The 57671-nt window shown below is 58.6% G+C and carries 57 protein-coding genes and 1 tRNA gene (2 of these 58 only partly in view); 49 read left to right on the forward strand and 9 right to left on the reverse strand.

Annotation, left to right across the window (positions count from 1 at the left end):
• The 25 genes from HB633_RS15075 to HB633_RS15195 form a co-directional block, all read left to right on the forward strand.
• Nucleotides 1-13: the final stretch of an HNH endonuclease gene (locus HB633_RS15075; protein WP_213778866.1), read on the forward strand. Its footprint begins 371 nt before the window's first position; the window shows 13 of its 384 coding nt (coding positions 372-384); the start codon falls outside the window, past its left edge; its stop codon occupies nt 11-13.
• A gap of 132 nt (nt 14-145) precedes the next feature.
• Entirely contained in the window at nt 146-658 is a 513-nt protein-coding gene (locus HB633_RS15080; protein WP_213778867.1) for a P27 family phage terminase small subunit, read from the forward strand.
• Nucleotides 655-2343, forward strand: a complete 1689-nt coding sequence (locus HB633_RS15085; RefSeq protein ID WP_213778868.1) for a terminase TerL endonuclease subunit — start codon at nt 655-657, stop codon at nt 2341-2343. The genes HB633_RS15080 and HB633_RS15085 overlap by 4 nt, the downstream gene beginning before the upstream one ends.
• Before the next feature lie 71 nt (nt 2344-2414).
• Nucleotides 2415-3632 carry a phage portal protein gene (locus HB633_RS15090; protein ID WP_213778869.1) on the forward strand — a complete coding sequence of 406 codons (1218 nt, stop codon included), beginning with the start codon at nt 2415-2417 and terminating at the stop codon, nt 3630-3632.
• On the forward strand, nt 3568-4326 hold the full coding sequence (locus tag HB633_RS15095; RefSeq protein ID WP_346730317.1) for a head maturation protease, ClpP-related: 759 nt from the start codon (nt 3568-3570) through the stop codon (nt 4324-4326). The genes HB633_RS15090 and HB633_RS15095 overlap by 65 nt, the downstream gene beginning before the upstream one ends.
• 80 nt (nt 4327-4406) lie before the next feature.
• On the forward strand, nt 4407-5639 hold the full coding sequence (locus HB633_RS15100; RefSeq protein ID WP_213778870.1) for a phage major capsid protein: 1233 nt from the start codon (nt 4407-4409) through the stop codon (nt 5637-5639).
• A 71-nt stretch (nt 5640-5710) separates the two neighbouring features.
• Nucleotides 5711-6067, forward strand: a complete 357-nt coding sequence (locus HB633_RS15105; protein WP_213778871.1) for a hypothetical protein — start codon at nt 5711-5713, stop codon at nt 6065-6067.
• The gene (locus tag HB633_RS15110) at nt 6064-6723 is read left to right on the forward strand and encodes a head-tail connector protein (protein ID WP_213778872.1); all 660 of its coding nucleotides are present in this window, start codon (nt 6064-6066) and stop codon (nt 6721-6723) included. Before HB633_RS15105 ends, HB633_RS15110 begins: the two co-directional genes overlap by 4 nt.
• Nucleotide 6724: 1 nt before the next feature.
• Nucleotides 6725-7054: a phage head closure protein gene (locus tag HB633_RS15115; RefSeq protein WP_213778873.1), complete on the forward strand. Its 330-nt coding sequence runs from the start codon at nt 6725-6727 to the stop codon at nt 7052-7054.
• Complete coding sequence (locus HB633_RS15120) at nt 7047-7403, forward strand: DUF3168 domain-containing protein (protein WP_213778874.1); 357 nt, start codon at nt 7047-7049, stop codon at nt 7401-7403. The genes HB633_RS15115 and HB633_RS15120 overlap by 8 nt, the downstream gene beginning before the upstream one ends.
• Nucleotides 7404-7414: 11 nt before the next feature.
• On the forward strand, nt 7415-7849 hold the full coding sequence (locus HB633_RS15125) for a phage tail tube protein (protein ID WP_213778875.1): 435 nt from the start codon (nt 7415-7417) through the stop codon (nt 7847-7849).
• Nucleotides 7850-8032: 183 nt separating this feature from the next.
• Nucleotides 8033-8359, forward strand: a complete 327-nt coding sequence (locus HB633_RS15130; protein ID WP_213778876.1) for a hypothetical protein — start codon at nt 8033-8035, stop codon at nt 8357-8359.
• A gap of 288 nt (nt 8360-8647) precedes the next feature.
• Nucleotides 8648-9085 (forward strand): HK97-gp10 family putative phage morphogenesis protein, encoded by a 438-nt coding sequence (locus tag HB633_RS15135; protein WP_213778877.1) that lies wholly within the window; start codon nt 8648-8650, stop codon nt 9083-9085.
• Nucleotides 9075-12218 (forward strand): phage tail tape measure protein, encoded by a 3144-nt coding sequence (locus tag HB633_RS15140; RefSeq protein ID WP_213778878.1) that lies wholly within the window; start codon nt 9075-9077, stop codon nt 12216-12218. Before HB633_RS15135 ends, HB633_RS15140 begins: the two co-directional genes overlap by 11 nt.
• The gene (locus tag HB633_RS15145) at nt 12218-12556 is read left to right on the forward strand and encodes a phage tail protein (protein ID WP_213778879.1); all 339 of its coding nucleotides are present in this window, start codon (nt 12218-12220) and stop codon (nt 12554-12556) included. The genes HB633_RS15140 and HB633_RS15145 overlap by 1 nt, the downstream gene beginning before the upstream one ends.
• A gap of 6 nt (nt 12557-12562) precedes the next feature.
• Nucleotides 12563-13480: a hypothetical protein gene (locus HB633_RS15150; RefSeq protein ID WP_213778880.1), complete on the forward strand. Its 918-nt coding sequence runs from the start codon at nt 12563-12565 to the stop codon at nt 13478-13480.
• On the forward strand, nt 13480-14160 hold the full coding sequence (locus HB633_RS15155; protein ID WP_213778881.1) for a phage minor tail protein L: 681 nt from the start codon (nt 13480-13482) through the stop codon (nt 14158-14160). The genes HB633_RS15150 and HB633_RS15155 overlap by 1 nt, the downstream gene beginning before the upstream one ends.
• Before the next feature lie 6 nt (nt 14161-14166).
• Nucleotides 14167-14919, forward strand: coding sequence for a C40 family peptidase (locus HB633_RS15160; protein ID WP_213778882.1), 753 nt, complete (start codon nt 14167-14169; stop codon nt 14917-14919).
• Nucleotides 14916-15482: a tail assembly protein gene (locus tag HB633_RS15165; RefSeq protein WP_213778883.1), complete on the forward strand. Its 567-nt coding sequence runs from the start codon at nt 14916-14918 to the stop codon at nt 15480-15482. Before HB633_RS15160 ends, HB633_RS15165 begins: the two co-directional genes overlap by 4 nt.
• Nucleotides 15482-18883, forward strand: coding sequence for a phage tail protein (locus tag HB633_RS15170; protein ID WP_213778884.1), 3402 nt, complete (start codon nt 15482-15484; stop codon nt 18881-18883). The genes HB633_RS15165 and HB633_RS15170 overlap by 1 nt, the downstream gene beginning before the upstream one ends.
• Nucleotides 18884-19188: 305 nt before the next feature.
• Nucleotides 19189-19947: a hypothetical protein gene (locus HB633_RS15175; RefSeq protein WP_213778885.1), complete on the forward strand. Its 759-nt coding sequence runs from the start codon at nt 19189-19191 to the stop codon at nt 19945-19947.
• Between the two features lie 8 nt (nt 19948-19955).
• Nucleotides 19956-20270 carry a hypothetical protein gene (locus tag HB633_RS15180; RefSeq protein ID WP_213778886.1) on the forward strand — a complete coding sequence of 105 codons (315 nt, stop codon included), beginning with the start codon at nt 19956-19958 and terminating at the stop codon, nt 20268-20270.
• Nucleotides 20271-20347: 77 nt separating this feature from the next.
• Nucleotides 20348-20677 (forward strand): hypothetical protein, encoded by a 330-nt coding sequence (locus HB633_RS15185; RefSeq protein WP_213778887.1) that lies wholly within the window; start codon nt 20348-20350, stop codon nt 20675-20677.
• A 216-nt stretch (nt 20678-20893) separates the two neighbouring features.
• The gene (locus tag HB633_RS15190) at nt 20894-21388 is read left to right on the forward strand and encodes a lysozyme (protein ID WP_213778888.1); all 495 of its coding nucleotides are present in this window, start codon (nt 20894-20896) and stop codon (nt 21386-21388) included.
• A complete protein-coding gene (locus HB633_RS15195) occupies nt 21385-21927 on the forward strand; it encodes a lysis system i-spanin subunit Rz (protein ID WP_213778889.1) in 543 nt (180 codons plus the stop codon). The genes HB633_RS15190 and HB633_RS15195 overlap by 4 nt, the downstream gene beginning before the upstream one ends.
• A gap of 43 nt (nt 21928-21970) precedes the next feature.
• On the opposite strand, the gene HB633_RS15200 is transcribed toward HB633_RS15195, so the two are convergent.
• A complete protein-coding gene (locus tag HB633_RS15200; protein ID WP_213778890.1) occupies nt 21971-22753 on the reverse strand; it encodes a hypothetical protein in 783 nt (260 codons plus the stop codon).
• 147 nt (nt 22754-22900) lie between these two features.
• Entirely contained in the window at nt 22901-23425 is a 525-nt protein-coding gene (locus tag HB633_RS15205) for a hypothetical protein (RefSeq protein ID WP_213778891.1), read from the reverse strand.
• A gap of 604 nt (nt 23426-24029) precedes the next feature.
• Between HB633_RS15205 and HB633_RS15210 the strand changes: the two genes are divergently transcribed.
• Complete coding sequence (locus HB633_RS15210; protein WP_213778892.1) at nt 24030-24524, forward strand: GNAT family N-acetyltransferase; 495 nt, start codon at nt 24030-24032, stop codon at nt 24522-24524.
• Here HB633_RS15210 and HB633_RS15215 read toward each other — a convergent pair.
• Nucleotides 24521-25147, reverse strand: a complete 627-nt coding sequence (locus HB633_RS15215; RefSeq protein WP_213778893.1) for an SCO family protein — start codon at nt 25145-25147, stop codon at nt 24521-24523. The genes HB633_RS15210 and HB633_RS15215 overlap by 4 nt on opposite strands.
• A gap of 359 nt (nt 25148-25506) precedes the next feature.
• Here HB633_RS15215 and otsB point away from each other — a divergent pair, with 359 nt between their 5' ends.
• Both otsB and otsA read left to right on the forward strand, forming a co-directional pair.
• On the forward strand, nt 25507-26259 hold the full coding sequence (gene otsB, locus HB633_RS15220) for a trehalose-phosphatase (RefSeq protein ID WP_213778894.1): 753 nt from the start codon (nt 25507-25509) through the stop codon (nt 26257-26259).
• The gene (otsA, locus tag HB633_RS15225) at nt 26256-27635 is read left to right on the forward strand and encodes an alpha,alpha-trehalose-phosphate synthase (UDP-forming) (protein WP_213778895.1); all 1380 of its coding nucleotides are present in this window, start codon (nt 26256-26258) and stop codon (nt 27633-27635) included. Before otsB ends, otsA begins: the two co-directional genes overlap by 4 nt.
• Nucleotides 27636-27696: 61 nt before the next feature.
• Here otsA and HB633_RS15230 read toward each other — a convergent pair whose 3' ends face one another.
• Entirely contained in the window at nt 27697-29535 is a 1839-nt protein-coding gene (locus HB633_RS15230) for an ABC transporter ATP-binding protein (RefSeq protein WP_213778896.1), read from the reverse strand.
• Between the two features lie 965 nt (nt 29536-30500).
• Here HB633_RS15230 and HB633_RS15235 point away from each other — a divergent pair.
• From HB633_RS15235 to HB633_RS15245, 3 genes are all read left to right on the forward strand, one after another.
• Nucleotides 30501-31565, forward strand: coding sequence for a glycosyltransferase family 4 protein (locus tag HB633_RS15235; protein ID WP_213778897.1), 1065 nt, complete (start codon nt 30501-30503; stop codon nt 31563-31565).
• A 298-nt stretch (nt 31566-31863) separates the two neighbouring features.
• The gene (locus tag HB633_RS15240; protein ID WP_213778898.1) at nt 31864-32673 is read left to right on the forward strand and encodes a hypothetical protein; all 810 of its coding nucleotides are present in this window, start codon (nt 31864-31866) and stop codon (nt 32671-32673) included.
• Nucleotides 32674-32707: 34 nt separating this feature from the next.
• Nucleotides 32708-33181: a DUF2214 family protein gene (locus tag HB633_RS15245; RefSeq protein WP_213778899.1), complete on the forward strand. Its 474-nt coding sequence runs from the start codon at nt 32708-32710 to the stop codon at nt 33179-33181.
• An 88-nt stretch (nt 33182-33269) separates the two neighbouring features.
• Here the strand turns inward: HB633_RS15245 and HB633_RS15250 are convergent.
• The 4 genes from HB633_RS15250 to HB633_RS15265 form a co-directional block, all read right to left on the reverse strand.
• Nucleotides 33270-33344 (reverse strand) — tRNA-Val (locus HB633_RS15250).
• Nucleotides 33345-33423: 79 nt separating this feature from the next.
• A complete protein-coding gene (gene dnaQ / locus HB633_RS15255; protein ID WP_213778900.1) occupies nt 33424-34161 on the reverse strand; it encodes a DNA polymerase III subunit epsilon in 738 nt (245 codons plus the stop codon).
• Between the two features lie 12 nt (nt 34162-34173).
• Nucleotides 34174-34632 (reverse strand): ribonuclease HI, encoded by a 459-nt coding sequence (gene rnhA / locus HB633_RS15260; protein WP_056354265.1) that lies wholly within the window; start codon nt 34630-34632, stop codon nt 34174-34176.
• Nucleotides 34632-35477: a class I SAM-dependent methyltransferase gene (locus tag HB633_RS15265; protein ID WP_213778901.1), complete on the reverse strand. Its 846-nt coding sequence runs from the start codon at nt 35475-35477 to the stop codon at nt 34632-34634. Before HB633_RS15265 ends, rnhA begins: the two co-directional genes overlap by 1 nt.
• Before the next feature lie 18 nt (nt 35478-35495).
• On the opposite strand from HB633_RS15265, the gene gloB reads away from it, so the two are divergent.
• The 7 genes from gloB to HB633_RS15300 all read left to right on the forward strand — a co-directional run bounded on the left by gloB (nt 35496) and on the right by HB633_RS15300 (nt 45415).
• Nucleotides 35496-36299, forward strand: coding sequence for a hydroxyacylglutathione hydrolase (gloB, locus tag HB633_RS15270; protein WP_213778902.1), 804 nt, complete (start codon nt 35496-35498; stop codon nt 36297-36299).
• Between the two features lie 157 nt (nt 36300-36456).
• A complete protein-coding gene (locus tag HB633_RS15275) occupies nt 36457-38115 on the forward strand; it encodes a transglycosylase SLT domain-containing protein (RefSeq protein ID WP_213778903.1) in 1659 nt (552 codons plus the stop codon).
• A gap of 104 nt (nt 38116-38219) precedes the next feature.
• Nucleotides 38220-39461 carry an MFS transporter gene (locus HB633_RS15280; RefSeq protein WP_213779092.1) on the forward strand — a complete coding sequence of 414 codons (1242 nt, stop codon included), beginning with the start codon at nt 38220-38222 and terminating at the stop codon, nt 39459-39461.
• A gap of 362 nt (nt 39462-39823) precedes the next feature.
• Nucleotides 39824-40963, forward strand: a complete 1140-nt coding sequence (gene carA, locus HB633_RS15285) for a glutamine-hydrolyzing carbamoyl-phosphate synthase small subunit (RefSeq protein WP_213778904.1) — start codon at nt 39824-39826, stop codon at nt 40961-40963.
• Nucleotides 40964-41009: 46 nt separating this feature from the next.
• Nucleotides 41010-44264, forward strand: a complete 3255-nt coding sequence (carB, locus tag HB633_RS15290; RefSeq protein ID WP_213778905.1) for a carbamoyl-phosphate synthase large subunit — start codon at nt 41010-41012, stop codon at nt 44262-44264.
• A gap of 153 nt (nt 44265-44417) precedes the next feature.
• The gene (gene greA / locus HB633_RS15295) at nt 44418-44894 is read left to right on the forward strand and encodes a transcription elongation factor GreA (RefSeq protein WP_213778906.1); all 477 of its coding nucleotides are present in this window, start codon (nt 44418-44420) and stop codon (nt 44892-44894) included.
• Nucleotides 44894-45415, forward strand: a complete 522-nt coding sequence (locus HB633_RS15300) for a DUF4149 domain-containing protein (protein ID WP_213778907.1) — start codon at nt 44894-44896, stop codon at nt 45413-45415. The genes greA and HB633_RS15300 overlap by 1 nt, the downstream gene beginning before the upstream one ends.
• A 72-nt stretch (nt 45416-45487) precedes the next feature.
• On the opposite strand, the gene HB633_RS15305 is transcribed toward HB633_RS15300, so the two are convergent.
• Nucleotides 45488-46042: a YhbY family RNA-binding protein gene (locus tag HB633_RS15305; protein WP_213778908.1), complete on the reverse strand. Its 555-nt coding sequence runs from the start codon at nt 46040-46042 to the stop codon at nt 45488-45490.
• A 383-nt stretch (nt 46043-46425) separates the two neighbouring features.
• Here HB633_RS15305 and HB633_RS15310 point away from each other — a divergent pair, with 383 nt between their 5' ends.
• From HB633_RS15310 to phoR, 11 genes are all read left to right on the forward strand, one after another.
• Nucleotides 46426-47088 (forward strand): RlmE family RNA methyltransferase, encoded by a 663-nt coding sequence (locus tag HB633_RS15310; RefSeq protein ID WP_213778909.1) that lies wholly within the window; start codon nt 46426-46428, stop codon nt 47086-47088.
• A 195-nt stretch (nt 47089-47283) separates the two neighbouring features.
• Complete coding sequence (gene ftsH, locus HB633_RS15315; protein WP_213778910.1) at nt 47284-49179, forward strand: ATP-dependent zinc metalloprotease FtsH; 1896 nt, start codon at nt 47284-47286, stop codon at nt 49177-49179.
• 87 nt (nt 49180-49266) lie between these two features.
• Nucleotides 49267-50136, forward strand: coding sequence for a dihydropteroate synthase (gene folP / locus HB633_RS15320; RefSeq protein WP_213778911.1), 870 nt, complete (start codon nt 49267-49269; stop codon nt 50134-50136).
• Nucleotides 50137-50229: 93 nt separating this feature from the next.
• A complete protein-coding gene (glmM, locus tag HB633_RS15325) occupies nt 50230-51588 on the forward strand; it encodes a phosphoglucosamine mutase (protein WP_213778912.1) in 1359 nt (452 codons plus the stop codon).
• A gap of 230 nt (nt 51589-51818) precedes the next feature.
• The gene (pstS, locus tag HB633_RS15330) at nt 51819-52850 is read left to right on the forward strand and encodes a phosphate ABC transporter substrate-binding protein PstS (RefSeq protein WP_213778913.1); all 1032 of its coding nucleotides are present in this window, start codon (nt 51819-51821) and stop codon (nt 52848-52850) included.
• Nucleotides 52851-52952: 102 nt separating this feature from the next.
• Entirely contained in the window at nt 52953-53936 is a 984-nt protein-coding gene (gene pstC, locus HB633_RS15335) for a phosphate ABC transporter permease PstC (RefSeq protein ID WP_213778914.1), read from the forward strand.
• Nucleotides 53933-54829 (forward strand): phosphate ABC transporter permease PstA, encoded by an 897-nt coding sequence (gene pstA / locus HB633_RS15340; protein ID WP_213778915.1) that lies wholly within the window; start codon nt 53933-53935, stop codon nt 54827-54829. Before pstC ends, pstA begins: the two co-directional genes overlap by 4 nt.
• Before the next feature lie 147 nt (nt 54830-54976).
• Entirely contained in the window at nt 54977-55732 is a 756-nt protein-coding gene (gene pstB / locus HB633_RS15345) for a phosphate ABC transporter ATP-binding protein PstB (protein ID WP_172811968.1), read from the forward strand.
• Nucleotides 55733-55769: 37 nt separating this feature from the next.
• Complete coding sequence (gene phoU / locus HB633_RS15350) at nt 55770-56474, forward strand: phosphate signaling complex protein PhoU (RefSeq protein ID WP_213778916.1); 705 nt, start codon at nt 55770-55772, stop codon at nt 56472-56474.
• A 62-nt stretch (nt 56475-56536) separates the two neighbouring features.
• Nucleotides 56537-57244 (forward strand): phosphate regulon transcriptional regulator PhoB, encoded by a 708-nt coding sequence (phoB, locus tag HB633_RS15355; protein WP_056354212.1) that lies wholly within the window; start codon nt 56537-56539, stop codon nt 57242-57244.
• An 82-nt stretch (nt 57245-57326) separates the two neighbouring features.
• Nucleotides 57327-57671 carry the beginning of a phosphate regulon sensor histidine kinase PhoR gene (gene phoR, locus HB633_RS15360; RefSeq protein WP_213778917.1) on the forward strand. 969 nt of this gene lie beyond the right edge of the window, so only the first 345 of its 1314 coding nucleotides appear in the window; it begins with the start codon at nt 57327-57329; its stop codon lies beyond the right edge, outside the window.

Consider the following 57671-nt stretch of genomic DNA (forward strand, 5'->3'; position numbering starts at 1 on the left):
CCCGGGGGGGTGAAAAGTCTGAGCCGCCCCTCGCCGGGACCGCCTGTTCAGGCCCGTGTTTACACGGGAAGGATTTTTGGAGGAGGGGGGGGTCAAAAATGCCTCCCCTCCATCACCAAGCAACACTTCGATCAAGGAGCCGACCATGGAGCCATCGAAACCAGACCTCGGCATGGTCGACAACCTCGCTGCCGCAGACAAACAAACCACTGGCGTCGAGTCAGAGATTCCCGAACCGCTGAAACCGCTGTCGCTCGCTGAAAAACGCGTGTGGGACTACGTCGCGAAGGCGCTGCTTGACTATGGCTTGATCCATCGCACCGACGCCATGCTCATGCACGTGATCGTGAAAACCTTTGTCCAGTGGGTAGATGCGGAAGCTGCGCTTGAAAAGCATGTGGAAGAAAACGACGGCTCGTTCATGACCAAAACGCCGAACGGCTATCAGCAGCCGCACCAGGCGTACTACGTGGCACGCAACCTAAAGCGTGAGCTGCTGCAGATGCTGCCCGAGGCGTGTCTGACGATTCCGTCGTTCGCGAAGGTAAAGCAGGCGATGCGCGAGCCGCAGCAGCCGGACATGTTCGATCCGCTTGTCGCCTTTGTATCCAACAAACCGCAAGCGCCGCAACCGCCCAAGCTAGTCAGCTCTCGATGAAAAATGCCGATCTTGACTGGGATGCGTACGGCCGTGACGTCATCGCTGGCAAGATCGTCGTGTGCAAGTGGGTGCGTCGTGCAGTGGAGCGGCACTATCGCGATTTAGAGCATGGCCATAAACGTGGCCTTGTATTCAGTGATGCGCACGCTCGGCACGTCCTGGCGTTCTTCGACTTCCTGAAGCACAGCAAGGACAAGTGGGCCGGATCCACGTTCGAGCTCTCACCGTGGCAAGCGTTCTGGCTCGCGGTCCTGTTTGGCTGGTTGCGGGCCGATGGAACCCGGCGTTTCCGTAAGGCGTATTGGGAGGTCGCTCGGAAGAACGGCAAATCAACTTTGCTTTCCGGCGTCGGCCTGTATCTCCTGATCGGCGACGGTATAGCTGGCGCGGAGGTTTACACCGCCGCCACCAAGCTCGATCAGGCAAAGATCGTGCATGAAGAAGCGAAACGCATGGTTATGCAATCGACCGTGCTGCGCAAACATCTGCGCATCGTCAAGAACGACATCCTGTTGCCGGGAACCGCGAACACATACAAGCCACTCGGCGCTGACGCTGGTACGCACGACGGTCTGAATCCTCACGGCGCGATCATCGACGAGTTGCACGCTCACCCGTCCCGCGCGCTTTGGGACGTGATTGAGTCGGCATCGGGATCGCGCTCGCAGCCGCTGATGTTCGCTATCACAACCGCTGGCTTTAATGCTGAAGGATCAATCTGTATCGAGCAACGCAACTATGTGCGGCGGATCCTTGAAGAGGCGATCGATGACGATGCGTATTTCGGCGTCATCTATACGCTAGACGGCTATGACGGCCAAGAGGAGGACGATAAAGACAATTGGAGCGATCCGGCCGTATGGATCAAGGCGAATCCGAACCTTGGCCTGTCAGTCTTCGCGGATAACTTGGCAGAGTCCGTGCGTGTTGCTGAGAATGAGCCACTTGCTCAGGCAAACCTCAAAACAAAGCGCTTCAATATCTGGGTAAAAGCGGCGCATTTGTGGATGCAAATGGACCGCTGGAAGGCCTGCGGCAAGACCTACACCCTAGACGATTTGCGCGATGTCGTTGCCGTCTACGGCGGTCTCGATCTGGCGAGCACTTCCGATCTGTGCTCGCTTGGATTGCAGTTCATCTTGAAGGATGGCACGCGTGCTTTATGGGGCAAGCATTACCTCCCCGAAGACGTCGCGCTGGATAAGGAAAACCCCAATCATCGTCTTTACCTCGTTTGGAAAGAGCAGGGCTGGTTGACGCTCACGCCTGGCAATGTCACCGATTATGAGTTCATCAAAAGCGATGCAAAAAAGCTCCTTGATCGATTCCCAATCGAGGAGATCGCGTTTGACCGTTGGAATAGCTCGCAGCTCGTTACGGACCTGATGAACGAGGGCGCGAACATGGTCGCCTTCGGGCAAGGGTTCGCCAGCATGAGTCCGGCGATGAAAGAATTTGATCGGCTTATCAAGGGCTGTCAGTTGATACATCCGAATGACCCGGTGATGACGTGGGCGATGAGCAACGTCGTGGCAACCAAGGACCCGGCGGGTAACGTCAAGCCGGACAAGGCGAAAAGCGCAAACAAGATCGATCCAGCCGTCGCGCAAATAATGGCGTGTGGCCGGGCTGCTCTTGCGACGATCGAGCCCGTACTAGAAACCGCATTCGTGGGACTCTAATGTTTGAATCCATAAAGCAACTTTGGCCAGACCGAACGGCGGCAGTATCGTCTGAGCGTGTTGAGCCGACCATGATCACGCCGGCTGTCCAAAACCAGCAGGGCGAAACGGTAATGTCGTCCGACAGCGTCGGCATGGCCCAGATGTTCAACGTCGAGCCGACGTTCGCGGGAACTTCAGTTACGCCTCAGAGCGCGATGCGGGTTTCTGCGGTTTACGCATGTGTGCGGCTCATTGCTGGCGCGAAAGCGTCAATGCCCGTGCAGATGTTTCAGCGGCAACCGGGCGGCACCCGGACCCCTGTGGACGATCACATGTATCTCCCGCTGCTTAATGAGGAACCGGCTGCATGCTGCTCGGCGGCGGTCTTTTGGGAATACATTGAATCGAGCAGGCAGTTGCACGGGGACGGTTACGCATACATCGTCCGGAATCGAAACGGGGTTCCGCAGGAGCTGATTCCGCTGCATCCCTTGCGCGTCGCAGGCGAGAAGCGCAATAACCGCATCGTCTATTACGTTGCGTTCGAAGACGGGAGCTATCGGGGCATCGACCAGGACGACATGCTGCACTTCTGCAATTTCGGGTGGGATGGCGTGCGCAGCATGAGCACAATCCGGTGGGGCGCGCGAAACAGTATCGGGACTGCAATCGCGGCTGAAAACCACAGCGGGAAATTCTTCAAGAATGGAGTCATACCTAGCGTCGTCTTGGAGTACGAAGCCAAGATGCCGCAGGAGGTGGTCGAGCAGTTGCGCGCGGAGTTTATAAATCGCTATTCGGGCGGCGATAACGCGCATGCGCCTCTGATTTTGACCGGCGGCACGAAGGCGCAGGGCTTGTCGATCAGCGCGACTGATGCGCAGTTGCTCGAAACTCGTGCGTTTCAGGTTACCGACATCGCACGGGCGTTCGGGGTGCCCCCGTTCATGATTGGCGAGAGCGAAAAACAATCGAGCTGGGGCGCGGGGATGTCGACGATGAGTCAGGCGTTCATTAACTACACACTGCAGCCGCACTTGGTTCGCGACGAGCAGGAGATCAATCGCAAGCTGTTCCGGATCGGCCGATACATCGTCGAATTTGATCGGCGAGCGCTGCTGCGCGGGGACCTTGAAAAGCTCGGCGCGTATTACCGGCAAGCGATTGGCGGTTCGATGGGACCGGGGTGGCTCACGATCGACGAAGTAAGAAAGTACGAGAATTTCGGCCCGATAGACGGCGGTGCTGAACTTTATTCACCAACACCGACACAAGGAGCCACAAGTGAAACGAAACCCGCTGCTTAATTTGATTCGCGACAACATGAGCAAGCCGCGGTCGTCCGTTGTTAAGGCGTCTGATGACCAGGTAACGATGTATCTGTATGACGCGATCGACCCGTGGTGGGGTATCTCGGCGGAGTCGTTCGTGTCGCAGCTGGCGGCGATCGACGCACCAACGATCAACTTGCGTATCAATAGCCCGGGCGGCGACGTGTTTGAGGCTCGGGCGATCGTCACTGCGCTCCGGCAACATTCGAGCAACGTTATTGCCCACGTCGACGGCGTCGCCGCATCCGCAGCGAGTTATATCGCGCTGGCGGCCGATGAGGTGGAGATCTCGGACGGTGCTTTCTTCATGATCCATAAGGCATGGACGATCGAGATGGGCAACGCTGACGATCTTCGCACGACGGCGGCGTTGCTCGACAAGATCGACGATTCGATTGCGAATGACTACGCCGCGAAAACCGGCAAGTCGAAGGACGAATTACTCGCGCTGATGACAGCCGAAACATGGCTCACTGCTGCAGAGGCCAAGGATATGGGTTTCGCCGATCGCATCGCTGCGGCTGGCGGCACGAACGACGCCGCGCGGTGGAATTTGTCTGCATACGCGAACGTCCCGAAGGCGCTGACTGCGCCGCCGGCGCCCGAGCCTAACCGGGATCGCAGCACATTGGAGCGCCGCATGGCGCTTCTGGAAAGAATCGCACCGTAAGCGCTTCCGCTGGGGCGAACGAGGGCCGCACATTTGTGCGGCCCTTTTCATTTGCAGTAACCATTCGACAAAGGAACCATATGATCTCGATTCAAGCTCTGCGGGAGCAACGTAATGCCATCGCTAAAGAGATGCGCAACCTGCTCGATAACAATCCGGGCGCAAAGTGGGCGGAGAACAAGTGCGACACGCCGTGGGAGGAGCTGAACGCGAAGCTCACCGACATCGATGCTCAGATCACGCGTGAGCAACGGATGCTGGACGCGAACGCCGAACAGCATTTCAACGATATCACCGGCGCTGCGGCCGACATCCTGAACGGCAAAAGCCGCAAAGACAAGACGCCCGAACAGCAGACATACGCTCGTTGGCTGCGCGGCGGAAACGAAGCGCTGTCAGCGGCTGAGTGGACGGCGATCCGTAACACGATGAGCACGGATACGCCGGCTCAGGGTGGCTACACCGTCCAGACCGATATCGCGGCGACGATTATCGAGGCGCTGAAGTCATTCGGCGGCATGCGTCAGGTTGCCGAGGTATTCACGACTCAGCAAGGCAATTTGATCGAATTCCCGACGAGCGACGGCACGGGCGAAGTCGGCGAAATCGTCGGCCAAAACGCGCCCGCCGGTGCGCAGGATCCTTCTTTCGGCACGGTCCCGCTGTCGGTCTTCAAGTACGGGTCCAAGGTGGTCGCGGTGCCTATCGAGTTGCTTCAGGACTCGGAGGTCGATATCGAGGCATTCGTTCGCAACCGGCTGACGACGCGGTTGGGCCGTATTACCAACGCGCACTTCACGGCGGGCGATGGCACAAACAAACCGAAGGGCCTCTTCGCATCATTGTCTGCCGGCGTCGTTGCTGCCGCTGGTGGCGCGACCACCGTCACATTCGACAACCTGGTGGATCTGCAGGAATCGATCGATGAAGCGTACGCCGGGCCAAACTGCAAGTGGATGTTCCACCAAAGCACGCGTCGGACCATCCGCAAGCTGAAGGACGGGAACGGTCGTCCGATCTGGACGCCGAGCTATGACGCAGGCATCGCGGGGGCGTCACCGGATCAATTGCTCGGTAGCGATATCCAGATCAATAACGACGCCCCGGTGCTTGGCGCAAGCAATACGCCGATCGCGTTCGGCGATTTCTCGTACTACAAAATCCGCGATGTCATGGGCCTGACGATGTTCCGCTTCGCGGACTCGGCGTACGCGTCGAAGGGCCAAGTTGGCTTCCTCGCGTGGATGCGTTCGGGCGGTGCTTGGACGGATATCGGCGGCGCTGCAAAGACGTTCCAAAACTCCGCGACTTAAGCACGCGGTGTCGTCGGCGTGCGGCTAGTCCGCGCGCCTTCCTTTCTCTCTTGTATGTTCATGAGGGGCTTATGCCTACCAAAAATGTACTCGTTCGCATGTTGCAGAATGCTTGGATCCACACGTCGCAGTATTTTTGCAACGATGTTGTTTCCATGCCCGCGAAGCTTGCCACTGCTCACGAAAAAGCCGGTCTGGTCGATTCGGATCCGGATGCCGTCGCGTACGCCCGCGACCAGCTGGGTGCCGTTCCGAAAGAGCATGTGGTTCCGGATGCCCCGGCAGCCGCTGCCCCTGCGGAGGTATCGGCGCAAGGTACGTCGGCTGGACAAGCGAATGCTGAAACCGAAGCGCGTGCTGTAGTGCCAGCGGCTGATGCGCCGGCGGAATCGGCCGAACAGCAACAGTCGTTGGTCGATCCGCAATGACGTTCGGCCTCTCTCGCGTAGCGGGGGAGGCTGTCGTTGAGCCGATCTCCTTGGATGATGCGAAGTTGCACCTTCGCGTCGATGGCTCTGCCGAGGATGACTTAATCGGCTCGATGATCACCTCCGCGCGAACGTCGTGCGAGCGACGAATGCAACGCAGCATCCTCGGGCAGTCCTGGGTCCTCACGCAAAGTAGCTTTTTGCATCCTTCGGCAAAGCATCAAGACCGCCATCTCGTAGGCTGGATCAATCCTGATTGGTATCGAGCGCGGTCGCGCGCAGCGCCAGACTCCATTGTTCTGCCCAATCCCCCGATCCGGTCGATCACCTCTGTTGTGTATCTCGACCGTGATTTACAACGTCAAACCCTTGACCCTTCTGCGTATCGGCTGGCCGTCATGGGCGAGACGCTGGCGATGTTGCGCCCGGTCAATGGGCCATGGCCGCAGACCGCGCGGGAGCCTGATGCGGTGACGGTGAGGTATGAGGCAGGTTGGGCGAATCCGGAAGACATCCCGTCTCCGATGATCAGCTGGATCAAGCTTCGGTTGGCGTCTCTCTACGCGAATCGAGAGGAATTCGCTGCGGGGTTGCCGGTGGCCGAAGTCGGGTTCGCTGACGGTTTATTGGACCCCTACAGCATCCCGGCGGTGTGACATGCAAGCAGGCAAGCTGAAACATCGCATTCAGATCCAGCGCCGAGATTCAACGCGCGACTCTAGCGGGCAGCCATCGAAGAACTGGCTCGCATTTGGTACGCCCATCTGGGCCAGCATCGTATTTCTCAACGGCAAGCAGTTTGCGACATCGGGATCGCAAGCGAATTCGGCGACGGCCAGCATTCGGATTCGTTATCGAACGGACATCACGGCCGCGATGCGTGTTCTGCACGGCACCACTGTGTACGACATCGTTGCCGTTCTTCCCGATGAAGCAACGCATGATTTTGTCGACTTGGCGTGCACAACCGGAGCGAATGATGGCTGAGTCAATCGACGCGATTGTGCGATCGGCACTGGACCCTCTTGTGAGTGAGCGCGTCTTTCCGGACGTTGCGCCTCCGGGAACGGCACGGCCCTACATGACATACCAAGCCGTTGGAGGAGATCTGGCTCCTACGTTTGATGGTGTGTCGACCACGGTCAACGCGCGCGTCCAGGTGAACGTCTGGTCCGATGGACGGGTGGAAGCAACGGCCTTGATTTACCAAGCAGTTGCCGTCTTGTGCGGCGATGACGTAAAGGGTGTGCCGATCGGCGGTCCGGTTAGCACTCACGAAGAGGACACGAACCTTTACGGTTCCCGTCTCGATTTTTCAATCTGGTTTTCTGCCTAAGAGGTTCATCTATGACCAGCACAGCAATCTCCGCACAAGGTTCAACCTTCTCAATCAATGACACCGGGACGGACCTGGCTCCCGTATGGACAAAAGTCTCGAACGTCAAGTCATTCACCGGCTTCGATGGTTCGGCAACTGAGCTCGATGCCACGGACCTCGATTCAGTCGCAAAGGAAAAGTTACTTGGCCTGATCGACGAGGGATCGTTCTCCATCGACGTCAACGTGAATATGGCTGACCCGGGTCAACTGGCGATGAAGGCGTCGCAAAAAGCCAGCACCAAGAAAATGTACAAGTTGACCTTGCCCGACGGCACCGCGTCGACCTTTCACGCATTTGTGAAGACATTCCCGATCTCTGGTGGCGTCGACAAAATCCTTGATACGACGGTCGCTATGACGATCACCGGGCCGGTCACGGACATCCCGAACGGCGGCGCATAAAAGCTGAGGGTAATCGCTGTAAGTTCAATTGCGTTAGCCGCAGGCCGCTGAAAGAGCGGCCTGATCAAACCAACAAATAATAGGAGTTTCATGCCAGTTCTCACGAAAGAATCGAAGGCGGCAATCTTGGCCGCTGCCCATCTGAAAACCGAGGCCGTCGATGTTCCCGAATGAGGCGACGGAGTGACGGTGTTGGTCTCGGAGATGTCTGGTTTGGCGCGCGATGCCTTCTTTCAAAAGAAGGAAGGGGGCAAGCGCCCGATAAGTGAATCGCAGGCAGATCTTCTGCTTGCGACCGTGGTTGATGAGTCGGGTGCGCTTGTTTTGGACGAGTCAGACGTGGCGTCGCTACGTGCTCAAGGTGCCATTGCAATGGATCGTATCGCGGCAGTAGCGGTGCGGTTGAATGACATGGGTCCTGCAGCGGTGGAGGACGCAGTAAAAAACTCCGACGCCGCCCCGAGCGGCGATTCGCTCTCCGACTCAGCGTCGACCTCGGAATCCCAGTAAGGGAGTTGTTGGAGCGCATCACTAGCGCGGAGTTCGTCGAGTACATGGCCTCGTATGAGTTGGATCGACGAGGCTCGCATTACGACGACTTACGCGCTGGCACGATCGCGTCGACGATCGCAAACGCAAACCGAAACAGCAAGGTGCGCAAAGAGCCGTATGGTCCGCTCGACTTCATGACGTGGAACGAGTTAGGCCACCCTGAAACAGAGCGGTCCGAGCCCATCTTGCTCGCTGATCCGGTCGCGCAATCAAACCTGCTTCGTTCCATGGTGTTTCCGAAACGAAATGGCTAAAAACTTCAGTGTCGAAAATTTGCAGGCGATGACCGATGTGTTGCGCGGGCTTGAGAACGTTGCTCGCGAGTCAGTGCTGCGGCAGGCTGCAGTAGCCGGCGCTCGAGTCATTTTCGAGGAAGTCAAATTGCGTGCGCCAGTTGGCGACAAGGTGTACGAGCGCAAGGGCGGTACGCACACGCCGGGAAAGCTTCGTGACTCGATCTTGATCGCGTACGACAAAGATGTATCGGTGACTGGCAAGTTGGCCTCATACATCGTGACTTGGTCAAAGGAAGCGTTTTACGGACGTTTCCTTGAATTCGGAACTTCGAAGATGGAGGCCAAGCCATTCCTGCGACCAGGCTATGACGCAAAAAAACAGCAAGCTGCCGACGCGGTCGATGCTGTAATTCAAACCAAAGTGGCGGAATTCATGCATGGCAAATGAAACCGTTGTTCGTGTAAGCGTTGATGCCACCGGATACGAGGCCGGCACCGAGCGCGCCCGGCGCAGTGCAGAGGCCTTCGCAGCGTCCCAAGAGGATCTGGCGCGTCGAACTCAGATTTCGCAGGCTGCGGTGGTCGAGGCCACCGCGAATGGCAGCACCGCATCAGTACGGTCAATCAATGCCCTTGTGCAGCAGGCGGCGAAGATGTCGGACACGTACGGTATGACCTCGCGCCAGCTGCTTGCGTATAAAGCATCAATCATGGGCGTCTCCGATGCGATCGCCCCGTATCTGGAGAAGATGGACGCGATCGACGCCGCGAATGGGCGTGCATCGGCGTCGACATCTGCCATGGGTGAGAGCAGTACCGCCGCTGCGGCCCGCATTTCGACGATGGTCGAGGCGTCGTTAGAGGCGTCGGCGGCAATCAATAGCTCGACGGTGGCAGCTGACAGGTATGCGGCAAGCGTTGAAGCGATGGCGGTCGCCGCATCGACGGCAGAGAAAGCCAATGCGGGTATCGCTTCGTCTGCCACTGCAGCGGCGGCGGCTCAGACCGAGGCGTCCGTATTGTTTGCGGCTGCGTCGACGACTGTCAGCGGTGGCGCGGAAAAGGTTGCGGAGGCGCTAGGCCGCCAACTGACGGCATTGACGGCGTCGAAAGCGCAGATGGTCGAGTACGACGCTCAGATGGCAGGCTTCACGGCCGCTGAAACCGAGCAGGTCACTGCGATCGCAAAGGAGATCGAGCTGCGCAAGCAGCAGATTGCACTGGGCGAAAAAATGGCTGCGACGTTCGCGGTTACTGCCTCGGCGGCGCATGGCGCGGAAGGCGCGACTTCCGGAGTAACGAACGAAATCGGCGTGCTTGGTCGCGAGGCAGCAAGCGGAAATTTTTCTCGGATGGCGAGTTCATTCACGCGCTTGCTGTCACTCGCGGGTGCGCTGGATCTGCTACTCAACCCGTTATCGCTTACGGTCGCAGCTGTTGGCTACGCGATGTATTCGGTGGCGAGCCAGAACGAAAAGATGAATGAAGCGCTCATCTTGACTGGCGGTTATGCGGGTGTGACCGGCGATCAACTTCGGGACATGGCGACCGCAGCGACTGCTGGCGGGGCGACGTTCAATACAGCAGCCGAGGCGGTCACCGCGTTAGCGGCCACCGGTCGATTGACCGGAGACGAGATTGCCAATCTTGGGAAAAGTGCCGCCGATGCTGCGACATACACGAGCGTGTCGGTCAAACAGATGGTCGACGATTTTACGAAGCTCGCTGAGGAACCGCTGCAGGCTTCGGTCAAGCTCAATGATCAATATCATTATCTGACGGTCGCAACCTACGACCAGATCGCCGCGCTTGAAAAACAGGGGGATGCGACGGGCGCAGCCAAAGTTGCTGTGGAGGCCTTCTCGTCTGCAATGGACGATCGCACGAAGGAAATCGCCGCGAACGAAGGCATCATCCTCGCTGGATGGCGCGATATCAGGTCGATGATCAATGGTGCTGTCGAGGCTGTTGGGTCATTCGGCGCTGCGGCTAGCCCGGGCCAGATTGTCGCGCGCACGTTGGCAAACAAGGCGGCTCGTGCTCCGATCGGCCAATGGTCAGATGATGACGAAAAGGAACTGCAGGACCAGATCGCAAAGCGCGACGCAGCAGTTGTTGTTGCCCAGGCGAAGGCGCGCGTCGACCGGCAAAATCAGGAGTTGATCGACGCGAAGCATTCTTACGATACGTGGAATTCGCAGTTCGCGACGCCGGCGGAACGGCGTGCGAAAGAGATCCAGAAGTACATCGACACCATTGCAATACCGCTGAACCTCAGTCCGGAGCAGCAGCTTTCCGACGAGGAGCAGATCGCCGCCAAGTACCCCGACAAGAAAGCGCCGAGAACACCGCGCGCGAAAGCAGTCGTCGACGATTCTGGAACGAGGATGTTGCAACAGCTTCGTGATCAGGAAGCGTCGCTTGAGGCGCAGTTGTCGACGACGGACAAGCTGACAGGTGCCGAGAGTGAGCTTGCGAAATTCAATCAAGAGATTAGCGATTGGAAAAACAAAACGCTCACGCCGGCGCAGAAAAGCTTGGTGAGCGACCAGGAGGCGATCCGTGCGGCACTGCAGACCAACGTCGAGCTTGAGAAGCAGGTCGCGTACAAGCAGGCGCTGGCGACGTTGGCCGAGAGATCCGCGCAAATTGATTCGTCGATGGCGAACTACCAACGAAACCAAACGGACCAATACGGTCGCGAGCTCGACGCTTTCGGAATGGGTTCTGATGCGCTGAAGAATGCGCAGGCAGTAAAGTCAATTTACGCGGAGTATCAGCGGGAGCAAGACCAGCTCGCCAAGGCGGCCAAGGGCGGCACGATCAACAGCGAACAATACGCTGCTGATTCGGCCAAGATAAAAGCAGGGCTCGATCAGTCGCTGCAGGACTATGACACCTACTATTCGTCGTTAAAGGCCAAGCAGGCCGATTGGACAAACGGCGCAACTGCTGCTCTTGCTAACTATATGGATGGGGCGCACAACATGGCGGCGCAAACCGAGTCCGCGGTGAGCGACATGGCGAAGGGTATGGAGGATGCGCTCGTATCATTCGCGATGACTGGAAAGCTCAGTTTTAAGAGCCTTGCCGATAGCATCATCAGCGACATCATTCGTATGCAAGCGCGCGCTGCCATTTCTGGTCTATTCAATTTGGCGATCGGTGCAGTGGGAAGTTACTTTGGAAACTCGGGTGCTACGTTCGCGGCAAACGCTCAAGGCGGCAACACGCTCGATAATTTGGTGTCGAACACCGGAGGATGGGGAACGATACCAGCGCGCGCAAGCGGCGGTCCGGTAAGTGCAGGAACAACATATCTTGTCGGCGAAAAAGGTCCCGAGTTATTCAATCCCGGATCGTCGGGGATGATCACGCCAAATCACGCGATTCAAAGCAGCCTTGGCGGAGACATCAATATCAACGCGCCTGTGAGGGTTGAAGGCGGGACGAACGCCGCAGCAAATCAAAGCAATGGCGACGACCTAAACAAAAAAATCACGGCAGCGGTTCGTGCCGTCGTCGTCAATGAGCGCAAGCAGGGCGGTGCGCTCTGGAAAATGAAGAACGGGATCGCTTAATGGCCGACACATTTATCTGGGTGCCGACAGTCGAAAACCTGTCGGGCACCGCGACGCTGCACGTCCGAAAAGCGCAGTTCGGCGACGGCTATGAGCAGAAGGTCGCTGACGGCATTAACAACCGGAGGTCGTCGTTCAACCTTCAGTTTGTGAATGACGCGGCCACCATCTCCGCGATTCTTGCTTTCCTTGATGCGCATGCCGGCGCAACGGCGTTTTTATGGACACCGCTGCTGCGCCAGGAACTGCTTTTCACTTGTGAGACGTATTCCGAGCCAGTCAAAAACGGCACGGTCTACACCATCACAGCGACGTTTGATCAAACCTTCGCACCGTAAAGAAAAATGAACCTTTCGAAAATTGCCCTTGGTACACCTCCTACCGCGGTTGACGGAGATACCTCGCGCGACGCAAACACGAAGATGAATTCGAACGTCGACGTGCTCAATGCGCAAGCGACGCTCACAAGCGCGGCCGCGACCATCACGTCGGCGCAAGCATTAACAGCGGCACACGTGGGGAAGCGCGTCAATATCAGCTTGGCCTCTCCGGGCACTATCAATTTTCCGACTGCCGCCATCATGGGACTCGATGGCGTGATACATCTTCGCAACATCGGTACGACGCTGATCACGCTGGCGATCGCAGCGGGGTCGGGGGACACCCTTTCGCTGACTACCTTGGCAGGGGGAGAATCGGCAAAATTCGATTCGGACGGGACTCATGCTATTCGGTGTCTGCTGCGGGGCCGCCCCATTGTCGATCCCGGGTATATGCCTTTGGCTGGCGGCATTTTCACTGGAGCGCCGTCATATTCAAGCCTTGCCGTAGCAGGTGCGGCATTCCGGAACGCGGCGGCGGGCAAGGTATTGATCTATGGTTTTCACGCTGGCTCGACATTCTCAAATTCAGGACCGGTCACCTTTGCTGCGGAGGTCGATCAGCTAACAAATTGGGGAAATTCCAATACTTTTGCACCACCCGTAACTGCATCCTATCGAGTGCAGGCAAGCGTACTTATCTCAAGTGCGCCGGTGGCCGGAACGTCGATCGAACTTGCTTTGGTGCGAGGTTCAGACAGTGCTGTGATGGGTCGAGAGCGATTTATTTGTACAGGCGCTGCATTTTTTAACGTCCGGTTTGAGATCACCAGAACTCTCGCTTTGGGACAAGGGTATTTCATCCAACTTGCTGCGTCGTCTTCGGTAACGAGCAGCCCGGACACGTCGTATAGCCGCTTTTCCATTGAACAGGTGAACTGATGGCTGTCTCGGCTGATATTCAGTTGCTCGAACCCGGTCCCCTTATCGAACTATTTGAGGTGGATTGCACGGCCATTGGCGGCGACATGTTGCGATTCCACGGGCATTTGCAGTCGACGTCCATTTATTGGCAGGGCAACGAATACAAACCGTGGCCGATTCAGGCGGCCGGGTTCGAACACACGTCCGACGCTCAACAGCCGGAACCGACGCTGACGGTCGGCAACGTGAACGGCACTATCTCTGCGTTGTGTGTATTCCTTGCGGACATGGTGGGCGCACGCGTCACGCGACATCGCACGCTGGCAAAGTACCTCGATGCAGTAAATTTTCCTGACGGGAATCCTACAGCCGATCCGGATGAGGAGATGGCGCCGGAGCTGTGGTACATCGAGCAGAAAACTAGCGAAACGAACGTACAGGTCGAGTTCACTTTATCGTCCGCGTTGGATTTCGGCGGTCAGCAACTACCCGGGCGTCAAATCGCGGCCGGTTGCCAGTGGCGGTACCGGGACGAGGATTGCGGCTATACCGGAACCGTCTACTTCACGGTAAAGGATGTGCCGACTGATGACCCGGCGCTTGACCGGTGCAGCATGAAAACCAGCGGTTGCGAATGCCGCTTTGGTATCAATAACCCGCTCCCGTTTGGCGGTCAGCTCAGCGACAACCTGTCGTAAAAACCCATGAACGATGACATAAAGGACGCGATTGCAGATCATGCGATCGCAGAATATCCGCGCGAGGCGGTGGGACTCGTCGTGCTTAAGGACGGTGAAGAGGTGTATATCCCATGCCGAAATATCGCTCTGAATCCTCGCACTGATTTTGCGTTGCATCCTCGTGACTTTGCGCATGCGGAGGACGCCGGGCAGATTGTTGCACTTGCTCATTCACATCCCGACGAGACCGCGCGTCCGCGAACGCAAGACAAAGTAACTTGTGAAAAAAGCGACATTGCGCAGTGGATCATCGTCTCCATAAGCAAGAGGATTGATGGATCTATTGGCGTCGATGAGTGGTGCGAATTCGGACCGACAGGTTTCATCGCGCCGCTGCTGTCTCGCACGTTCGTGCACGGCGTACTCGATTGCTACGCGCTCGGACGGGATTGGTACCGCATCGAGCGCGGGATTGTGCTGCCCGACATTGCCCGCGCTGACGAATGGTGGAACGACGGTCGGTCGAATCTTTACATCGAGAACTACGAACGCGCAGGGTTTAGTAATGTCGGGACTGATGTCGAGTTGCAGGTAGGCGACGCACTATTGATGCAAATCCGCAGCAAGAACGGTGTACCAAATCACTGCGGCGTCTATCTTGGCGACGGAGCGTTTATCCATCATTTCTATGGACAATTATCGCGTCGTGAATCGTGGGGCGGTTTGTGGGCGCGCAGTCTGCAGGCGGTGCTTCGTTACGTGGGAGATCAAAAGTGAACGATAGAGTGAGGACGATTCGGCTATACGGGCCGGCTGCAAAATTTGGACGCGTCCATCGACTTGCTGTCGGATCGACAGCTGAAGCAATTCGAGCCCTTTGTGTTGTTGTGCCCGGATTTGAGAAGTTCTTGATGTCGGCAAAAGACGCCGGTCTGACGTTCGCTGTTTTTGTCGGTCGACGGAATGTTGAAGAAAAGGAGCTCGCTCATCCAGTTGGCGACGACGACATCCGGATTGCACCGATCCTCATTGGGAGCAAAAGCGGCGGACTCTTCTCAACGATACTGGGCGCTGCGTTGGTTGTTGCTGGCGTCGTGTTTGCCCAGCCCACTCTCATCGGTCTGGGCGTATCAATGGCACTTGGCGGTGTAGTCCAGATGTTGAGCCCTCAGCAAAGCGGCCTCGCCGGTGCAAGCGGGCCAGATAACGGCACGTCGTACTACTTCAACGGACCTGTGAACAGCGCAGCTCAGGGCGAACCAGTACCGCTCGTGTATGGCCGCATGCGGGTCGGCTCGAAAGTAATTAGCTCAGGAATCTTCTCGGAAGATCAACAATAATGGCAGAAGACGCAGACAGCCTTCATTCAATCGCATATGCAAAGGTAATCGACCTGATTTCGGAAGGGCCGATTCAAGGGCTAGTGAATGGCCTTGCGTCGATCTATTTAGACGATACGCCGATCCAGAATTCGGATGGTTCAACTAATTTCACGGACTACACCGTCGATTCGCGACTGGGGACCCGCGATCAGACATATATGTCCGGCTTCCCATCTGTCGAAAACGAGGAGGCGATTGGCGTCGCGTTGACATCCGATGCACCGTATGTCCACGCCGTACAAAACGTGCAACTTAGCGCGGTGCGGATCCGACTAGGTGTTCCCGCTCTGCAAAAATCTAACCCTGATAGCGGCGACATCACGGGCTACCGGATTGACTACGGGATCGACGTCGCGGTAGATGGGGGAATGTACGCGCAGGTTTTGACCGGCGCGTTCGATGGAAAGACCACCTCACTTTATGAGCGCAGTATTCGCATCGAACTGCCGCCGGCCAAAACGGGCTGGTTGGTTCGGATCCGCAGACTCACCGCGAATGCTCATAGCTCGCTGATCGCCGACTCGGTTAATGTCGAGGCAGTCACTGAAATTATTGACCGCAAGCTGCGATATCCGAATAGCGCGCTGGTTGGCATATCGTTTAACGCGAAATCTTTCAGTTCCGTCCCAACACGTGCCTACGACATTAAGGGTCTGCTTGTCTCGATCCCTTCGAACTACGATCCGGAATCACGTACCTATGCCGGAGCTTGGGACGGGACATTCAAGCAAGACAAAGCGTGGACTGATAACCCGGCTTTGATCTTTTACGATCTCGTCCTAAATCTGCGTTATGGCCTCGGTAAGCGCATCGATGCTTCGATGGTAGATAAGTGGGGGCTATACGACATTGCGCGCTACTGCGATGTGATGGTGTCGGACGGAAAGGGCGGGCAAGAGCCCCGGTTCACGTGCAACGCCTGTATCCAGTCGCAAGCGGACGCGTATAAGGTCCTTCAGGATCTGGCGAGCGTCTTTCGGGGTATCTCGTATTGGGGACCGGGAAGCGTCGTTGCGCGGTCTGATATGCCTGCCGACCCGGTGTATGTCTACACTGCGGCTAACCGTGGAGTCGATGGCCCGTTCACCTATGTCGGTTCCGCGCTGAAAACACGGTACACCGTTGCGCTTGTAAGCTGGAACGATCCGGCAAATTCCTATAAGCAGGCGGTCGAATACGTTTCAGATGACGATGGGATCTCTCGGTATGGAGTAACGAAGGCGCAGATCACAGCCTTCGGCACGACTTCGCAAGGGCAGGCTCACCGTCTTGGATTGTGGACGTTGCTCACAAGCAGGTACGAAACAAACACAGTTTCGTTCGCAGTCGGCTTGGACGGTACGCTCTGCGCGCCTGGCCAGATCATTGCTGTTGCGGATCCGGACAAGGCGGGACGACGCATAGGCGGGCGGGTGCGAACCGTTGACGGCGCGCACGTTACGCTCGACAAAGCGCCGGCGGCAGAGGCCGGCGATGTACTGACGGCAATTCTGCCCACCGGAATAGCGCAAGCACGCACCGTTCAGTCAATCGCGGGAGACACGATTACGCTCGCCACACAGTACGACTCCGCGCCGGTTTCGGGAGCCGTGTGGATGCTTGAAAGCGCTGACTTGGCGTCGCAATTATTTCGGGTGGTGAGCGTTCAAGAAAGCTCGGACAATGGGCAGATTTCATACACGGTTAATGCGACCCAGTACGAACCGGGAAAATACTCTGCGATCGATGACGGTGCGGCAATTCAAGTGCGGCCGGTTACTGTCATTCCGCCTTCCGTGCAATCGCCCCCGTCAAACGTGCGACTCTCGACATACTCGGCCATTGACCAAGGCATTGCGCGCACCACACTGGTAATTGCGTGGGACTCCGCGGACAAGGCCGTTTCGTACATTCCGGAGTGGCAGAAGGACAACGGCGAGTGGATTCCGATGAATGCCGTCGGCGGCCTTCAGGCTGAAGTGCATGGCATCTACCAAGGCGGCTATATCGCGCGCGTGCGTGCCGTAAATGCAATGGATGTGACGTCAATTCCTGCGTACAGCGTGCTTACGCCGCTCACGGGAAAAACCAGCCCGCCGCCTTCGGTAGCATCGCTCACAACCGTTTCGCAGATCTTCGGGATCGATGTCATCTGGACGTATCCGGCCGATGGGTCGGCCGGTGACACGCAACGCACAGAGCTTTGGTATAGCCGAACGCCGGCACGTTCGGATGCTGTGAAGCAGTCCGACTATGCGTACCCGCAGGCCAAGGCCAGCATCATGGGGTTGTCCGCCGGGCAAGAATTTTTTTTCTGGGTTCGGCTTTTCGACACGTCTGGAAACATCGGCCCTTGGTATCCAGCCGGAGATCCAGGCGTGCAAGGTACGACCCTTACGAACGCCGACGGTGAGTACAACAGTTACTTTGCGGGAGTGATCGAGGAGTCTGCACTGGGGAAGTCGCTACTCGCAAAAATCGATGCGATCCCGGATCTTCAACAGGAGGTCACTGATACAAGTGCGGCTCTGACGCAGGAGACCCAGAATCGCGTCGATGGTGACTCTGCGTTGGCCGAACGGCTCGACATTGTCAGCGCACAGGTATTGGTGCCTCCTCTCGCTGGGTCAACCGGGGACTATGCTGGATCGACGCAGGTGTACGCCGGCGTGTGGTCGGAACAGAGCGCTCGCGCCGAAGCCGACCTCGCAATTGCAAAGAATGTCGATACTGTCACCGCGCAGATCACAAGCAGCAGCACGCAACTGATTGCCGCAGTGCAGACCGAAACGCAGGCGCGCGTCGATGCCGATAGCGCGGCAGCGCAGCAGATCACCACTGTTCAAACGAGTGTCGCGGACGTCACAAATAATAAATTGCCGGCCCTTTCGGCATCCGTCCAAACGAATGCGAGTGCATATGCCGACTTGAGCGGCAAGGTCAGCTCTGCGTACACGATCAAGACGTCAATCAGCGTCAACGGCCGTACATACATGTCGTCTATTGGTGTTGGGACGGACAACGCAAGTGGGATTATCGAATCGCAAATCCTATTGGCCGCAAACCGTGTTGCGATCATCGATCCAAATGGCAGCGCTGTTACTGCTCCATTCGTGGTGCAAGGCGGCCAGGTGTTCATTGCGCAAGCGCTGATCGGAACAGCGTGGATTGGAAGTGCGCAAATCGCCGATGTTATTCAAGCCACTGCGGTCGGCGCGAATGGACAGCCGCTTTGGATACTGAATAAGAACTCAGGGATAACGTTCAATGGCGCCAACGCGGGAAGCGGATATGCGGTGAGTGACAATTCCGGCGGCCGAGCCTACGACAACAATGGGACACTTCGCGTTCGGTGGGGTGTTTGGCAACCGGGGACGTAGATGCCAGCAGGACTTCAAGTTTGGGACGCATCGGGTAACTTGATCGTCGATATCACATCGCGCCTTCCTCGTTTTGTGGGGTCTGCGCCAATCGGGCCCGACAACAACAGCGTGACCGACTCCAGGCTGTCTGGCGGCACTGTTTGGTTCGCGTTCCAACCATCCCAGATCTGGGGGTTTCAAAATATGGACGTCAGCCGTCCCATTTTCACGGTCTCGGCAAATACCATCAGTTGGACATACTCAGCAGGTGCGGGTAGTCACAATATCCACATCCAAGGTACTTTGTTTTACGGGATCTATTGATGCCAGTCGGATTTCAGTGCTTCGCGCAAGATGGTTCAAATGTCGCGCAGATTGATAGCGATGTGGGACTCGGCAATATCCAACTGCGACAAAAGATAACGCAGACGATGAGCTTCGCCGGGTTTCTGGTGTACACAATTGCAGACACCACTCGATACAGCTCACAGGGTAATCAGACCACCTTCACGTTTGCGGCGACGAATCCATTCGTGGTGTTTGAATGCCCGGGCGGTTATTGCGTGCCAATGACTTGGACGAAGTCCGGTAGCAATTGGTCGGTTGTCGTCGTCGGAAGTGCTTCGGTTCCCGTCACTTGCTACGTGTTCGATCAGGTAAGCGCGATTCCGGGTGGTAGCAACTTTGGCTTGCAGGTTTTCAATGCCCAAGGCGTTCTCGTTGCCGATGTCACAAAGCCATTTCCGCGCATCGTGGGATCGAATCAAGGGAATCCGAAGTACGCGGTCGGATCAACCGGGTACACGACCGACAGTGGCACCTGGCCAGCAGCACAGGGATCGAAAGCTTATTCGGTCGCACAGCGTGTTGGCATCGCCTGTGTGCAACCTGGGTTCGGCACCGGAGGAACATCGGGTGGTGCGAGCAATGCCGGTGTGGTGATGTCGACGTTCAACACGTCCGGCGGTACGGTGAGCCAACAAATGACGATGTTCGGCGACACAAGTAACTTCAACAATTACACCGGCTTCAAGGAGGCGCTGAGCTGGTCGTATCTCGCAGTCGATATTTCTTTTCTCTAGGACGAAAAATGCCCATAGCAGCCAATTACGAAACGCCGAGCACTGGCGCGTCGGCGACATATCACGTCGTGCAGCAAATCACGCTCGACTTTGTTTCACTAATAACGAATTCGACAGTCGCATCCTTTCTTTCAAAAGATGCTAAGGACTCGGGCAAGTTCCCAATGTACACGCAGCAGATCCCGGTCGATGGCTTGCCTCCGGCGGGACAGGATCCATTGCTTTACGCGGAGGCTCGCATTATCGAACCGATGCCAGACGGGACGGCCGTTGTTCCTTATGCGAACCGCTATGCGTTCGCTGGCGGTGAGATAGTCGAATAAATAAAACGTGCAAAGCACCAGCCGCCTGAGGGCGGTTTTTTTACGCCTGTTGGCGGGGCATGAAGACGAGGGCGGGAATGCCACCAAAAGATGAGATAGCTGAGGCCATCTTGGCAATCAAGGCTGATCTCGATCAGCGCCACGGTGAAAACATCACGCGCGCGCAGATCAACGAAAAACTTCTAAACGAGCTGATAGGTCGCGTCGACGGTCTCTATCACGCATTCCCGGATGAAGACCCAAGTGGCCATCGTCGGTATCACGACGCCATCAGTGAGCGAATTGAAAAACGCGCCAAGCTTTACGACGCGATGCTTGAGGAGCTGACAAAAAAAGGCATGTGGGCGCTGATCTCATTTGTAGGGTTAGCCGTCATTTATTTTATTCGGGGAAAAATTTTGCCATGAGCTTGGTTTCCTACTGGCGCTCGGCGCACAGGCGCAACAGCGTTCGCGCATTGATCTTGGGCACGGCAGTCCCGTTCATCGGAGGTGTGTGGGCAGCGCTGCCTGGCGCATTTGTTGACCGCCTGCCGATCTGGTTGATCTTCGCCGTGCCCTGCGTCATATCGGCAGTCGGCCTGGTCGGCGCATACACCTCACAACCCAGTCTAGAGAAAACTAATGTCGACACCAAATAAGCCGGCCGCAAAACGGACGATTCAGGCGACGGTCGGAGCGGCTTGCGCCGGCATCCTCATCACGTGTGTGCCGAAGTTCGAGGGCACGGTGTTGCGCGGCTATAAAGACCCAATCGGCATTGTGACGGCTTGCACTGGACACACCGCCACGGCAGTGCTCGGACGTCCCTACACGCCAGAGCAGTGCGCTGAATTCCTGAATGACGATCTCGTATCGCATGCCGACGGCGTTGATGCGTGCGTGAAGGTGCCGATGACCTATTACCAACGCGCGGCGTTCATCTCGTTTGCTTTCAATGTCGGCACGGCGAAGTTCTGCGGCTCGACGATGGCACGGCAGGCAAATGCAGGCGACATGCCAGCTGCCTGCGCGCAGCTTAGCCGATGGATTTATGCAGGATCACCGCCGAAGGCGCTGCCGGGCCTCGTGACGCGTCGCGCCTACGAGCGCCAGCTTTGCGAAGGAAAGGTTCAATGAGTCCATACCTGATGACAGGCCTTGCTGCGGCGCTAGTCGGTGCTGCAATCGCTGGCGGCGGCGTTCACAAGCTTGACGGTGTGTCGCTCGCTCACGAACAGGCTGACCACGCACGCGACAACGCGACGCATGCGGCTGCAATCGCGCAGATCAATGCTGATTCGGCAAAGTCACTTTCCGCTGCACTCGCCAAACAACAGGCTACCGAAGGACAGGTAGCGTCTATCGAAAAACAGTTCACAGATGAGGTCTCAAAACATGCGAAAGATTCTTTGGATTATCGCGCTCAGCTCGTCGCTGGCACTCAACGCTTGCGCGTCCGGGTCACCGCCGCCGCCTGTAATCCTTCAGCCGCCAGCGGTGAAAGCGCCGCCCCCACCAATGGCGCTGATGGTCCCGCCACCTTCGCAGACCTCTACGGCCCGACTGCAAGCGGCGTTTTCAAAGTAGCTGAAGATGATCAAAACGAGATCGACAAGTTGGCAAATTTGCAGCTGTACGTAAAGACGTTGCAGGATCAGGGATACATCGGGCAGTAGCGGAGGACTTGCCGTTATCGGAGCCACCGATAACGGCAATTAGTTAGGAGCCGAGCTTTTCTTTCAGAGCTGGCGCGATGCGCGTGGCGATGGACGTGGTCCATGCGTTAAGGAGATATGCATCAGGAGTTCGGCAATCATCACCGAGGTGGCCTTGTGTGAATGTGTTCGTCGCAACGCCGTTTTGATCAACTACCCAATTTGAGGGTAGTCCTCCAACAGGAAATGCGAGCGCCTGGGCCGTGGCTCCGGATATGGCCTGAATCAATCCATCTGCGGCACTATGGCCGGTCTGCGCGTCGCAGGTTGGTATCGGCAAAATGATGAAAACAAATTTGCCGGTTACACCGGCCCGGCGGATGAATGTGAACATGTCCTGTTGAAATGTCGCAAGCGCCGCCTGTTGCTTCGGATCGTCCATGGGCGTGACCATGTCGTCGAGCTCAAAGTTGACGACAAGCCAGCCGTTTTGATCGGTCTTGAATTGATCGTCGGTCGGCGGCAAGCCATTGTTTTCGCCCATGATCAGAGCGTGCAACCCCGTGCCGTTCAACACCTGGGGTGTTACTGAAGCGGTTACGCCTTGAGCGGCCAGTGCGTCTGTCAATGTCTTGACCGTGGTTGCGGCTCCGTCTGATGCCGCAGTGTCCGAAGTCGCGGGCGCGACAGCAATTTTCGCGACGGCCGCGCCGGCAGCAACGCTCGGAAGCGGATTCCCATAGAACGAAATATTTGCGACTTTTGCGGCCGCCCCTGCGCCGCCGTCGCCGCCCCCGCAGGCAGCCATTGCGAAACATGCAAATAACGGAAGGAAGGTTCTTTTCATATTTTTGCCCCGGCAAGTTTTTGTAATTGAGTGCCGAAGTTAACATCAGTTTATTGCCCGACGCAATCTTGAAATTCTTTTTTGATCATTTAAAACGAGAAGAGCCCACGTTCGCGGGCTCTTTTTTCGCATTAAGCGGCGTGCGGACTACGGCGCGAGATCTTGCAGGACCTTTGCAAATGAATCGTACGACTTAAGGAGAGGTTTGGAATTCGTGCTACCGGATTGTTCAACTTGAAAAGTCAATTGCAAAGGAGGCCCCTCAAGGGTTTTAGTTGCCTCCTGGATAGAGCTCTGCAAGTCTTTGACGGGGTCTGGAGCGCCGGTGCGAATGACGACTTTCGGCCCGGAATAACCCGCGCGACGAAGGAAAACAGGTGTCAGTTTATGGCCCTGACCAACTTGACCAGTTTGGAACACCGCGAATGCAGCGCTCTTTGGCGTAGTGTCCGTATTGAGGACATACTGCAAACTTTGGTATTTTGCAACGATGGGGTTCGGCAACGCACCTGATAGAGTGAAACCCGCCTTTGTAAAATGCTCGTGGAATTGGTGAACCGCTGCTTTGACCGCTGCGACAATTAACTCTTCGTTTTGCATTTTGATTTTGTCGATCAGCGGCTGAAGTTCGCCTTTGAGATTTTCAAGTTGTATTTGTTGTGCAAGCGTCATGTTGATTCAAGGTGTGGGTTAAAACGTAAATGATACCTAAACCCGTCGGCCGCCGCGAGTTACACGAAATTAATGCAACTGCACCTGAATATCACCAACTTTTGTATCGATGCCACGCGTTCGATTGATGGATTTGAATATCGTCATCCGCTCCAGTGGCTCGTACCCAAAAGGCACATCCTTTTTCCGGGCCTGGGTTGATCGAAACGTCGAGGCCACGCACGCAGACCGTGTTGCTTCCTGAGCCATCTAGTCCGGCATAGTGCTCGCATTCCCGGCAAAGGCGATTATTTCCATAAGGCTGGAAGTGTCTCGTCTTATCGGTTCAGTACTGTATGTATAAACAGTATATCCGAACGTCGAACCTGTATCATGACATCGATTCGAAGGAGCGTGAGTGGTTAAATGACGCGGTTAAATGTCATAAGCTTTTGATTTTGAATACTTCGCAGCGGCCTGCAAAGCCGTTTAGGCCGGTTCGACTCCGGCTCGCGCCTCCAGGATTCAAAACAAAAAAGCCCTGACTTGGTCGGGGCTTTTTGTTTTGGCGCTGGCGTTTGCACGTTGCATCCGACATCAAATCTTCTTGAGGTGAAATGAATCCATGACCGACCTCCACTCCGACTTCGAATGGCGCTGGGCCGCGTTCAGCGAACTTGGCGCGTCTGATGTCTACACCATGCTCGCCGCCCGCAGCGAAGTGTTCGTGATCGAGCAGCAGTGTTTGTATGCCGATATAGACGGTCAGGATACCGATGCATGGCATCTGCTTGTGCTGAGCCAAACGGCCAACGCCGAACTGGCCGGCTATCTGCGCGTTCTGCCACCCGATGAAACCGGCGTCGCGGAGAATGCCGACGTTCGCATCGGGCGCGTTCTCACGAGGGCTCCGTTCCGGGGCATAGGTCTCGGTCAGGCGATGCTCGAACGCACGCTCGCGCATATCGCGACGCAATGGCCGAGCCACGCAATCCGCCTTCACGCCCAAGCGCATCTCCAGCGCTTCTACGCAGGCTTCGGCTTCGAACCCATCTCGGACATTCATCTCGACGACGACATCCCGCATATCTGGATGCGTCGCTTGAGTTCGTCGCGTTAGGACGGCGAATCGATCACGCGGCGCAGGTCGGTCGTGATGTTTTCGATGGAATCATTTTCGGTCGCGAGCAAACGCGCGTGGCCGTGGGTATCGAAGATATAGACGGCCGAGCTGTGCGTGACGTCGTATGCGCCCGACGGATCGCGTTTTTCCATCTGATAAGCCACGCGATACCGCTTCGCAAGCCCTTCAATTGCCCCATCCGTGCCCGTCAGGCCGATCGCATGTTCCGCGTCGAACGCGCGCACGTAGTCGTGCAGCGCCGCCGCTGTATCGCGGGCGGGGTCGACGGTGATGAAGGCGATGCGCGTGTTCTTTGCGTCAGGTCCGAGTTGCTGCAAGACCTGCATCAGCCGCGCCATGGTTTCCGGGCACACGTCCGGGCAATGCGTGTAGCCGAAGTAGACGAGCGTGGTTTTCCCCGCGAACGACTGGCCGGTAGCGGGTTTGCCGGTGTCGTCGGTGAGATTGAAATCGAGGTCGGGGAGATGGCCCGTGACATCGGTCAGTTTCCAGGGCGCCGCGTCGTGATGCGAACATGCCGTGAGCGCGGCACTGAAAACCAGCGCGGCAAGCAAGGCGTACACGCGGCCTGCGCGATGAAACCGGGACCAGGAAGACATTTTGCGACTCGGACAAAGTGGGATGCATGAATCCACAAGATCGGATGATTCGTCACAAGATGTTTCGTGACGCCATGCGGGCCCGACTTTATCTCAGAATAGAGGCCTTCGCCGCGCATCCATGAATTTGGGCGGCACTTCGTGGCGATTTGCCGCACATTCTCGGGATCGCGGTCTGTCGGCCGATCGAAGCGATTTGCAAGGTTCGAGTGCACGGTATGGGCTGTTCGTTCGTTATGGAGTGCATCCACGCCGCTTTCTCCCAAGGGCGTTCCCGCTGCGGGCGTACCTAAAAGGCCGACTTGGCGCTTCAACATGCGCGTACTTTCCGGCCGTTCCCGGCTAAAAGGCAGATATCGATGCAAAACCTTCCTGAAAAACTTCCGCTCGCCGAGACCGCTTTTTTCTTCGATTTCGACGGCACGCTCGTCGAACTGGCTTCCACGCCTGATGGCGTAGTTGTGTCGCCGGCCGTGGCGCCGATTCTTGCCGCGTTGCGCCGCGCGACCAACGGCGCAGTGGCGATCGTGTCGGGGCGGGGGATCGAGAGCATCGACTCGTTTTTGAAGATGCCCGATATCCCCGTCGCCGGTCTTCATGGCGCCGAGCGCCGGGATTCGAACGCGGACGTGCATCGCGTGGGTTTCAACGACGAACGCTTGATGCGCATGGAACACGTGCTCGAAGGCGTGATGAAGGCGAATCCCGGCATGCTGCTCGAGATCAAGGGCGCGGCGCTCGCGCTTCATTACCGCAATGCGCCGGATCGCGGTCCGGCGGCGCGGGAGGCGACGGAGAAACTCGTCGCGCAATACGCCGATGCCTACGTCCTGCAGCCCGGCAAGATGGTCTACGAGATCAAACCGAAGGACGTCGATAAAGGCCGCGCCGTGCGCGCTTTCCTCGATGAACCGCCTTTTACTGGGCGGCGGCCGGTGTTTATCGGCGACGATCTGACGGACGAGAAGGGCTTCGCGGTCGTGAACGAGCGCAACGGGCTTTCAATCAAGGTCGGCGCGGGCGATACGCTCGCGCATGCCCGCATCGATTCGGTGAGCGCGTTGATTGAATGGCTGCAAGGCGTGGCAGATATTCAAGGAACGCGTTCGTGAGCCGCCTGATCATCGTTTCGAACCGCGTCGCGCCAATTTCCGAAGGCGGCCCGGCGGCGGGCGGCCTGGCAGTGGGCGTCTACGATGCGTTGAAGGAAACCGGCGGTATGTGGTTCGGCTGGAGCGGCGACGTAGTGGCCGAAGCGCCCGAGGGCATCAAGCTCGAAGAACGCGGGCGTGTGACGTTTGCGACCATCGGGCTCGCGCAGCGGGACTACGACCAGTATTACCGTGGCTTTTCGAACGCCACGCTTTGGCCGGCGTTCCACTATCGGCCGGATCTGATCCAGTTCGATCGCGATGAATTCGATGGTTATTGCCGCGTGAATCGATGGCTCGCGAAGCAACTCGCGCCATTGCTGAAACCGGACGATGTCATCTGGGTCCACGACTATCACCTGATCCCGTTCGCGCAGGCGTTGCGCGACGAGGGCGTGACGAACCGCATCGGTTTTTTCCTGCACATTCCGTTTCCAGCAGCGCAGGTTCTGTTGAGCGTGCCGCGTCATCGCGTGCTCGTCGAGGCGTTGTGTTCCTACGATCTGCTCGGTTTCCAGACCGCGCCCGATTTGCGCGCGTTTTGCGATTACATCGAGACGGAGGCAAATGGCACGGTTACGCGCATCGCTGGCGAGCCGAATGCCGTGGGCGCGTTCGGCAGGACGCTGAGGGCGGGCGCTTATCCGATCGGCGTCTATCCCGATGAAATCGCCGCGCTCGCCAAAGACGGTGAAAGCGGGCGCGAGGTGCAGACGGTCAAGACCACGTTGCGTGATCGCAAGCTGATCATGAGCGTGGATCGACTGGATTATTCGAAGGGCCTCGTCGAGCGATTTCGCGCGTTCGAGAAGTTGCTTGAACATCAGCCGGCACAACGTAACAACGTATCGTTCGTGCAGATCGCACCGCCCACACGCGCCGACATGGACACGTACAAGGACATCCGCCTCCAACTCGAGGCGGAATCCGGCCGGATCAACGGCCGATACGCAGAACTGGACTGGACGCCGATCCGCTATATCCACAGGCAATACGAGCGGCCGGTGCTCGCCGCGCTGTTCCATGCGTCGCACGTGGGTTTCGTCACGCCTTTGCGCGACGGCATGAATCTGGTCGCGAAGGAATACGTGGCGGCGCAGGACCCGGACGATCCGGGCGTGCTGGTGTTATCGCAATTTGCAGGCGCGGCGCAGGAACTGAACGGCGCGCTGATCGTGAATCCGCTCGATATCGCCGGCATGGCCGACGCGCTGGCCACAGCGCTCGCCATGCCGCTGGCCGAACGAAAGGCCCGTCACGCCGAGATGTTCACGCAACTTCGCGAGAACAACGTCTCTGTCTGGCGAGACAATTTCATGCGCGACCTGCAGGCATGACGTAAAAAAACCGCTTCGGTTTCTGCCCGAAGCGGTTTTTTATTTGCCTGAAAAGGCCCAATTACGTCTGTTCGGCCTTGGCCGCGAGTTGCTGCGAGGGCATCGTGGTCGGCGGCAACTTCCCATGCTGCTTCGACAACAATTCCCGATACAAACCCGGACGATCCCGCAATTGCTGCGGCGATCCGTCATCGATTACCTTGCCCGCGCTCATCACGATGATCCGGTCGAAGCCCTGCAGCGTCGACAACCGGTGCGCGATCGCGATCACAGTGCGGCCGACCATCAGCCGGTCGAGCGCTTGCTGAATGGCTTCCTCAGATGAGCTGTCGAGCGCGGACGTGGCTTCGTCGAGCAGAAGAATCGGTGCGTTCTTCAGGATCGCGCGCGCGATGGCAATCCGCTGGCGCTGACCGCCCGACAACTTCACGCCACGATCGCCGACGATGGTATCGAACCCTTCAGGCATCGCTTCGATAAAATCCGTGCAGCGCGCTTCGCGAGCTGCGGCGAGCACTTCTTCGCGTGTAGCTTCCGGCCGGCCATAAGCGATGTTCTCGTAGACCGTCCGATGAAACAGCGAGATATCCTGCGGCACGAGCGCGATCGACATCCGCAAGCTGTCCTGCGTGATCAGCGATATATCCTGCCCGTCGACCTTGATCGCGCCGCCTTGCGCTTCATAGAAGCGTTGCAACAGGGCGAGCACGGTCGATTTCCCCGCGCCCGATTTGCCGATCAGCCCGACGCGCTGACCCGGTTCAATATGCAGGTTGAATTTATCGAGGATCGGACGGCGGCGCGGATACGCAAACGTCACTTCTTCGAAATCGACACGGCCGCCTTGCGGCACAAGTTCGGTGGCGTCCGACCGGTCCGGCATGCCGTGCGGTTCCAGCAGCGTTTGCACGGCTTCCGAAAGACGCGCCACGTGCTGCGTCACGTCCACGAGCGCCACGGCGAGATCCCGCGTGCCGTGAAGAATCGTGAAGCCGAGCGAACTGACCAGCACAATATCGCCGGAAGTCGCCTGGCCTTTCGACCAGAGCCACAGCGCCCAGCCTAGCAGCCCGGCGGACAGGATTGCCGTCACGACCGCGTGAAAAAGACGCAATTTTTCGAGGTACAGCAAGCTCTGCTGGCGCGCGACCATTTCGGCCTTGACCGTCGAGCCGAAGCGTTTTTGCTCGCGGAACGTCATGCCGAAGGCACGCACGAGCGCCATGTTGCCGATCACATCGACCAGTTCGCCGTCCACCGACGCCGCCTTCGATGCAAACGTGTGATGCCGTGCCGACCCGCGCCCCGCCAGTCTGTAGAGCACGAAAGCGAGAATGGCGGACGCCAGCATCAACCCGCCGGCCATCAGCGGATTCACCGCGATGATCATGAAGATCGCGCCGATCACCGCGATGCACGGCGGCAACACGTTCCACGCCATGGTGTTTTCGGCGGTATAGATCGCGTTCGATGTCGCCGTGATCCGGCTCGCGAGCATGCCGGGCTGTTTCTCCGAGAAGTACGTGGGAGAGTGGCCGCTGAGATACGAGAATAAATCACGCCGCAAGTCGCCCGTCACCACGACGAACGCATGCGCGCCGACCCAGCCGCCGACCCGCCACAGCAGGTTATCGGCGGCGATCAGGCCGACCAGGATCATGAAGGCAGCCCAAAGCGGGCCGGGATGTCCGCGGCCCTGGCCGAGCACATCGATCAGATGTTTGATCGCGTACTGCGAAGCGAGCGCGCAGCCGACAGCCGCCAGCACGCTGACCAGCACGATGGTGTGCGCGACGGGATGCCGGCGGATGTAACGAAACAGGAACGCAAGCGGGCGATGCGCGTAGCTCGCTAGCTTGGCGTTGTGTACGTTACGCTGGGAGACGGTGAGTTGGTCCAATTGGTCGTTTTAGGTCGAGTAGAGCGGTTGAGCGCGGTGCTTCGCCGTGGCCACAAGCAAGGCGCGTCGGGCAGTCCGTCCGGGCATCCAATGCAGCAATCAATCAAGCCAAACGCCGCGCAGCGACGATTGTTGAATTGTAGCCAGTGTAGCGAGCCAAATCCCCTCGCGTAGTCCTTTCCGTGGCACTTATCCATCAGAACTCACGCAAATTCCGCGAAAGCGGGTCGCTTTGCCAGGTACCGATGGCGGGATGGCGTCCTGCACTTCGCCAAAATTCCGTCCTGCCGTGCTTGAATGGCTCGTGGTTATTCGCCATACATCGGGCGAATGACCGCCTGGTTTGCCGAATACTTCCTGCAACTTCCTGCGAAGGGTTAGAGCACGTGGCGGTCCTGCTGCGAGAGAATTGCGATGGAACGCATTGATGGACATCCCGGTCATGGCGCGCCGGTCGTCACAGTTTGGCCTGACCGCATCGGCTTGCTTCCAGAGAAGCGCTGCGGCGTGTTCGTACAATGTAGAACAGCCTTGTTAAACAAGGGCTTGCAAAGTGTATCGACGATGTAACAACGTAAATAAGTTGAAATGCGGGCGTGAAAAGCTTGTAAAAACCGCGATACTCCGTGCGGGTTTGCCCTTAGATTTTTTGACAGCTTGTTGTAGGTTCCGGTCAACGGCCTTGCAGGTTGTGCGTTTATCGCTAGGTGCGCCGGTTTTACGAGATGGACCCGTTCTTGCTCTTTGGGATCACCCTCCGAAACAGACGCGCGAAGCAAGAAGGGCGGAAGGGCACAAACCCGAAACACCCAAGCAACAGCGAAGCATCGCGATTTTTTTCTCGTGCTATTGGCAATTGCGCTGGATGACCAGCATCGTGCCAAGCCCGGGTGGGCGATTCGCTTGATTAAACATGACCGATGCCAAGCGCATCAATTTGCCTGACATTATTAGGAGTTTTCGACATGCGAATCGCTCAAATCGCGCCTCTCCACGAAGCCGTCCCCCCGAAGTTCTACGGCGGCACGGAGCGCGTGGTGTCCTATCTGACCGAAGCCCTGGTTGAGGCCGGTCACGACGTCACGCTGTTCGCGAGCGGTGATTCGCAAACGTCCGCGAAGCTCGAAGCGTTCTGGCCGCAGGCGCTGCGCCTCGACCCGACCATCCGCGACACGATGGCGCCGCACATGCTGTTGCTGGAAGAAGTGCGCCGTCGCGCCGATGAGTTCGACGTGCTGCATTTTCACATCGACTACTATCCGTTCTCGCTGTTCTCGCGCCAGCCGGTGCCGTTCCTGACGACCATGCACGGCCGTCTCGACTTGCCGGAACTACAGCCGATTTTCAGCACGTTCAATGAAGCGCCGGTCGTTTCGATCTCGGACAATCAGCGCCAGCCGCTGCCGCAAGCCAACTGGCTTTCGACGGTTTATCACGGCCTGCCGGAAAACCTGCTGACGCCGGTTCCCAACGTTGAGCCGGGGTATCTTGCGTTCCTCGGCCGTATCTCGCCGGAAAAGCGCGTTGACCGGGCGATTCGGATTGCCGGCGCTGCGGGCATGAAGATCAAGATCGCCGCAAAAATCGATAACGCCGACCGCGCGTATTACGAAGAGCAGATCAAGCCGCTGTTCGCGTTGCCGCACGTTGAGTACATCGGCGAAATCAACGAGCAGCAAAAGACCGAATTCCTCGGCAACGCGCACGCGCTGCTGTTCCCGATCGACTGGCCGGAGCCGTTTGGTCTCGTGATGATCGAAGCCATGGCGTGCGGTACGCCGGTGATCGCGTTCAATCGTGGGTCGGTGCCGGAAGTGATCGAAAACGGCGTGTCGGGGTTTGTCGTGGAAGACGAACTCAGCGCGATCGCCGCTGTGAAGCGCCTTCACACGCTGCCGCGCGCCAAGGTGCGCCAGGCGTTTGAAACGCGTTTCTCGTCGAAGGTCATGGCCGCCCGTTACGTCCAGACCTACGAAGAGCTGCTGCGCGCAAAGCGCCGGACCGTGCTGCGCGAAGTCAACGCAAGCTAAGTCCACCGCTCACACCGCTCACGCGGGTGATCAAACAACGCCCCGTGCGCCTTCAGGCGCACGGGGCGTTGTTGTTTTGACACACTGAAAGGCCAAGCTGGAAGGGTTATCGGCGGGTTGGAGGGGCAAGCCTCATGGCGGCTTCGACATTCTCCATATAATGTGCTGGCTCCGCCAAAAGACGACGTGATTGGCGGAATTGGACGGTTAGACGTGGAATTTCCAGTAAAGATCAAATTGCGCGCCGGCAAACATTTGAATCGTGCAAACAAGGAAAGTCGTGAACAGGAGCGAAGTTTTGGCGAGAACGAAGCAGAGTAGCGCGAAGCCGGCACCGATTACGGTCGCGGGCGCCGGCACCGTGTTCGCGCTGCGGGCGATCGGACTCGTGCTCGTCGCTCGCTGGATGTTCTCGATGTCACAGATGGGCTATTTCTCTTCCATGCGCGCAATGACTTCATCGCCATGGGCTTGCATCAACCTCGTTCTGCTGTTTCTTTTGCTGTTTCTTCCGGGCGCCCGCGCGCGTGCCGAACGGCCGCTGCATCCGTTGCCGCAATGGTTGCGGCAAGCGTTGCGTTTGCTCGCGCTGTTGAGTTTCGTATTTGCGGTCTGGTCGGTGGGATTTTTCACGTGGACCGCCGGCTGGAAAAGCGCGGCGCACGCGCTTGCGCAAACCAACGGGTGGCTGCTCGTCGCGCCCGCGCTTTACGCCGTGGTGCTGTGGATCTGCCGGCCGCGTGCACTCTGGCGTTCGAATTTCGCAGCGCGACGGTTTGCCATTGGCCGTTATGCCATTTCCATCGATAACGCCACGCGCACCGCCGTGGTCTGGGCCGAAAGCCGCAAGCTTGGTCAGTACGATGCACGGGAGTTATCGGTGAAATGGCCGGAAGGCTTCAAGACATCCGAAAATGCTGCTGCTGCGGTTCCTGCCAAACGCCCGTTGTTCAGTCGCGGAGCGCGCGCCAAGATGGAATTGCTGTGGGATTCGCCCGCCGCTGCCGGTCATAATCGGAAGACTGTGTTCCGCACGCCGCTCGCTAGCGAAGGCGACCGGAAGGCCGCGCGGGCGCTGGAAGTATCGTTGGGTCAGAGCCTGAATTGACGCGCCCGAACCTTACTTGTGCAAAGGAGATCGCATGCTCGCTCGATGGTGTCTCGCAGCCATTCACTTGCTGGCGTTTGGATTTGCACTTGCTTCGGTTTTCGGGCGGGCGAGGGCGTTGCGCCAACTTGATCCTGCCAGTTCGATCAGCGCGAATTCCGCCCGCCTGAAGCAGGTTTTTCGCGCCGATAACATCTGGGGCGTTACCGCGCTCATCCTGCTGATCACCGGCGCGACGCGCGCGTTTGGCGGCTTCGAAAAAGGCAGTGCTTATTATTTGCACGAGCCGCTTTTCCACCTGAAGATGACGGCGCTCGTGCTGATCATCCTGATCGAAATCTCGCCGATGATCGCCTTGATCAAATGGCGCATGGGCGTTGGCCGCGGCACGGTGATCGATCTGGGCAAGGCACGGAAGTTCGCCGCGATGAGCGACGCTGAAGGTGGCTTGATCATTGTGATGGTGATCGCTGCAACAGGAATGGCGCGGGGAATTTGGGCGGGTTGAAATCGCGCGCATCACGCTACAAAGAAAAAGGCCCTCAAGCTTTCGCCTGAGGGCCTTTTCACGCGGCATATATTCAACCGCGAAATCCTGGTGGGTGGTACAGGGATTGAACCTGTGACCCCTGCCGTGTGAAGGCAGTGCTCTACCGCTGAGCTAACCACCCGAAGAGCTTTGGATTATGTCAGAGCTTAGCCGTTTCGTAAAGTGATTCTTCGGGTGCGTCAATTATCCTGCTGACCGGATCACCGCGCGGCCGAGATCTGGGCATCGATAACCGTTTCGATTCTCCACACGCTTGTCCCTTTGACCGCTTTGTCGAGGTCATCGAGGGCCGCGAAATGCGCGCTCAATTCTTCCTCCGACGCCAACAGTACCGGCAACTGCAGATCATCCAGCGCGATACGCGGCGCATGACCCGGCCCGGACGTGGGCATCTCGCCCAGCATGTCGATGACCAGGCTTTCCTGGCCGCGGGTCATCGCCAGATAAACTTCCGCGAGCAACTCCGAGTCGAGCAAAGCGCCGTGCAGCGTTCGATGCGCATTGCTGATGCCAAAGCGGTCGCACAAGGCATCGAGTGAATTGCGCTTGCCGGGGAACATCTGCTTCGCATTCACCAACGTGTCGATCACGCCGCCGCACACATCCTTCACGCAAGGCATGCCCAGCAGCGCGAACTCGACATCCATAAAGCCGACGTCAAACGGCGCGTTATGGATGATCAGCTCCGCGCCCGCCACGAAGTCGCGCAACTCATGCGCGATGTCGGCGAACTTGGGTTTGTCGCTGAGAAATTCCGTGGTGAGGCCGTGCACGGCAAGCGCGCCCGGATCGCTGTCGCGTCCCGGATTGACGTAGAAATGCAGGTTGTTGCCAGTGAGGCGTCGATTCACAAGCTCGACGCAGCCGATTTCGATAATGCGATCGCCCGTGCGGGCGTTGAGGCCGGTTGTTTCGGTATCGAGTACGAGTTGGCGCATAGGGATAAAAAGTTAGCCTTCGGCGAGTGAAGTCACGCCGCGATTCGCGAGCGCGTCGGCGCGTTCATTTTCCGGATGGCCGGCGTGGCCTTTCACCCAGCGCCATTCAATCTGGTGCTGGACCACGAGCGCATCGAGCCGCTTCCAGAGATCCGCGTTCTTGACGGGCGTTTTCGCCGCCGTCATCCAGTTCTTCTTCTTCCAGCCGTGGATCCATTCGCTGATGCCTTTCTGGACATATTGCGAATCGGTGTGGATCACCACGCGGCACGGACGCTTGAGCGCCTCGAGCGCGGAAATCACGCCCATCAGTTCCATGCGGTTGTTGGTGGTCGGTGTCTCGCCACCGAACAACTCCTTCTCCTGATCGCCGAAGCGCAGCAACGCGCCCCAGCCGCCCGGGCCGGGATTGCCTTTGCAGGCGCCGTCGGTATAGATATCGATTACTTTGTCCGTGGAGTCTTGGGTCATCAATGTTCGTTGCGTGTATGCGGCGTGGCGACCGGGGCCAGGCCCGGTGCGAGGGCGGGTTTTTTCAGCTTGCGCGGCCCGATCAGGCGCATGCCGCGCACGCGCTTGATGGCGGTGATCATGTAGGCCGCGCCGAAAATGGGCCACCAGCGGTCGCCGGCGGCTTCCATGAATTGATAGCGCGCAAGCCATTGATCGGTGAGAAGAGGCGGACGATAGCAGCCGAAGCGCCCGCGTTCAAGATCGAATCCGAGCAGCTTGATCCAGTCCTTGATCCGCGTGAACGCAATCATTTCATGCGCTGACGGCACGAACGGCCGGCCGGCAACCTTTCCGAGCGATTGCCGCGCGCCCCACAAACTCAGCGAATTGAAGCCGAGAATGATCAACTGGCCCTCGGGCATCAGCACGCGCTCGGCTTCGCGCAACAGCCTGTGCGGATCGCTCGTGAATTCGAGCGTATGCGGCATCACGAGCAAATCCACGCTCTGCGCTTCGAACGGCAAATCCAGCAGGTCGCACCACACGGCGCTGCGGCCCGAAGGCGCGTGCAAACCACGGCTTGCCGATGGCAGCGCGGTCACGCCCGGCCGGGCATCGGCTGAAACCGCGGGCGGGAGCGTGAACGGCGCGCTCGCGGCGCTGGCTGTATCGAGCACGAGGCCGCGATACGGCATGCGATTCTCGCGCAGCGCGTCGAGCCCGGGCAGGCCCAACTGCAGCGCGTGATAGCCAAAAATATCCGATACCACGCGGTCGAGCTGCGCCTGCTCCCAGTCGAGCACGTAGCGGCCGGGCGCAGAAACCGTCCAGGCGGGCCAGTCTATAATCGTTCGCTCTGACATGTTCGGGTGAGTCGCCTTATGAAAACGCTTGAGTACGTGCCGGTTCCGGCGTTTGAAGACAACTACATCTGGGTCATTTCCGACGGAGAAGATGCCGTCGTTGTCGATCCGGGCGATGCCGCGCCTGTCGAAGCCTATCTGACTAAACGCGGTTGGCGGCTGACTGCTATTTTACTCACGCACCATCATCACGACCACGTCGGCGGTGTCGCAAAACTGCTCGTTAGCCGATCGGCCGATGGTGAGATCCCTGTGATCGGCCCGGCCAGCGAGGCAATCGACCATCTGACGCGGCGCGTGAAGCAGGGCGACACCGTAAGTATCGCGAGTCCCGCGCTGGAATGCTCGGTCATCGACGTGCCGGGGCATACGGCAGGGCACATCGCGTATTTCCAGGCTGCGGACACAGAAGGCACGCCGCATCTGTTCTGCGGCGACACGCTTTTCGCGAGCGGTTGCGGCCGGCTCTTCGAAGGCACGCCGCAACAAATGCTGAGTTCTCTCGACGCCCTCGCCGCGCTCCCGGACGCGACGCGCGTTCACTGCGCGCACGAATATACGCTGTCGAACATCCGGTTTGCACGCGCGGCGGACCCTGGTAATGCCGCGCTCGCCGTCTGGCAGAAGGACGCAGAGGATTTGCGCGCGCAAAACCAGCCGACCATTCCAACCACGCTCTTGCACGAACGCCAGGTCAACCCGTTCCTGCGCGTCGACGATAAAAACGTCCAGGCCACGCTTGCCGCCCAGTTCGGGCGTCCAGTGCGCGACCGGCTCGATGCGTTCACGCTCGTGCGCGGCTGGAAAGACAAATTTCGCTAACCCGCAAACATCCGCGGTTATCTTCATCTGAAACGTTGAAATGCATTGCAGGTCCCGGATTTTGCTGTGTTTTTTGCATTTATATTGACGTGATGCGTGCGGTTCCGTACTATCGGGTCCAAATTTCCAAGCACATTTTTTGGAATCCGAGACGTTCATGCGATTGATTTTTAGCGCGCTACTCGTCCTGACTTTGGCTGCATGTGCCAGCCAGGGGCCGACAGCGACCAACTCCCTATCTTCACTCCCTTCCGCCCAGAAGCAGCAAGCCGTAGCTGACACCATCCGCAAGACTGCCGCCGCCAAGGAAACGATCAACGTCGACAAAACGTCAGTCGATTCGCTTTCCGGACCTGACGGCGATTTGTGGGGACGTATCCGCCGGGGCTTCCAGATTCCGGACCTGCAGAGCGACCTGGTCGACATGCAGGTGAACTGGTACGCGCAGCGCCCCGATTACGTCGAGCGCATGACCGGGCGGTCACAGAAATATCTGTATCACATCGTCGAGGAACTCGAGCAGCGGCACATGCCGACCGAGCTTGCGTTGCTGCCGTTTATTGAATCGGCTTATAACCCGCAAGCGCTCTCCGTGGCGAAAGCTGCCGGCATGTGGCAGTTCGTGCCGGGCACCGGCCGCGACTACAACCTGAAGCAGAACATGTTTCAGGACGAGCGGCGCGACGTGCTGGCGTCCACCAGCGCGGCGCTCGACTATCTCTCGCGACTGCACGACATGTTCGGCGACTGGCATCTGGCGCTCGCCGCGTATAACTGGGGCGAAGGCAGTGTGCAGCGCGCGATCGCGAAGAACGAAGCGCTGGGCTTGCCGACGGACTATCAAAGCCTGCGCATGCCGAACGAGACGCGCAACTACGTGCCGAAGCTGCAGGCGGTGAAGAACATCGTCGCGAATCCGCAGATGTACGGGCTGACGTTGCCGGACATTCCGAATCATCCCTATTTCGTGACCGTCACCACGGCGCGAGATATCGATGTGACGATGGCCGCGAAACTCGCCGGCATGACGGTGGAGGAGTTCCGTTCGCTGAATCCGTCGTTCGCGAAGCCGGTGATCCTGGGCGCGACCAATCCGCAAATCCTGCTTCCTTTCGATAACGCCAACATCTTCCAGAAGAACTTGAAGACGTATTCGGGCGCATTGTCGTCGTGGACCACTTATACGGTCAGCGAACGCGCCACGCCCGCGGTGATCGCGCAGAAGATCGGCGTGGATGCCGACACACTGATGTCCGTGAACCGAATTCCAGCGGGCATGCGGCTGAAGGCAGGGTCGACCATTGTCGTGCCGCGCGGCGATGACGACGACGAAGACATCAGCGCCGACGTCGCCGAAAGCGCCATGCTGGCGGTCGAGCCGGACGTGCCCGATACCCGCAAGATGCTGATCCGGGTCCGCCGCGCGCAGTCCATGTCGACCTTCGCTGATCGATACAACGTCTCGGTCGGCCAACTGAAGGGCTGGAACCGGACGCATCGCGATTCCGTGTTGCCGGGTCAGGTGATGGTTCTGCATGTGCCGGTCGGCCGTGCCGTGCCTGCCGAACCAGGTCCGATCCGCGTTGAGACTGTCAGTGCGACGAGCCGGACGAGGGGCGGCGTCTCGAAGATCGGCACGCATGCGCCGCAATCGAAGGCTGTTGTCGCGCGTAACGGCAAGGCCAGCGCAGCGCCGGTCAAGGTGACGCGTGTCGCCGAGAAAGCCAGCGCTCCGACGAAAGCCAAGCCGGTAGCGGTGAAGCCGGCCGCTGCAGCATCGAAGAATACGAAGACCGCCGATAAAAAGAAAAAATAACAAGCTGTCCGTGCGGTCAAGAATCCACGCCGTCACCAAGGTGACGGCGTTTTTATTTGAGCGTGCAAGTTAAACTTCTGCTTCAAATCCTATAAAGCCCTGCGCTGCACATGACGTCCTCCGTTCGTCTTCGCGTGTTCTTCCTGTTCTCGGCCGGGTACTTTGTCTCGTACGTTTTCCGCGGCGTGAATCTGGGCTTCGCGCCGTACATCACACACGATCTCGGGCTGTCGGGCGCGGATCTCGGCTTGCTTACATCGCTTTATTTCCTTGGCTTCGCAGCGGCGCAGATTCCGGTCGGCATCTTGCTCGACCGGTTTGGGCCGCGTCGCGTCACGGCCGGCATGCTGCTGTTCGCGGCGCTCGGCATCGGCGTATTCGGTGCGGCCGGGGGTATCGGCGGGATGATGCTGGGGCGCTTGTTGATCGGCGTGGGAGTGTCCGTGTGCATGAGCGCCGCGTTCAAGGCGCTCGCTCAAATCCTTCCCGTCGCGCAATTGCCGATGGTCAACGGCTTCGTCATGGCTATCGGCGGCCTTGGTGGCGTGGTCGTCGGCTCGCCGCTTGCATGGACGCTGGGCGTGACCGACTGGCGTCACATCTGCTTTGGTCTTGTCGTGATGACGCTTGCGGTGGCCGCTGCCATCTTCCTGTTCGCTCCAGAGCATCGCGATGACGGGCATCGGAAAGCGGACATGCTCACGCAATTCAAGGGCACCTGGCACATCTTGCGCAGCGGCACGTTCTGGAAGATCGCATCGTTTTCGGTGGTGACGCAGGGCGTTTTCTACGCGATGCAGTCGCTGTGGATCAGGCCCTATCTGCTGGATGTCATGGGCCTCAGCGCTCAATACGCGGCGGTGCTGGTATCGGTGCTCGGAATTGCGATGATGATCGGCTGCGTGAGTTTCGGCGCGGCGGCGCGCAGCCTGGCAAAACGGGGAATCACGGTCTACGCGTTTTGTGGCTTCGGCATGGCGCTTTTCGTGCTCGTCCAGGTGTTGATGCTCGTGCGCGCGCCTATATCGCCGGCATTCCTGATCGCGTGCTACGGGATTTTCGGCGGCACGGGCATTCTGAGTTATGCCGTGATGGCCGAGTATTTCCCGACCCACATGATTGGCCGCGCGCACAGCACGCTGACGCTCGTGCTGTTCATCCTGATCTTCGGGTTGCAGGTCGGCATTGGCGCGATGCTTTCGCGCTGGTCCGTGCAAGCGGGGCACTATCCGGTCGCCGCGCATCTGAGCGTGTGGGGCGTGCTGATTGCGCTGCAGATCGCAAGCGCCATCTGGTATGTGCTGCCGCGCAGTGTTCTCGAAAAGCGCGAAGGCGTCGCGTCCTGAGCGGGCAAAGCCCGCCAGGCCTGGTTCACAGCGCCTACCCTGGAACGTCTCTTGCGTGCCACGCGTCTCAAATTTGGAGGGAAGGGCGTTTTCGGGCTATAATTCGAAGGTTTGAGCAAATCAACCTACACCCTAGCGCCTACCTCCCAATCACCGTTCATCCGCCGCGCTTCTGCCTATGCGCGCAACCCGCCTGACGCCTGATTCGCGCTTCTCTCAACAGCAGCGCAGAGGCAGAAAAGGCGAGCGATGCGCCAACGCCGTGGAACGCGATGCGGGTCTGCATGCGCCACTTACAAGGCCGCGCGCGACTCCACGGTCGGATGACAGGTCGGCAACAGGGTGTTCCCAAGGAGCCTCCCGTGTTGCCGTCATTCTCTCCCGCAATCCTCGCACTCGCCGACGGCACGGTCTTTCGTGGTCACTCGATCGGCGCGTCCGGTCACACAATCGGCGAAGTGGTGTTCAACACCGCCATCACCGGTTATCAGGAAATCCTGACTGATCCGAGCTACGCCCGCCAAATCGTCACGCTGACCTACCCGCATATCGGCAATGTCGGCGTGAACGCTGAAGATGTCGAATCCACCAAAGTCCATGCCGCCGGTCTGATCATTCGCGATCTGCCGGTGCTGGCGTCGAATTTCCGTTCCGAACAAACGCTTTCGGATTATCTGAAAGCTGAAAACGTCGTTGCGATCTCCAATATCGATACTCGCAAACTCACGCGCGTTCTGCGTGACAAGGGCGCGCAAAACGGCTGCATTTTGGCGGGTGACGACGAAGCCAAAGCCCTGGAACTCGCGCGCTCGTTTCCGGGTTTGTCGGGAATGGATCTCGCGAAAGTCGTCTCCACGAAAGAGAAGTACGAGTGGACGCAATCCGAATGGAAACTGGAAAGCGGCTACGGCGAGCAGAAGGCGCCGCAATACAGAGTGGTCGCGTTTGACTACGGCGTGAAGTACAACATCCTGCGCATGCTCGCGGAGCGCGGTTGCCACGTCACCGTGCTGCCGGCTGAAGCCACGGCCGCCGACGCCCTCGCGCTCAACCCGGACGGCATCTTCCTTTCGAACGGCCCAGGCGACCCGGAACCGTGCGATTACGCCATTCGCGCGACGCGTGAGTTCATCGCGCGTGGCATTCCCACGTTCGGCATTTGCCTGGGTCACCAGATCATGGGTCTCGCCGTCGGCGCCAAGACCATGAAGATGAAAACGGGCCATCACGGCGCGAATCATCCGGTGAAGGATCTCGAAAATGGTCGCGTGGTGATCACGTCGCAGAACCACGGTTTTGCCGTCGATGCGTCGACGCTCCCCGCCAACGCCAAGGTTACGCATACGTCGCTCTTCGATGGCACGCTGCAAGGCTTCGCGCTCACCGACAAACCCGCGTTCTGCTTCCAGGGACATCCTGAAGCATCGCCGGGGCCGAACGATATCGCGTACTTGTTCGATCGCTTCGTCGGCCTGATGGAAGCGCAAAAAGAAGCAGCCTGAGACGCGGGCCAGACCAGAACACGCAACACAATCATTGAGAGCAGTTATGCCGAAGCGGACAGACATCAAGAGCATCCTCATCATCGGCGCGGGACCGATCATCATCGGCCAGGCGTGCGAGTTCGATTATTCGGGCGCGCAGGCGTGCAAGGCGCTGCGCGAGGAAGGCTACAAGGTCATTCTCGTCAACAGCAACCCCGCGACGATCATGACCGACCCGAACACGGCGGACGTCACGTATATCGAGCCGATCACGTGGGAAGTGGTCGAGCGCATCATCGATAAAGAACGGCCCGACGCCATCCTGCCGACCATGGGCGGACAAACCGCGCTGAATTGCGCGCTCGACTTGTTCCATCACGGCGTGCTGGAAAAGTACAAGGTCGAGTTGATCGGCGCGTCGCCGGAAGCCATCGACAAAGCTGAGGACCGCCAGAAGTTCAAGGAAGCGATGACGAAGATCGGCCTTGGGTCGGCCAAGTCGGGAATTGCGCATTCCATGGAAGAAGCGCTGCAGGTGCAGGCGGATATCGCCGCGCAGACCGGCAGCGGCGGGTATCCGACCGTGATTCGTCCGTCGTTCACACTGGGTGGATCGGGCGGCGGGATTGCATACAACAAGGAAGAATTCGAGGAAATTTGCCGTCGCGGGCTGGATCTTTCGCCCACGCGCGAATTGCTGATCGAAGAATCGTTGCTCGGCTGGAAAGAGTTCGAGATGGAAGTGGTCCGCGACACGCAGGACAATTGCATCATCGTGTGCTCGATCGAAAACCTGGACCCAATGGGCGTGCATACCGGCGACTCCATCACGGTCGCGCCGGCGCAAACGCTCACCGACAAGGAATATCAGATCCTGCGTAATGCGTCGCTTGCTGTGCTGCGCGAGATCGGCGTGGACACGGGCGGCTCGAACGTGCAGTTCGCAATCAACCCGAAAGACGGCCGCATGGTCGTGATCGAGATGAATCCGCGTGTGTCGCGTTCGTCGGCGCTGGCATCGAAGGCGACGGGTTTTCCGATTGCGAAGGTCGCAGCAAAACTGGCCGTTGGCTACACGCTCGACGAGTTGAAGAACGAGATCACGGGCGGTCAGACGCCGGCGTCGTTCGAGCCGACCATCGACTATGTGGTCACGAAGATTCCGCGTTTCGCGTTCGAAAAATTCCGCGAAGCCGATGCCCGCCTGACGACGCAAATGAAGTCGGTCGGCGAGGTGATGGCGATTGGCCGCACGTTCCAGGAGTCGTTCCAGAAGGCGTTGCGCGGCCTGGAAGTCGGCGTGGATGGGCTCGACGAAAAGACCACCAGCCGCGACGAAGTCATTCGCGAGATCGGCGAGCCGGGCCCCGACCGGATCTGGTTCCTGGGGGACGCGTTCCGTCTTGGCCTGACCGCTCAGGAAATCTTCGAAGAGACGTCGATCGACCCGTGGTTCATCGCGCAGATCGAGCAGATCATCCAGAAGGAAAAGGCGCTGAACGGTCGTACCGTCGAGAGCCTGACCAAGGACGAAATGCTGTACCTGAAGCAAAGCGGTTTTTCGGATCGTCGCCTTGCAAAGCTGCTGGGCTCGGATCAAACGGCTGTGCGCAAACATCGCCACGCATTGAAGGTGCGTCCGGTCTACAAGCGCGTGGACACGTGCGCTGCCGAGTTCGCGACGAAAACCGCATACATGTACTCGACTTACGAGGAAGAGTGCGAAGCCAATCCCACCGATAAAAAGAAGATCATGGTTTTGGGCGGTGGCCCGAACCGGATCGGGCAGGGCATCGAATTCGATTATTGCTGCGTGCACGCAGCTTTGGCGATGCGCGAAGACGGCTATGAAACCATCATGGTCAATTGCAACCCCGAGACCGTTTCGACGGACTACGACACCTCCGATCGGCTGTATTTCGAATCGTTGACGCTCGAAGACGTGCTTGAAATCGTCGATCTGGAGAAGCCCGTTGGCGTGATCGTGCAGTACGGCGGCCAGACGCCGTTGAAGCTTGCGCTCGACCTCGAAGCCAACGGCGTGCCGATCGTCGGAACGTCACCGGACATGATCGATGCCGCCGAAGACCGCGAGCGTTTCCAGAAGCTCTTGCAGGACCTGAACCTGCGTCAGCCGCCGAACCGCACGGCGCGCGCCGAAGACGAAGCGCTGCGTCTTGCCGAAGAAATCGGTTATCCGCTGGTCGTGCGTCCTTCGTACGTGCTCGGCGGCCGCGCGATGGAAATCGTCCACGAGCCGCGCGATCTCGAACGTTATATGCGCGAGGCCGTGAAGGTCTCGCACGACTCGCCGGTGCTGCTCGACCGCTTCCTGAACGACGCCATCGAATGCGATGTCGACTGTATTTCGGACGGCGAGGCAGTGTTTATCGGCGGCGTGATGGAGCATATCGAACAGGCGGGCGTGCATTCGGGCGACTCGGCTTGCTCGCTGCCACCGTATTCGCTGTCGCAGGAAACCATCGACGAACTCAAGCGCCAGACCGGCGCCATGGCGCGCGCGCTGAACGTGGTCGGCCTGATGAACGTGCAGTTCGCGATCCAGCAGGTGCCGCGTGAAGACGGTACGAAGCAAGACGTGATCTACGTGCTCGAAGTGAATCCGCGCGCATCGCGCACGGTGCCGTATGTTTCGAAGGCGACGGGTTTGCCGCTGGCAAAGATCGCCGCGCGCGCGATGGTCGGCCAGAAGCTGGCCGCGCAAGGCGTCACGAAGGAAGTGATCCCGCCGTATTTCAGCGTCAAGGAAGCGGTGTTTCCGTTTGTGAAATTCCCGGCTGTCGATCCGGTGCTCGGACCTGAAATGCGTTCGACGGGTGAAGTCATGGGCGTGGGCCGCACGTTCGGCGAGGCGCTCTTCAAGTCGCAGCTCGCGGCGGGCTCGCGCTTGCCGGAAAGCGGCACGGTCCTCCTGACGGTAATGGACGCCGACAAGCAAAAGGCCGTGGAAGTCGCGACCATGCTGCACGAACTCGGCTATCCGATCGTCGCGACCAAGGGCACGGCAGCAGCGATCGAAGCGGCAGGCGTTCCAGTCAAGGTCGTGAACAAGGTGAAGGATGGCCGGCCGCACATTGTCGACATGATCAAGAACGGTGAAATTGCCCTGGTCTTTACGACGGTAGATGAAACGCGCGCCGCGATTGCTGATTCCCGCTCGATCCGTATGAGCGCGCAAGCCAACAAGGTCACGTACTACACGACCATGTCCGGCGCCCGTGCGGCGGTCGAAGGCCTCCGATATCTGAAGGACCTGGAAGTCTATGATTTACAAGGACTGCATGCTCGCCTAAACTAAGGCTTCTGATTCGAGTCTCAGCAGTATCAGCAGTCTCCATACGAAGTCTAAGTATCAAGGGCCGCGGTTAAGCGGCGTCTCCCATTTTTACCGGGAGATGCACTTAACCGCGGTAATTTTTTTACGTCTGCATTTTTGCGTAATGAGTTGGTTATGAGCACAGTTCCTTTGACTAAACGTGGCGCAGCGTTGCTGCGTGACGAATTGCAACATTTGAAATCCGTAGAACGCCCGGCGGTTGTCAACTCGATCGCCGAAGCGCGCGCGCAGGGCGACCTGTCGGAAAACGCGGAATACGACGCGGCCAAGGAGAAGCAGGGCTTTATCGAAGGCCGGATTGCCGAACTGGAGTCGAAGCTGGCGGGCGCGCAAGTCATCGATCCGACCGAGGTGGAAGCCGACGGCCGCGTGATCTTCGGCGCAACTGTCGAGCTGGAAGATCTGGACTCGGGGAATATCGTGACGTATCAGATCGTCGGTGACGACGAGGCTGACATCGACCACGGCCTTGTTTCGATCAGCTCGCCCATTGCGCGCGCGTTGATCGGCAAGACGGAGGGTGATGTCGCGTCCGTGCAGGCACCGAGCGGCGCGCGCGAGTACGAAGTCATCGCGGTCAAGTACGTCTGATGGCTCATCGATTCTTTCGGATCGTCGCAATGATCTGGGTCGGCAGCGTGCTGACCCTGGGCTATATTGCCGCACCCGTGCTGTTCAGCATGCTCGACCGGACCTCTGCAGGATCGGTCGCCGCGCAGTTGTTTCGCATCGAGGGCATGCTGGGCGTTGTGTGCGCGCTGGTGCTGCTGGTCACGGCAAATCGCCAGGTGCGTACCGGTTTCGACGACTACAAACGTACGCGCTGGGTGATCGCCGGCATGCTTTTGTGCGTGCTGATCGGATATTTTGCGCTGCAGCCGTTCATGAACGCCTTGCGGGTCGCCGCGCAAGAAGGCGGGATGGAACTGGCGCAATCACCCTATGCAAGCCGGTTTGGCATGCTGCACGGGGTATCGAGCGCGTTTTATCTGGTCGAGAGCGTGTTGGGGCTGGTGCTGTTCTGGCGTTTGCCGCCGGGACGGTTCCCCGCGCAAACCGCAGTTCCGAAGGGAAAGACGGCCAGCGTCGCAGCACGTCGCGCACGCGGTTAAAAAAAGCCGGTGGGTCCGGGATGATCGGATCGAACCGGCTTTTTGCTGTCCGGGCGAGCCCGGAACAACGGCTTACTTCGACGACTGATGGTGACGCTTGGAGCTCGGCAGGCGTTTCTTCGCCCGTTTTACGTTTCCGCCTGCGGTCACGCGTTCGTTGCCGCGAACGAGCAGTTTCTGCTTCTTTGGCTTGCGGACCACGGGAGCGTCGCGCGTGATCTTAACGACCTTTACCACGCGCGGAGCGCGGCCTTTCGTCGACGCGTCGGCGGCTTCACCGGCGCTCGGCGGCGCGACGCGATTTGCGCCCCGAACGCCTGCCGTGCCGGCTTTACGTGCGGGCGCGGCGTCGTCTTCCGGGCGCCAGATCACGAGCAACTTGCCGATCTGCTGAACCGGCGCCGCACCCAGACGGTCGCAGATCTCGGCGTAGGCGGCAACACGGGCTTCCCGGTCGTCGCCGAAAACACGGATCTTGATGAGCTGGTGCGCGCCGAGATGGACTTCGATTTCGGCCAGTACGGCTTCGGTCAGCCCTTCGCCGCCAATGAGTACAACGGGCTTGAGCGCATGAGCCTGGGAGCGCAGGTCGGCGCGTTGGGCAGGAGAAAGTTTGAGAGCTGACATGAGAAGTAACGGACTCGACTAAAATGAGGGGCGCCGTAGCGTAAAAGCGGCTGAACGGTCGCGATTGCAAAACAAAGACGGGCAGGGCGAGACGCCTTGCTCGGGAACATGACGGACGGCGCGCGGCGGTGCGGCGAGCAAACGGACTTGATTTTAACGAATCTTTAATCGCCGGAGCTGGGGTGCCGCGCATGCCGGGTCTGCGGCAATGCCTTACTGGCTTTGCGATATCCGGCGACTACCGTGAGCAGACACAGGGCATAACGGCGCCAAAAACCGGCTGTCCACATCGACAAAGGCTGCTTCAAATTTGAGCAGCAGCCCGAATTAGACGCGTATTATCCGCTAAAAGCACAGCTTCACGCAGCAAGAGTTCATTCTTAATGGCAAAAAACCGCTTCAACTATTCGTGGCTGCATGACCACATCAACGACCCGTACGTGAAACTCGCCCAGCGCGAGGGGTATCGGGCGCGCGCCGCGTACAAGCTGAAGGAGATCGACGAGCAGGACAAGTTGATCAAGCCGGGGCAGATCATTGTCGATCTGGGTTCGACTCCGGGCAGCTGGAGCCAGTACGTGCGCAACAAGCTGGCGAAGGGGGCGAACCGCGGCGACACACGCGAAGGCGGGATAGATGGCAAGATAATTGCGCTCGACATCCTGCCGATGGAACCGATCGCCGACGTGACGTTCTTCCAGGGCGACTTCCGGGAAGACTCGGTATTGGACCAGCTGAAAGAATTGGTCGGAGATCATCAGGTCGATCTTGTAATCTCGGACATGGCCCCCAACCTCTCAGGTGTTGCGAGTGCGGATGCCGCCCGAATGGAGCATTTGTGTGATCTGGCGCTGGAGTTTTCGCAGAATCACCTGAAACCGGATGGCGCTCTGCTGGTTAAATGTTTTCACGGCAGCGGTTATAGTCAGATAGTAGAAAAGTTCAAGCATCAATTCAAAATCGTTGCGCCGCGCAAGCCCAAGGCGTCGCGCGATAAATCGTCCGAAACGTTTATTTTGGGCAGGCAGCTCAAGCGTCGTGATTGAGAGCTGCTGGCAAAACGCCTTTCAGTATTGGCTGTTCTGGTGAGCGTTTTGCCAAAAATGTCCAAAAATCGGATCCGGGTCACTATCCTCACGCTAGTTAAAGGCTATAGCAGGGGTTTGCGGTCTGGATTAGAATGCTTTCGTGGTGCCGCAAGGCGAATGTAGGCGCCCGTCTATGAGTGAAGGAGTGGTGCTTTGAACAACAATATGTTCTCTAAGGCAGCAGTGTGGCTGGTTATCGCACTGGTGCTGTTCACGGTGTTCAAGCAGTTCGACAAGCCCCGCGTCCAGGAAGGTGTGTCGTATTCGCAGTTCATGGACGACGCGAAGACCGGTAAGGTCAAGACCGTTACCGTGCAGGGCCGTAATCTCACCGTCACTCCCGCAGACGGTCAGAAATACCAGATCGTATCGCCCGGCGACATCTGGATGGTCGGCGATCTGATGAAGTACGGCGTTCAGGTCAGCGGCAAGGCCGATGACGAACCGAACGCGCTCGTCTCCGCGCTGTATTACCTCGGACCGACGATCCTGATCATCGGTTTCTGGTTCTTCATGATGCGGCAGATGCAGGGCGGCGGGAAAGGTGGGGCGTTTTCGTTTGGCAAGTCGCGAGCGCGGCTGATCGACGAGAACAACAACGCAATCAATTTCACCGATGTCGCAGGTTGTGATGAAGCGAAGGAAGAAGTCTCCGAGCTTGTCGACTTCCTGCGTGATCCTCAAAAATTCCAGAAGCTCGGCGGGCGGATTCCGCGTGGCGTGCTGCTGGTCGGCCCTCCGGGTACGGGTAAAACGTTGCTGGCGCGCGCTATTGCAGGCGAGGCCAAGGTACCGTTCTTCAGCATCTCGGGTTCTGACTTCGTTGAAATGTTCGTTGGTGTTGGCGCCGCACGGGTGCGCGACATGTTCGAGCAGGCTAAGAAGCATGCGCCTTGTATCGTGTTTATCGACGAAATCGATGCTGTGGGCCGCCATCGTGGCGCCGGCATGGGTGGTGGTAACGACGAACGCGAACAGACGCTGAACCAGATGCTCGTGGAAATGGACGGCTTCGAAGCGAATTCCGGCGTGATCGTGATCGCTGCGACCAACCGCTCGGACGTGCTGGATAAGGCGTTGCTGCGTCCGGGCCGTTTCGACCGCCAGGTTTATGTGGGTCTGCCGGACATTCGTGGCCGCGAACACATCATGAAGGTTCACCTGCGCAAGGTGCCTATCTCGAACGACGTCGATGCTTCTGTTATCGCACGTGGCACACCGGGCTTCTCGGGCGCTGACTTGGCGAATCTCGTGAACGAAGCCGCGCTGTTCGCGGCACGCCGCGGCAAGCGAATTGTCGAGATGGCGGATTTTGAGGACGCAAAGGACAAGATTTTCATGGGTCCGGAGCGGAAGTCGGCTGTGATGCGCGAAGAAGAGCGTCGCAATACGGCTTATCACGAGTCAGGTCATGCGGTGGTGGCTAAGCTGCTGCCTCACGCAGATCCGGTTCACAAGGTTTCCATCATGCCGCGTGGCTGGGCATTGGGCATCACGTGGCAGTTGCCGGAACATGATCGCGTGAATCTGTATCGCGACAAGATGCTTGAGGAAATCGCTATTTTGTTCGGCGGCCGTGCAGCGGAAGAGGTGTTCCTGAACTCCATGTCCACGGGTGCTTCGAACGACTTCGAGCGCGCTACCAAGATGGCACGTGACATGGTGACGCGCTACGGTATGTCGGATGTGCTCGGCACGATGGTGTATGTCGATACCGAGCAGGACGGCATGTTCGGCAAGATGGCGTCGAAGACGGTATCCGAAGCTACGCAGCAAAAGGTCGATGCTGAAATTCGCCGGATTCTCGACGATCAATACGGCCTCGCCCGCAAGCTGCTGGAAGACAACCGCGACAAGGTCGAAGCCATGACGAAGGCGCTGCTGGAATGGGAAACCATCGACGCAGAGCAGATCGGCGACATCATGGGCGGTCGTCCGCCGCGTCCGCCGAAGAACCTGCCGCCGCCTTCGAGCGATCCGTCTGCCGGTGGTGGTAATACCGGTGCGGAAGTCAAGCCGGGTAACACAACGGCGCCTGCTTCTGCCTGATGTGAACCCAAGGTAGTCTCGAAGGGCTGGTGTGATGTTCACACCGGCCCTTTTTCGTTTCTAGCGCATTTTCATCACAGCCACATCATGCAAACCGTCGCCGACGCCCTTCAGTGCGGCCGATTCACGCTCACCTTCGAGCGTCCGCTGATCATGGGCATCCTGAACGTCACGCCAGATTCGTTTTCGGACGGCGGCCGCTTCGTCGCACGCGACGCCGCGCTCGTTCAGGCAGAGGCGATGATCCGTGATGGAGCGGACATCATCGATATTGGTGGCGAATCCACGCGCCCGGGCGCGCCGCCCGTGCCGCTGGCCGAGGAACTGGAACGCGTGATTCCGGTGATCGAGGCCTTGCGCTCGGCTGGCGTGCCGCTTTCCGTCGATACCTACAAACCCGACGTCATGCGCGCGGCCGTGAGTGCCGGCGCGGACATGGTCAACGATATCTGGGGATTTCGCCGCGAAGGCGCGATCGATGCCGTCAAGGACAGCGTCTGCGGTCTTTGCTTGATGCACATGCTTGGCGAGCCGGAAACCATGCAAAAGCATGAGCCCGTCTACCGCGACGTTGTAGCGGAAGTGCGCGAATTCTTCGATGAGCGTGTTCGCACGTTGACGAAAACCGGGATCTCGCAAAATCGGATTTGTCTTGATCCCGGATTCGGCTTCGGCAAGTCCGTGACGGTTCATAATTACGACTTGTTGGCTCGTCTTGCCAGTACGAAACCTGCGAATCTGAATGTCCCGCTGCTGGCCGGAATGTCGCGCAAGTCGATGCTCGGCGCCGTTACAGGTCGAACGCAGCCGTCCGAGCGTATAGCAGCGAGCGTGGCAGCGGCGATATGTGCTGCGGAACGGGGTGCGTCAATCATCCGCGTGCACGATGTCGCGGCGACCGCGGACGCGCTGAAGGTCTGGCAAGCCGTCCGGGACGCCGCCGAGCGTTCGCAGTAAGGCCGAGGCGCGAGGGCATAGACATTGCGCGCGGGTGCAGTAATCAACACACAAATAGATGAAGCGCGTACGCGCGAGGATACGAACAAAAAAATGGCACGTCGATATTTTGGAACCGATGGCATTCGCGGCAAGGTTGGTGAATCCCCGATCACGCCTGATTTCGTACTGCGACTTGGCTATGCCGCAGGCAAGGTGCTGGCGGGCGCGGACCAGTGGGCGCAACGCGGCAACCGTCCAACGGTGTTGATCGGCAAGGACACGCGGGTTTCCGGCTACATGCTCGAAGCAGCGCTGGAGTCGGGGTTTTCGGCGGCGGGCGTCGATGTCATGCTGGCCGGTCCGATCCCCACACCGGGCGTCGCATACCTGACGCGCGCGTTGCGCCTGGCGGCGGGCGTGGTGATCAGCGCCTCGCATAACCCGTACTACGACAACGGCATCAAGTTTTTCTCCGCCGATGGCAACAAACTCCCCGACGAAGTCGAGTTGCAGATCGAGGCGCAGCTCGACGAACCCCTGTCCTGCGCGCCTTCGGAGCTGCTTGGCAAAGCCCGCCGGCTGGACGATGCGCGTGGCCGCTACATCGAATTTTGCAAGAGTACTTTTCCGGCGAGTTTCGATCTGCACGGTCTGAAACTGGTGGTCGACTGCGCGCATGGCGCCGCATACGACGTCGCGCCGCAAGTCTTCCACGAGCTGGGCGCGGAAGTCGTGACTATCGGCGTGTCGCCGAACGGCTTCAATATCAACGACGGCGTGGGTGCAACGGCCCCCGACGCGCTGGTCAAGGCGGTGAAGGAACATCAGGCGCATATCGGTATTGCGCTCGATGGCGACGCGGACCGTCTGCAGGTCGTCGATGCCTCCGGCCGTCTCTACAACGGCGACGAGCTGCTCTACGTGCTGGTCAACGACCGGATTGCGACCGATGGAAAGATCGATGGCGCCGTCGGCACGTTGATGACGAACATGGCGGTGGAAGTGGCGCTGAAGCAGGCCGGCGTGCCGTTTGTCCGTGCAGCCGTGGGCGACCGTTACGTCCTGGAGAAGCTGCGCGAGAACAACTGGATGCTGGGCGCCGAAGGTTCGGGCCACATCTTGTCGCTGGACCGGCATTCGACGGGCGATGGCATCGTTTCCGCGCTACTTGTGCTTGCAGCGGTCAAACGCAGCGGCCGGACGCTCGCCGAGCTGCTGGAAGGCGTCAACCTGTTCCCGCAGAAGCTGATCAATGTGCGCATGAGTCCGGGGGCGGACTGGAAGGGCAGCGACACGATCAAGCATGCTATCGCCCAGGCCGAGCGTGAACTCGAATCGAAGGGACGCGTGCTGATCCGCGCATCCGGAACCGAGCCGGTGCTGCGCGTGATGGTCGAAGCGGCGTCGCAAACGGAGGCCGTCAGACACGCGGAAAACATTGCGAAGGTCGTCAAGGAAGCAACGACCTGATTCTCCTGGAAGCGTCTGCATCGAACAGAAATGCCTCGGGCAAATAACCCGTGGCATTTTTTTATGCGGCCGCCGAAAAGTCGAGCAAACGTGTGCATCGCGGACCAGAAGGCAAACTTTCAACCCGTAAGCACGTTGTCACGCTGGCTTCATCATTCGTCATCGAACTGTCACATAGAGACCCTATCCTTCGCGGTGTCGAGCCACTTGCTCACAACCCTGGAGATCACATGAAATTGATGCACACCGCGCTCGCAGGCATCGTCGGCGCAATGTTTGCCATGTCGGCGCAGGCCGCCGACATCACCGGCGCGGGCAGCACCTTCGCAGCACCGATTTACACGAAATGGGCCGATACGTACCAGAAGTCGGGCGGCGGCAAGGTCAACTATCAAGGCATCGGTTCGTCGGGCGGCATCAAGCAAATCATCGCGAAGACGGTGGATTTTGCTGGCTCGGACGCACCCCTGAAGGACGACGAACTGGCAAAGCAGGGGCTTTTCCAGTTTCCGACAGTGGTTGGCGGCGTGGTTCCGACGATCAACGTTCCGGGCATCAAACCGGGCGAACTAACGTTGTCGGGTGAAGTGCTCGGCGACATCTATCTCGGCAAGATCAAGAAGTGGAACGACCCGGCGATCGCCGCATTGAACCCGAAGGTCAAGCTGCCGGATACCGACATTGCTGTCGTGCGTCGCGCTGACGGTTCGGGCACGAGCTTCATCTGGACGAACTATTTGTCCAAGGTGAACGCCGAGTGGAAGAGCAAGGTAGGCGAAGGTTCGACGGTCAACTGGCCGACGGGCACGGGCGGCAAGGGCAACGACGGCGTGGCCGCGTTCGTTCAGCGTCTGCCGGGTGCTATCGGTTATGTGGAATGGGCGTACGCTAAACAAAACAAGATGACGTACGTCGACTTGAAGAACGCGGCGGGCGCCGTGGTCGAGCCGAAGACGGAGACGTTCAAGGCAGCAGCAGCAAGCGCAGACTGGTCGAAGTCGTTCTACCAGATCCTGACGAACGAGCCAGGCAAAGATGCTTGGCCGATCGTCGGCGCCACGTTCGTGTTGCTGCACACGACGCAGGAAAAGGAAGCGCAAGGCGCGGAAACGCTGAAGTTCTTCGGCTGGGCGTTCAAGAACGGTACGCAAGCTGCAAATGACCTCGACTACATTCCGCTGCCTGATTCGGTGACCGCCGAAATCGAAACGCAATGGAAGGCGAAGGTGAAGGACGCGTCGGGCAAGGCAGTCGTGCAGTAAGTCTCACAAAGCAGATTTGCATTGAGAGTTAAGCAACACGTTCTGGCTTTTTAGTCCGTAACGCCGCGCGGCACCCGCCGCGCGGTCCTTCCGAAGGCTCCCATGTCGGACATCAACCTCGCATCGACTCCGCCCGCAAGCCGCGCCCAGCGTGCTCCGGGACAATTCGGTGATATCGTTTTCGGCAGCCTGACCAGGCTTGCCGCAGTGGTCACGCTGTTGCTGCTGGGCGGCATTATCGTGTCGCTGGTGGTGGCTTCGCTGCCTACGCTGCAAAAATTTGGTCTCAGTTTTCTTTGGCGTTCCGAGTGGGATCCGCAAGCGGATAGCTTCGGCGCGCTCGTGCCTATCTACGGCACCATCGCTACATCAGTCATTGCGTTGATCATCGCCGTGCCGGTGAGCTTCGGCATTGCGCTGTTTTTGACCGAGCTCGCGCCCGCGTGGCTGCGCCGGCCGCTCGGAGTTGCCATCGAGTTGCTCGCGGCGATTCCGTCGATTGTGTATGGCATGTGGGGCTTGCTCGTGTTCTCGCCCATCTTCGCAACGTACTTCGAGAAGCCACTTGGCCATCTGCTCGGCGACGTTTGGCTGATCGGCCGCTTCTTTCAGGGGCCGCCGATTGGCATCGGCATTTTGTGCGCCGGCGTAATTCTCGCGATCATGATCATTCCGTACATCGCGGCGGTGATGCGCGATGTGTTCGAAGTGACGCCCGTGCTGCTCAAGGAGTCGGCGTATGGCATCGGCTGCACGACCTGGGAAGTGATGTGGAAAATCGTGTTGCCGTTCACGCGGACCGGTGTGATCGGCGGCGTGATGCTCGGCCTCGGCCGCGCGCTCGGCGAGACGATGGCGGTGACATTCGTGATCGGCAATACGAATCTGCTCGATAACGTCTCGCTGTTTTCACCGGGCAACAGCATTACGTCGGCGCTTGCAAACGAATTCGCCGAAGCAAGTCCTGGCCTGCATACATCGGCGTTGATGGAACTCGGGCTGATCCTGTTCCTGATCACGTTCATCGTGTTGTCGCTGTCCAAACTGATGCTGCTTCGCCTGGAAAAAGGGGAGGGCGGAAAATGAGCCAGCCCACGATGCAATTCCCCGGCTCCGGCAATCCGGAGCGCGAAGCCGCCACGCGAATCAAGCTGCAGCGCCGCCGCCGCGGCAAGAACGTGGTTGCGCTGGTGTTGTCGCTGGCAGCCATGGCGTTCGGCTTGCTGTGGCTCGTATGGATTCTTTTCACCACGGTGAAGTTGGGCGTGGGCGGTTTGTCGGTGGAACTGTTCACGCAGAACACGCCGCCGCCGAATACGGATGGCGGCGGTTTGTTGAACGCGATCGTCGGCAGCCTGATGCTGGTGGTGCTTGCAACGTTTATCGGTACGCCGCTGGGCGTTTTGGCGGGCGTCTATCTCGCGGAATATGGTGACAAGCGCTGGCTTGCGAGCGTGACGCGCTTTATCAACGACATCCTGTTGTCGGCGCCATCGATTGTGATTGGCTTGTTTGTGTACGCGATCGTAGTGGCGCACTCGGGGCGGTTCAGCGGCTGGGCGGGCGTGATCGCGCTGGCGCTGCTGCAGATTCCTATCGTGATCCGTACGACCGAGAACATGCTGCGGCTCGTGCCGAACGCGCTGCGCGAAGCGGCCTTCGCACTCGGAACGCCAAAGTGGAAGATGGTGACATCGATCACGCTTAAGGCTTCGGTGAGCGGCATCGTGACGGGCGTTTTGCTCGCGGTTGCACGCATCACCGGCGAAACCGCGCCGCTCTTGTTCACGGCTTTGTCGAACCAGTTCTTCTCGTGGGACATGAGCCAGCCCGTCGCCAACTTGCCGGTCACCATCTACAAGTTTGCGATGAGCCCCTTCCCCCAATGGCAAGCGCTTGCGTGGGCCGGTGTGTTCCTGATCACGCTCGGCGTGCTCGGTCTGAACATCCTCGCACGCACGATCTTCTCGAAAAAATAAGGCGGAAACCCTTCCATGAACACAGTCGCAAGCGATGTGAGCACCCGGAACGCTAATCCGGCCACCGATATGAACACGAACCCAGTAGAACGCGGCGCCGTGCCCGGCAGCTTCAAGCCGACGCACCACGCGCCCCCCGTTGGATCGATGAAACCGAAGATCGAGGTGAACAACCTCAACTTCTTCTACAACAAGTTTCATGCGTTGAAGAACATCAACTTGCGCATTCCCGAGCATAAGGTGACGGCGTTTATCGGACCCTCGGGTTGCGGTAAATCCACGTTGCTGCGCACGTTCAACAAGATGTATGCGCTTTATCCGGAGCAGCGCGCGGAAGGCGAGATCCTGATGGACGGCAACAATCTGCTCGATACCCGCCGCGATATCTCGCTGTTGCGCGCCCGCGTGGGCATGGTGTTCCAGAAGCCAACGCCGTTTCCCATGTCGATCTACGACAACATCGCGTTCGGCGTGAAGATGTTCGAGCAACTGTCGCGCTCGGAGATGGACGACCGCGTTGAATGGGCGCTGACGAAAGCGGCGTTGTGGAACGAGGTGAAGGACAAGCTGCAGCAAAGCGGATACGGCTTGTCGGGCGGCCAGCAGCAGCGGCTTTGCATCGCGCGTGGCATTGCGATCCGTCCGGAAGTGCTCCTCCTCGACGAACCGTGCTCGGCGCTCGATCCCATTTCCACGGGCCGGATCGAAGAACTGATTGCCGAATTGAAGAATGACTATACGGTGGTTATCGTCACGCACAACATGCAGCAGGCGGCGCGTTGTTCGGACTACACTGCTTATATGTATCTGGGCGAATTGATCGAATTCGGCGATACGGAAAAGATCTTTATCAAGCCGTCCCGCAAGGAAACGGAAGACTACATCACCGGCCGTTTTGGTTGAATGCATAACGGGCTAAAAAAGGACTTCAGGAGCACATATGTCCGATAAACATTTGTCGAGCCAATTCGATGCCGATCTGAACGCGGTTTCGTCGAAGGTGCTGGAAATGGGCGGCTTGGTCGAGTCGCAAATCATCAACGCCATGCAGGCGCTGAATGCGTTCGACATCGATATTGCCGACAAGGTGATTCTCGCCGAGCAGCGCCTGAACACCATGGAAGTCGAGATCGACGAGGAATGCAGCAATATCATCGCGCGCCGTCAGCCGGCTGCGCGTGACCTGCGTTTGCTGATGGCGATATCGAAGACGATCACGAACCTCGAACGCGCCGGCGACGAAGCCGAGAAAATCGCCAAGCGTGTGAAGCGGATCAACGAAGACGGCATGGGCCGCAACGTCAATATTGCGGAAATCAAGTTGTCGGGTGAAATGGCGGTGTCCATCTTGCGCCGTGCGCTCGATGCATTTGCGCGCCTCGATACGGTTGCCGCAGCTCAGATCGTGCGCGACGATAAAGCCATCGACGAAGAATTCCGCGCATTCGTGCGCAAGCTCGTGACATACATGATGGAAGATCCGCGCATGATTTCAGCGGGACTCGACTATTTGTTCATCGCAAAAGCGGTCGAACGAATTGGCGATCACGCGAAGAACATTGCCGAATTCATTATTTACATTGTGAAGGGTACGGATGTCCGCCATGTGTCGCGCGATCAGCTTGAGCGCGAAGCACTGAGCTGAAGTTTTCAGTTAGTCCCTACAGCCGTTAATCAACTTACGCGAAGAAGGTTACAGAGGTGCCGATGCCCAGCAGCATTCTCGTTATAGAAGACGAACCCGCGATTTCCGAATTGATTTCGGTGAATCTGCAACACGCGGGCCATTGCCCCATTCGTGCTTATAACGCGGAACAGGCGCAAAACCTGATCAGCGACGTATTGCCGGACCTGGTGCTTCTCGACTGGATGTTGCCGGGTAAATCCGGCATCGCCTTTGCTCGGGAATTACGCGGCAATGAACGCACGAAGCACATCCCGATCATCATGCTCACCGCCCGCGGCGACGAGCAGGACAAAGTGCTCGGACTCGAAATCGGCGCGGACGATTACGTGACCAAACCGTTTTCTCCCAAAGAGCTGATGGCGCGGATCAAGGCGGTGTTGCGCCGGCGTGCGCCACAACTGACGGAAGACGTGGTGGCCATCAACGGCTTGCGGCTCGATCCTGCGACGCATCGGGTGGCAGCGCACGCGAACGGCCATCCCGACGATATCAAGCTCGACCTCGGTCCGACCGAGTTCCGTTTGCTGCATTTTTTCATGACGCACCCGGAACGCGTGCACAGCCGTACGCAATTGCTCGATCAGGTATGGGGCGATCACGTGTTCGTGGAAGAACGGACGGTGGACGTGCATATCAAGCGTTTGCGGGCGGCTTTAAAGCCCGCCGGCTGCGATGCTATGATTGAAACAGTTCGTGGCAGCGGCTACAGGCTGGCCAAGAGCGCTTGATCCGCGCGCTCGTGTAGTGCATGAAACCCGCGACCAATAGGGGTCGTGGGCTCGCGTGGCAATAATCTCGATCCGCTAACTCATGAATATCATCTGGACGCGGTCACTCGTGTCCCTCGCGCTACTCGCGATATTGAGCGTGATCGTTGGTGCGCTGTTTGGTTTGCGCATCGCGTTATGTTTTGCGCTCGTCATGCTCGTCCTGCAAGCCTTGTTCACCACCTTCCATACGCAACGCCTCTGGCGCCTGCTGGACGCGCCTGTTTATGGGGAAGTGCCAAGCGCGCCGGGCGTATGGGGCGAGATCTATTATCGTCTGCATAAGCTTGCGAAGCGCTGGCACGCGCAAGTGCGTCAGGTCGAGCAGCAGCATTCGCGCTTTATCCAGGGCATTCAGGCTTCGCCAAATGGCGTGGCCATGCTCGAC

This window comes from Caballeronia sp. dw_276, from assembly GCF_018449635.1.
GTDB lineage: Bacteria > Pseudomonadota > Gammaproteobacteria > Burkholderiales > Burkholderiaceae > Caballeronia.

Excerpts from the sequence above, each read along its gene's own strand:
- HB633_RS15080 (WP_213778867.1), top strand. The coding sequence starts at position 146 with ATGGAGCCATCGAAACCAGACCTCGGCATGGTCGACAACCTCGCTGCC.
- HB633_RS15085 (WP_213778868.1), top strand. The coding sequence starts at position 655 with ATGAAAAATGCCGATCTTGACTGGGATGCGTACGGCCGTGACGTCATC.
- HB633_RS15090 (WP_213778869.1), top strand. The coding sequence starts at position 2,415 with ATGATCACGCCGGCTGTCCAAAACCAGCAGGGCGAAACGGTAATGTCG.
- HB633_RS15100 (WP_213778870.1), top strand. The coding sequence starts at position 4,407 with ATGATCTCGATTCAAGCTCTGCGGGAGCAACGTAATGCCATCGCTAAA.
- HB633_RS15105 (WP_213778871.1), top strand. The coding sequence starts at position 5,711 with ATGCCTACCAAAAATGTACTCGTTCGCATGTTGCAGAATGCTTGGATC.
- HB633_RS15110 (WP_213778872.1), top strand. The coding sequence starts at position 6,064 with ATGACGTTCGGCCTCTCTCGCGTAGCGGGGGAGGCTGTCGTTGAGCCG.
- HB633_RS15115 (WP_213778873.1), top strand. The coding sequence starts at position 6,725 with ATGCAAGCAGGCAAGCTGAAACATCGCATTCAGATCCAGCGCCGAGAT.
- HB633_RS15120 (WP_213778874.1), top strand. The coding sequence starts at position 7,047 with ATGGCTGAGTCAATCGACGCGATTGTGCGATCGGCACTGGACCCTCTT.
- HB633_RS15125 (WP_213778875.1), top strand. The coding sequence starts at position 7,415 with ATGACCAGCACAGCAATCTCCGCACAAGGTTCAACCTTCTCAATCAAT.
- HB633_RS15135 (WP_213778877.1), top strand. The coding sequence starts at position 8,648 with ATGGCTAAAAACTTCAGTGTCGAAAATTTGCAGGCGATGACCGATGTG.
- HB633_RS15140 (WP_213778878.1), top strand. The coding sequence starts at position 9,075 with ATGGCAAATGAAACCGTTGTTCGTGTAAGCGTTGATGCCACCGGATAC.
- HB633_RS15145 (WP_213778879.1), top strand. The coding sequence starts at position 12,218 with ATGGCCGACACATTTATCTGGGTGCCGACAGTCGAAAACCTGTCGGGC.
- HB633_RS15150 (WP_213778880.1), top strand. The coding sequence starts at position 12,563 with ATGAACCTTTCGAAAATTGCCCTTGGTACACCTCCTACCGCGGTTGAC.
- HB633_RS15155 (WP_213778881.1), top strand. The coding sequence starts at position 13,480 with ATGGCTGTCTCGGCTGATATTCAGTTGCTCGAACCCGGTCCCCTTATC.
- HB633_RS15160 (WP_213778882.1), top strand. The coding sequence starts at position 14,167 with ATGAACGATGACATAAAGGACGCGATTGCAGATCATGCGATCGCAGAA.
- HB633_RS15170 (WP_213778884.1), top strand. The coding sequence starts at position 15,482 with ATGGCAGAAGACGCAGACAGCCTTCATTCAATCGCATATGCAAAGGTA.
- HB633_RS15175 (WP_213778885.1), top strand. The coding sequence starts at position 19,189 with ATGCCAGTCGGATTTCAGTGCTTCGCGCAAGATGGTTCAAATGTCGCG.
- HB633_RS15180 (WP_213778886.1), top strand. The coding sequence starts at position 19,956 with ATGCCCATAGCAGCCAATTACGAAACGCCGAGCACTGGCGCGTCGGCG.
- HB633_RS15185 (WP_213778887.1), top strand. The coding sequence starts at position 20,348 with ATGCCACCAAAAGATGAGATAGCTGAGGCCATCTTGGCAATCAAGGCT.
- HB633_RS15190 (WP_213778888.1), top strand. The coding sequence starts at position 20,894 with ATGTCGACACCAAATAAGCCGGCCGCAAAACGGACGATTCAGGCGACG.
- HB633_RS15195 (WP_213778889.1), top strand. The coding sequence starts at position 21,385 with ATGAGTCCATACCTGATGACAGGCCTTGCTGCGGCGCTAGTCGGTGCT.
- HB633_RS15200 (WP_213778890.1), bottom strand. The coding sequence starts at position 22,753 with ATGAAAAGAACCTTCCTTCCGTTATTTGCATGTTTCGCAATGGCTGCC.
- HB633_RS15205 (WP_213778891.1), bottom strand. The coding sequence starts at position 23,425 with ATGACGCTTGCACAACAAATACAACTTGAAAATCTCAAAGGCGAACTT.
- HB633_RS15210 (WP_213778892.1), top strand. The coding sequence starts at position 24,030 with ATGACCGACCTCCACTCCGACTTCGAATGGCGCTGGGCCGCGTTCAGC.
- HB633_RS15215 (WP_213778893.1), bottom strand. The coding sequence starts at position 25,147 with ATGTCTTCCTGGTCCCGGTTTCATCGCGCAGGCCGCGTGTACGCCTTG.
- otsB (WP_213778894.1), top strand. The coding sequence starts at position 25,507 with ATGCAAAACCTTCCTGAAAAACTTCCGCTCGCCGAGACCGCTTTTTTC.
- HB633_RS15235 (WP_213778897.1), top strand. The coding sequence starts at position 30,501 with ATGCGAATCGCTCAAATCGCGCCTCTCCACGAAGCCGTCCCCCCGAAG.
- HB633_RS15245 (WP_213778899.1), top strand. The coding sequence starts at position 32,708 with ATGCTCGCTCGATGGTGTCTCGCAGCCATTCACTTGCTGGCGTTTGGA.
- dnaQ (WP_213778900.1), bottom strand. The coding sequence starts at position 34,161 with ATGCGCCAACTCGTACTCGATACCGAAACAACCGGCCTCAACGCCCGC.
- rnhA (WP_056354265.1), bottom strand. The coding sequence starts at position 34,632 with ATGACCCAAGACTCCACGGACAAAGTAATCGATATCTATACCGACGGC.
- HB633_RS15265 (WP_213778901.1), bottom strand. The coding sequence starts at position 35,477 with ATGTCAGAGCGAACGATTATAGACTGGCCCGCCTGGACGGTTTCTGCG.
- gloB (WP_213778902.1), top strand. The coding sequence starts at position 35,496 with ATGAAAACGCTTGAGTACGTGCCGGTTCCGGCGTTTGAAGACAACTAC.
- HB633_RS15275 (WP_213778903.1), top strand. The coding sequence starts at position 36,457 with ATGCGATTGATTTTTAGCGCGCTACTCGTCCTGACTTTGGCTGCATGT.
- carB (WP_213778905.1), top strand. The coding sequence starts at position 41,010 with ATGCCGAAGCGGACAGACATCAAGAGCATCCTCATCATCGGCGCGGGA.
- greA (WP_213778906.1), top strand. The coding sequence starts at position 44,418 with ATGAGCACAGTTCCTTTGACTAAACGTGGCGCAGCGTTGCTGCGTGAC.
- HB633_RS15300 (WP_213778907.1), top strand. The coding sequence starts at position 44,894 with ATGGCTCATCGATTCTTTCGGATCGTCGCAATGATCTGGGTCGGCAGC.
- HB633_RS15305 (WP_213778908.1), bottom strand. The coding sequence starts at position 46,042 with ATGTCAGCTCTCAAACTTTCTCCTGCCCAACGCGCCGACCTGCGCTCC.
- HB633_RS15310 (WP_213778909.1), top strand. The coding sequence starts at position 46,426 with ATGGCAAAAAACCGCTTCAACTATTCGTGGCTGCATGACCACATCAAC.
- folP (WP_213778911.1), top strand. The coding sequence starts at position 49,267 with ATGCAAACCGTCGCCGACGCCCTTCAGTGCGGCCGATTCACGCTCACC.
- glmM (WP_213778912.1), top strand. The coding sequence starts at position 50,230 with ATGGCACGTCGATATTTTGGAACCGATGGCATTCGCGGCAAGGTTGGT.
- pstS (WP_213778913.1), top strand. The coding sequence starts at position 51,819 with ATGAAATTGATGCACACCGCGCTCGCAGGCATCGTCGGCGCAATGTTT.
- pstC (WP_213778914.1), top strand. The coding sequence starts at position 52,953 with ATGTCGGACATCAACCTCGCATCGACTCCGCCCGCAAGCCGCGCCCAG.
- pstA (WP_213778915.1), top strand. The coding sequence starts at position 53,933 with ATGAGCCAGCCCACGATGCAATTCCCCGGCTCCGGCAATCCGGAGCGC.
- pstB (WP_172811968.1), top strand. The coding sequence starts at position 54,977 with ATGAAACCGAAGATCGAGGTGAACAACCTCAACTTCTTCTACAACAAG.
- phoU (WP_213778916.1), top strand. The coding sequence starts at position 55,770 with ATGTCCGATAAACATTTGTCGAGCCAATTCGATGCCGATCTGAACGCG.
- phoB (WP_056354212.1), top strand. The coding sequence starts at position 56,537 with ATGCCCAGCAGCATTCTCGTTATAGAAGACGAACCCGCGATTTCCGAA.